This window comes from Mesorhizobium sp. M1295 (assembly GCF_040318135.1).
In the GTDB taxonomy this organism is placed as follows: domain Bacteria; phylum Pseudomonadota; class Alphaproteobacteria; order Rhizobiales; family Rhizobiaceae; genus Mesorhizobium.
In genome coordinates this window covers 111014-166962 of record NZ_JAMYLU010000005.1, presented here as the reverse complement: position 1 = coordinate 166962, position 55949 = coordinate 111014, and the positions used below count along the sequence as shown (strand labels likewise).

The window sequence follows — 55949 nt, the reverse complement described above, 5'->3', positions numbered from 1 at the left end:
GATCTGGCAGGACCCGGTGCTCTCGGCGATGTCGCTGCTGATCGGGCCGCCTTTAATTTACAGTGTCACCTATCTGATGCGCCGGGTACGTCGCATCACTCGCGAATCGGTGCAGATCAACTCGCGGCTGATCGGCGCCATGCAGGAAGCGACGCAAGGCATCGCTATCGTCAAGGCCTTCACCCTGGAGGACGAGCTGTCGCGGCGCATCGGCGGCCTCGTCGCCGGCGCCGAGCAGCGGGCAAACAAGATCGCCCGCGTCTCGGAACGGCTGACGCCGATCTCCGAAATGCTGGCCGGCTTCGCCGTCGCCGGCGTCATCGCCTATTCCGGCTACCGGGCGACTGTCGGCGGCCAACCGCCGGGCGCGGTGTTTGCCTTCATCACCGCCCTGCTGCTTGCCTATGACCCCGCCAGGCGGCTGGCGCGTATGCAGGTCGGCATGGAAAAGTCGCTGGTCAATGCGCGCATGATCTACGAGCTTCTCGACCTCGAGCCGCAGCAGGGTGACGTGCCGGGAGCCGCCGAGGCGAAATTCACCTCTGGCGAAGTGCGCTTCAACAATGTGTCCTTCCGCTATTTCGAAGAGGCGCCGGTCCTGCAGGATCTGAGCTTTGTCGCCGCTGCCGGCAAGGTGACTGCCATCGTCGGAGCTTCGGGCGCCGGCAAGACGACGCTGGTTGCGCTGCTGCAGCGCTTCTACGACGTCGAGTCGGGCAGCATCGATATCGATGGCCAGGACATTTCAAAGGTCACCAAGCATTCGCTGCGCGGCTCGATCGCCTATGTATCGCAGCAGCCTTATCTGTTCGAAGGCACCATCCGCGACAACATCCGCTACGGCAGGCTGAGCGCCACCGACGCAGAGATTGAACGCGCCGCCCAACAGGCTGTGGCCGACGATTTCATTCGCCACCAGCCGCAAGGCTATGACACGCCCGTCGGCGAGAACGGCGTGACGCTGTCGGGCGGCCAGCGCCAGCGCGTATCGATTGCCCGCGCCATCGTGCGGCAGGCGCCGATCCTGCTGCTCGACGAAGCCACCTCGGCGCTCGACAACGAGGCCGAGGCCCGCGTCCAGCAGGCGCTGACCCATGTCATGGAAGGGCGCACCACCATCGTCATCGCGCACCGGCTGTCGACGGTGGTCAATGCCGACCATATCATCGTCCTGGAGCAGGGCCGGCTGGTCGAACAGGGCACGCATGCCTCGTTGATGGCCGACCCGCACAGCGTCTATGCGCGGTTCCACCGGGTGCAAGGCAGGAAAGGGCTGGGGCTTGTCGATGACGGCAAGCCAATCCAGACTGCGGCGCAACATGTCCGCGCGAAAAAGGCGGCCGGGAGACATTCATGAGTGACATACCGACCGCGAGTGAAATGGGCCTGGTGGTGGTCGGCGCGGCCGGCCGCATGGGCCAGGCGCTGATCCGCGCCATCCACACCATACCGGGCGCGCGTGTCGCCGGCGCCATCGCGCCGGCCGGATCGCCCCATGTCGGCAAGGATGCCGGCGAGCTGGCCGGCGTCGGCCGGCTCGGCGTGGCGATCGGGGACGATCCGCTGCCGGTCTTCGCCAAGGCCGACGGCGTGCTTGATTTCACCACCCCGGAAGCGACCGTCGAATTCGCCGGCTACGCGGCGCAGGCGCGCATCGCCCACATCATCGGCACCACCGGCTGTTCGGCCGAAGACAACGCCAGGATCGCGGCCGCCGCGCGGCACGCGACGATCGTCAAGTCAGGCAATATGAGCCTCGGCGTCAATCTGCTGGCGGTGCTGGTGGAGCAGGCGGCGCGCGCGCTCGATGCCGACGATTTCGACATCGAGATCCTGGAAATGCATCACCGGCACAAGGTCGACGCGCCGTCGGGAACGGCGCTGCTGCTCGGCGAAGCCGCCGCTAATGGGCGCGGCATCGACCTTGACGGGAACAGCGTGCGGTCGCGCGACGGTCATACCGGCGTGCGCAAGGCAGGCTCGATCGGTTTCGCCAGCTTGCGCGGCGGCTCGGTCGTCGGCGACCACAGTGTGGTGCTGGCCGGTACCGGCGAGCGCATCACGCTCGCCCACCATGCCGAGGACCGGGCGATCTTTGCCCGCGGCGCAGTCAAGGCAGCCCTGTGGGCGCGCGGCCGCAAGCCGGGCCTCTATTCGATGCGGGACGTGCTCGGCCTGACCAGTTGATCCATAAAAATTTGAAGGAGCAAATATGTCGAGAACTCTCGTGCTCGTGCGCCACGGCCAGAGCGAGTGGAACCTGAAGAACCTTTTTACCGGCTGGCGCGACGTCGACCTGACCGAACTAGGCCATACCGAAGCCAAGGCGGCCGGCGCCAAGCTCAGGGCGCGCGGCATGAAATTCGACATCGCCTTCACGTCGTCGCTGATCCGGGCGCAGAAGACCTGTCAGCACATTCTAGACGCTGTCGGCCAGAGCGGGCTCGAGACCATCCGCGACCAGGCGCTGAACGAGCGCGACTATGGCGATCTCTCCGGCCTCAACAAGGATGATGCGCGCAAGAAATGGGGCGAGGAGCAGGTGCATGTCTGGCGCCGCTCCTATGACGTGCCGCCGCCCGGCGGGGAAAGCCTGAAGGACACCGGCGCGCGCGTCTGGCCCTATTACCTGCACGATCTGCAGCCGCATGTGCTGCGCGGCGGCACCGTGCTGGTGGCGGCGCACGGCAATTCGCTGCGCGCGCTGATCATGGCGCTGGACGGCAAGTCGGGCGAGGAGATCGTCAAGCTCGAGCTCGGCACCGGTGTGCCGATCATCTATACGCTCAACGCCGATTCCACGGTAGCGTCGAAGGAAGTGCTGGAGCATTGAGCCGGAGAAGGAACGCGGCTTTCAAAAAAGCGCGTTGACACTCATCCTTTGCCCGCTTAATGAGCGCGCACCAGCCCAGATGGCGGAATTGGTAGACGCGCACGGTTCAGGTCCGTGTTCCGCAAGGAGTGGAGGTTCGAGTCCTCTTCTGGGCACCAAATTCCCGTTTCGAACTTTTGATAAGGTTCAGGAACCCCAAGAAAAAGCCCCGGTTTTGCCGGGCCTTTTTCTTGGCCGGATGTCCTCTGTCGCCCATGGTACCCCATAAGTATCCAATAATTATCCGTCCGGGTTAGGCAGCGATCTGTCGTTGCGGCAGCGCACCAGCGGAAGGATTTCGCCGGAGATCACTCTGGTGATCTTTTGCTGCTTGGCGTTGGTTACGACGGTCATGCACGCGCATCCGTAGCCGTGGCCGGAACCAGGCACATTGGTCTCGACGAATTGCCGCTCGTCAAAGGCCGGCACATTGTCGATGCCTTTGGGATCCGGTCGCCCCTGCATCTGCATCCACCAATCCCCGTCACTGTCGGTCAGGACGAGGTTGCCGGGTGTCGGGCTGGAGTACCAGCCACAACGGCGCTCGGCGTAGGCGGCGGCAGGCAAGGACATGATGGCCAGGCAGAAACAGGTAGCGAATAATGGGCGCATGAGAACCTTTACCTCCTTAAGTAAAGCAGGTCATGCCGCCGATAATCTGCGTTGACGCAGGTAACGAGGCGGCATGATTTTGTAGGCCTTATGGCCTCAACTTCGTGTCCACATTTTCTTCGATCAATCCGCAATGAAGCGTCACAGGCTTCCTTTGGACATCGCTTAGTGGACCGTCGATGAAATCGCAGCTGAGCAGATTGTCCGGACTGCTCTTGCGTGCGGATGCAACGTTGACGTTGACCTCGGGAGGGCCGGCAAGCCAGTCGAGACGCTTCGTGTCGACCTTTGTGCCGCCGATGTGAGCGTGGCCCGCTGTGCCCGCTATCTCGACCTCTTCGTCCTGCGGCGTGAGATCGATCTGGCCGACTTCGTTGGCGTGCTTCTCGGCACTCCGCTTCGGGTCACCGTAATAGGAGGCGAGGACAACGATCCCTTCCTTTTCAGTCGCGAGCTTGGCGGCTGCTTTTTTGGACAGCGTGACGTTGACGTCGAAGCCGAGGTCGCCCTGGGCTGTCGCCGGCACAGCACATGCTAACAGCGCAGATGCTGCAATCGTTACTGCGGGCAGTGATCTATAGCGTTTCACAATCCACCTCCTTTAGCCCCTCACGCAATGCCGATACCCCCGCATCCTTTCGTGTCTGGCTCCCGCATCACGCTCGCCGCCGGCTTCACCGTGAAACAACATTCAGACCAACGCGCGACAGTTGAGGATCTGCTGGAGGCAGATTCAAACGCTTCAATCTGTCGGCGGTTTCCTGCTCTATGTGCAGCCCCCAATCGGAAAAGAACCGGGTCAGGTCCTGATTTGCGACCGTACTGGCACGCAGGATGAAGGTTTGTACCTTGACCGCATCCTGCTTATTGGCATCGTCCAGTGGATGCTCGCGGTAATATCGGTGAAGCTTCGGATAGAAGTCCTCGCCGAGACCCCGGCGCAATTGATCGAACATGACCAGCCGCACCCAAAGCTCATCGTCGTCATCCGCGCTGGCGCATTTGTTTTTCATTGTCGAAATCGCGCGTCTTCCGCGCCAGATATCGCGCCGCCAGATCCAGCGGCGTCTTGCCGGTAGAGTCATCGCGCTCTTTCAAGCGGGACGGATGGCCAAAATGTGCCTGGGCATTGAGGGAATAGATATTGACCGTAGTTTCTACGATCTCGCCCCAGGTCCAATCCTCCTGCTGGTACATATGGCCGGTTTCATGCCAGATCGACCACGCTTGCCGCAGCTTATTCACGTCCAGCAAATCACCCATGTTGCTGCCGGGGACACCCATAAAATAGTTGCCAGCGTACATGTATATGCCGTCGTCGAAGACCTTCGCCGGTGTCACCGTGTCCTGCTGATAGTGCATGCGCAAACGGGATGCCCGATGAAGTTTGGAGGAACCGTCGAGACCGGATAGTGCATCGTACCAGCCTAGAATTTGCTCGAGGGCGTCGAGAATTTCCGCAGGGTCGTCCTGAGGCGCCCTCATATAGACTTTGCGGGTCGCGGTAATGGCAACACGCTCGCTTATCATCTCGACGAATGGCGCACCGGGCATGTCGGTGAGCATTTTACGCCAGTCTTCGAAGCTTGTTTTTCCCTTGACGTAGAGGGGGATCGAACTGCCGCCGCGCACGATTGCCACGTCGATCGGAGGCAGAGCCGCACTGAAGCCGCTGTAGGCGTAGCGGAAATGGATCAGCCCGTCGCGCTTCGCCGTGAAGTCGGTGCGCCCTTCCTTGGCAATGACCAATTGCGGGTCATCCTGGGGTCTTTCGTCATAGAAGCTGTTCATCGGGCCGATCATGATCATCAAGCCGTCGGGGGAAGGCGGCAGGCCTTCGGCCGTAACCGATACTGCCTCTCCCTTTCTCACGAACACACCGCTTGGCTGATCGTCCATCAGCTTCGTGCGTCTCAGCCTATTGGCCTCGGGTGTGGCTGCAGGCATCGGAGCGAGGCGATAGCGCTTGTTCAGATTGTCGAATTCCGACACCGCTGCCGACGCCGCTGCCGGTCGGTCGCCATTGCCGGCCGGATAAAGCAACCACTGGGCGTTATCGTCCAAGCTGGCGTCATAGACGATGATCTGAGCGTCGTCCGCACGTTCATTGGCCCTGACGTTGAGCGTCGTGCCGCTGTCATCCAGCTCGATGCCATAGCTGTTCAGATGCGGCTTGAAGCGCCATGCCTGCCCCTCAGCGGACTGCTCGTCCTTGAGGACGACACTCGTATTCCCGTTTTCGTCTTCGTCGCCCCCAGCAAGATACGTTCCGTATCGTCGAGACCGGATCTGATAGGTTGCGCCGTTCGTTTCCCCGGTCGCCCTGGTGATGGTCCATAGCTGCGCGGGACCATCCTTGGGTTTGCGAGCGGACTGACCAAGCACGATCTCGCCATGCCTGTCTTCAAAGACGGTGAGCGCTTTGTAGGAATGCTTCGCGACGATGTAATAATCCCCTTCGGGGATCTCAGCGGCACTTGCGACCGGAACAATTGCCGCCAGCAACAGCCCAGCTATCAAGTGCACTGCAGATACGATGAAGGTCTTCATCCCGGCACCGACGTGTCAATTCGCGGCCGGAACGGGACAACTCATCGGATCGCCCTGCTTGCCGCATTTCAGGTAACCCTCGAAGGCTTTGACACGGGATTGCGCCAGGCTATCCATGCACTGCGCGGCGAGCATTGGCATTGCGCTTCCTCCGGCCGCTCCCGCGGTCTGGAAACGGCACTCCGCGTCGCGAAATTTGTCCCAATCCCGCTGCGCCTGAACGAGAAGCTTCTTGGTATCCGCGTCGCCCTTCAGGCGGGCTTCGATCTGTTGGTAAAGCTCGTTGAGCTTCTTGTCGGATTTCTTGAACGCCGCATCGGCGCACGCATTCAGCGAGGCCTGATCCTTGGCGGCATCGTAGCACTTGTCCTGGGCGAGTACGAAATTCGGCACGGCCAGAACCACGGCGGCAGTCAGTATTGCGGTTTTCATCGATTGTCCTTTCCTATTATCTGGTTTTCATTGGATCGGCTTTGCCACCATCGGCGAGCGTGACGCTGCCGAGCTTTCCTAAGCCGGTCAGCCTGCCGCCTTCCTTGACCGTGACTTTGCCGGAGACCTCCCCGTCAACGACAAGCAATCCCGAGACTGAAATGTCACCGGCCAAAGAGCCGGTCACGCGCAACTGCGCCCCTGACGCGACTTCCGTCACGCCGGAATAGTTGTTCTTGCCGCTCAGCGTCAGCTTGCCGCCGGCGACAACGAGGCCGCCGCTCATGCCGGCGTCATCAAAGTCCGCTATGGTTCCATCAAATTGCCCGTTGGCTTCTGTCAGGATCAGTCTGCCCGCACCCAGATAGACCTCGCCTTTGCCGTTCAGGTTGCGAATGGCCGTATCGTTGAGGGAGTGCGCCACTCCCCAGGACTTCAGGTGGTTTCCTTTTTGATTGAGGTTGAGCACACCGTCGACCGTGACGCGCGAGGAATGCTCGATGCTGCCCGGCCCGGCCAGGGTAAGACACCCATCGGCCGCGATATGGGTTGTGCCGGTGTAGGTATTGCCCCCGGTCATGCGCACGTCCGCGTCCTTCTCGATCGTGAAGTCGCCGGCGCCGGAGACGATGCCGGCCAGTCCGAGCCATCCCTTGCTTCCAGCATCGCTGGTCGCGCGATTCAGCTGAACTTGATCCTTGGCACCCCCGTCTGTCGTAAAGTTGCCAGCGCTGACAAAATAGGGTGAATATGCGGTCGTCTTGTTTTCCAGATCATACATTACGGAATTGGACTGAAAGAAGGGTAAGCCGATAGTAATTCCATTGCCGTTAACCTCATCACTTTGGCGATCGATAACGACATCGCTGTATTCCTTGTTGTTAAAGCTATCGTCAAATCCAAAGAATTTTAAGTCCATTATATCAGAACTATATTCCTTGATTTGAAATCCTCTCGATCGAAGCTTATTTAAAACACCCTCTGAGGTTATGGAGACAAAAGTCGCCGTTCCTGTATCCAACAACACGGGCCCATTGAAATCAACCGAACGTTTCTTTCCCATATAGTCAAAAGAAATTGTATAACGGTAAGAGCCTTCGTTCACATTGGATGCGTTCGCGCCTGTTTGCGGGAATCTCTTCTGGTAATGTTCGTAAAGCTGAGAACCCAGTTCGCCCCAAGGCATCAGGGCCGTAAACTGGGATCTCAAACTGGGGGACAAATTCAGCGCCAGGCAGGGAACGCAACCCGGTGTGGTCTTCTTTTTTCCAAGATTTGCATTGGCAGAGACCACATAGCCGCTTTGGGTTTGACTGCCGGGGGCAGTGGTCTGATCTCCCGCAAAGATAAAATCGGCGGCTCCAAAGACGCCGTAAAACGTCGTCGAATCACCGGGTTCGCCGTTCTGCATGCTCTTGCGCGCATTAAGATCCGCATAGACCGGCGTATCGCCGTGGTGGCCCACGGGCTTTTGCGTCAATTTCACATCCTCGAGGTCGCCGAAACCCTTTGTGTAGACGTAATCCACCACCCGACCAGCGGCGAAGTCGCCATCGAGGGTTACGACAGGCTTTGAGCGATCATCCGGATCGTAATAGGACAGGCTGTCGAAACGGACCTGTTGTACCCAATCTCCATAGGTGCCGTCTCCATACGGGTACATTCCAGGCTTGCTGCCGGGCACCGGCTTTATGCCGGGGACACTCGAATCGATCTCCGCGTTGAACTCATCCGACCCGGTGTCGAATTCGTACAAACGAGGCGTGGCACCATTGATGCCCACCACGATCCCGAGTTTGTGATAGATGACTTCATCACTGTCGAGTCCGTATTCCCTGACATGTTGCAATGGAATGGATATCGGGCCGGTAGCCTGGGCAAGGCCGGTCCGGCCGTTCTCATCGGCCACAGGGGATACGGCAGGTGATGTGTTCGCTGCCGGAACGCGGCAGCTCGGATCGCCTTCCTGGCACTTCAGGTAACCCTCGAAGTCCTTGACCCGGGATTGCGTCAGGCTGTCCATGCACTGCGCGATGAGCATTGGCGTCATGCTTCCTTCGACCGATCCTGCGGTCTGGAAACTGCACTCCGCGTCGCGAAATTTGACCCAACCCCGCTGTGCTTGAACAAGAAGCGTCTTGGTATCCGCATCGTCGTTCAGGCGGGCTTCGATCTGCTTGTAAAGCTCGTTGAGCTTCTTGTCGGATTGCTTGAACGCGGCATCGGCGCACTCGTTCGGGGCGGCCAGATCCTCGGCATCGGCGCACTTGTTCATGTCCTGAGTAAAGGCGAAAGCTGGCATGGCCAGAACCACGGCAACTGTCAGTATCGCGGTTTTCATCGATTGCCCTCTGTTTAGAACAGCCGGCACGGTCGGCTGCTAGTTGGCATCGTCATCGTCCGATCCGTCAGCGTCGCCGGTACTGTCATCCGACGCATCGTCATTCGTGCTATCGTCGTCGGTGTCGGTGCTGTCCTGGTCATCATCACCGGCCGTTGAGTCTTCATCTTCGTTCTGATCGGTCGAATCGTCCTGATCACCGGAATTATTGTCGTCGGTATTGTCATCCGAGCTATCGTTGTCGGTGTTGTTGTCGTCATCACCATCATCGTCATTCTGATCGCTCGAATCGTCCTGATCATTGGAACTGTCGCCGTCGGTGCTGTCGTCCGAGCTATCGCCATCGGTGTCCGCGTTGTTATCGTCGGAATCGTCATCAGCATCGGGAGGAGTTACGTCTGGACTGGTGTCGCCGGGCAGCGAGTCGTCTTCGCGATAGCTTGTGTCTTCGAGGCTTGTCTCCATCTCGTCGTCGTACTGATCGACGATCTGCGTCCACTCCTCATGGTTATCGACGCTCGTCCATTGCGAGATATTGTTGACCGAGATGTTGGTATTGAAGTTGTTGACGGTGATGTTGGCATTGACCTCGACGACATCTGCGACTTCTGTTCCGCGGTTCACGCCAAACAGAAAACTGGTAGCGCTCACGGCAAGAGCGGCCCATACGAGTCGGTCGACATCGGTCGGCGTCGAAATCGGTTGATGCCGCACTGTGGCAAGCACGTCACCCGGCCGGATGCCTTGCCGCGCGGCAACGCCATGGGGTGCAACGGCCAAGACATACACCCCGCGAAGCTTGGGCGGGATCTGGTAGCGGTGCCGAGAGGCGTGGTTGATGGGTATCAAAACCGCGTTAAGAGCCCGGGAAACATAGGGTTTCGGCAGATCATATTTGCTGGCATGCGCAACATTGATCGTGTGCGGGACGGCTACACTCACAACAGCCGTCATTTTCACTGAAGTTGCCAATGCACGGGCGAACTGCATTATCAGTCTGGACTTTCGAACAGTTTGCATTTTGCACATCCTGCAGCTGATGATTGGAATCGACCTCAGAGGCCCGGCGCCCCGGAGCGCTCACCAATCATTCTCCCCCTGCACCACGGTCAGCGGCAATTCCAGCGATCATCACCGTCATTCCGTAACTTCCTCGGCAAAACACCTTGCCAGATCTTGCGGCGCTCCGAGCTTCTTCGCCCAGGATACCAGTTCAGGTTTTTCCGACGGGTCGGCATAGCCGCCCCACACGTCGCGAAATTGCTTTTTTCCGTCGACCGTCTGGAAGAACATCACGCCGTCGTCGCTCACCGGCGTGGAGACGTAGGCGGCGCTCCAGTTGCCGTTCTCCATGATCGTGATGAACTTCACCCGAGCTGGCTTGACCTTGTTGTCCAACGCCGAGGCAACGAGGGGGGCATATTCCTGCTTGCGCGCCTTCGTCACATCGACCTTTACGCCGTCGCAGGCACCATTCGCGGCGAAAGCGAAGGTCAGCGTCATTCCCAACCCCATGAGGCCGATCATCACGATTTTGGCACATCGCGGGATAAGACCGTTGGATTCAAACATGAGGGCATCCTCTTCGTTCGTATTGGAGGGTCCACTAATCGGAATCGTCGTCGTCCGATGAGTTGTCATCGTCCGGTGTATCGACCTCGCAGCCGATGCCGCGGCAGCCTTGGTAGTTGCCTTGCGTATCGAAGTTCGGATTGCCTTCCTTGTCGTACTGCGGCCTGTCGTCGATGCTTTGATCCCCGTCATCAGGATCGTCGACTTTACATCCGAGCCCATGGCAGCCGATGTAACGGCCCCTGGTATCGAAGTTGGGATTGCCGTTCCTGTCGAACTGCGGCCGGTCGTCTATCTTCCGGCTCCCTTTATGGGACCGATCAACCAGGCAGCCCTTTCCGCGACAACCATCGTAGTCGTCGGTGGTACAACCGAAGATTGCCATCAAAGCAGTGGCCAAGGCCGCACAGATTACGAGTTTCATGATTCATTCCTCCGACTGGCTGGCGGCGGACATCGTCCATATCGGAAGGCCATTGCAGGCGGCGATCGCCGCTTTTGCCGCGAAGGCTGGCGCCAATCGGAGGAGGGCAAAGCTTCGCCGGCCATCGAACGAGAGCCAGGCTGTGGGCGATGCATTCGACGACTTAGTCGACGGTTGCCGTAATCTCTTACGTGGGAGGGAACGCTCCCAGCGGGGGCCGCCGCATTAGCGAATGTCAATATTCCTCTCCATGCTTAGTGCCCCGTCCGCCCAAGCATGCTTCAACAATCCGCTGACGCGGCTGTGCTTCCAAAAAGTTGCATCCGATTCGGCCTGCGGCAAGGAAAAACCCAATATTGCGGGGATGAATTTTGTAAATGCTTAATAATTCGGAACCAGCGCCGGCTATCTTAGCAGATTCTGAAATATGATCGGAAGCAAGTGTGCGGAATACGCTCTTAGCTTCATTCCTCTTTATCTCGTGTTATTGCAAGTAGTTTCATATGTTATTGCGAATTTTCGCACAGCCTTGTAAAATAGCGCGACGGCATCGCTTCTTATATGATCGCTATAATCCGAATCTATTGTGGTATTTTTTTCGAATCCAGCCAAGCCGTTGCGCAGGCCGAAAGAAACGCCGCTCAATCATTCGACTTTTTCAACGCTGCGGCGTGCCGCATAGAGGCGCAGTGGGGGCGCCGCGGCCGCGTTGTGAGCATCTTCCCAGTCGGATTGTCATCGGGTAGCGTGCAGGGGAGGCACGTGAAGGCGCTCTCTTTGGCTAACGCACTGCCACACCTTCAGCAGTTGCCCGTCGGAAGATGGGGCTGGTGTCACAACCCGGTGCTTGCCGCGACAGTTTGTTCCCGTCCCGGTTCATTTCAGCACCGAAGCGAGGGGGGGAAGAGATGCACAACCGATTTCGGCAGTGCCTGCGGCAAATGTCGCTGGCAGCGTTGACGATGCTGGCGCTAAACATCCCGGTCCACGCGGCTGATCTCGTCATTGCGATGCCGAACTGGCCGTCCGGCCAGGCCACGGCAAACATCCTCAAGGTCAGCCTGAAGGAAAAGTTCGGGCTTGATGCCGACGTGCGCGAGATGGGGACGCTTATCGCCTTTGCCGGCCTCAATTCGGGTGAGGTGGATATTCATCCCGAAATCTGGCTGCCCAACCTCGACAATCTGGTGAAGAAATATGTGGACGGTGCCGGCACGGTGGCCATCAGCCCTATTGGCGTGCCGGCATGGTAAGGCATATGCGCGACGCGTGAAGCAGCCGACAAATTTGGAATTCACGACGTTTCGGATCTCAGCGACCCGAAGAAAACCGCCGCGCTGGATACCGATGGCGACGGACGTGGCGAACTCTGGATAGGCGCTGAGGGTTGGTCCTCAACCGCTATCGAGCGCGTCGGCGCCAACAGCTATGGCTATGCCAAGACAATGACCTTGCTGGAGACGCCCGAGGATGCCGGAATGGCGGCTGTCGATGCCGCGGTCGCCACGGATCACCCGATGGTGTTTGCCTGCTACGCGCCGCATTACATGTTTGAGCTGCGCGACATTGTCCGGCTTACCGAGCCGCCCTTCGACCCGGCAAAGTGGAAGATCGTACTGCCGTCAGAGGACCCGCTCTGGGTCTCGAACTCCAGCGCGCCGGTGTCATGGGATACCGCCAATTTCCATATCGCCTACGCCACCTCGCTGCGCAAAAAATATCCGAAGGTGGTGGCGTTCCTGGAACGGGTCGAGCTGAAGCCCGAGGAAATCACCAAGATGAGTTATGCGCTCCAGGTGGAGCGTCAGGATCCTTACGAATACGCCAAACAATGGGTTGCCGCACAAGGCGCCCGGGTGCAGGGGTGGGCAAATCCATGACCCGAAATCTGATGACCGTGGGGCGCGCCACTCTCCAGCGGAGCTCCCTTGCAACAATTGTCGCGGTAGCGTTCGGTCTTGTCGCGGTGGCGGCGGTGGCTGCGGGAACACAGGTTTTTGACCCGAAAACCCACAAATGGGTGGACTACGATCGCACCAAGGCGCGCAAATACTATGCCGCGCATAATGAAGTGCCCGAGGCATTTCGTCCGCAGATGGTCAAGTTCCGCACCGCGGAAGTGCCGGGCACGATCATCATCGATGGCAACCAGCACTTTCTCTACCTTGTGCAGCCGGGTCAGCAGGCCATGCGCTATGGTATCGGCGTGGGCCGGGAGGGGTTTGGCTGGGCCGGCATCGTGCGCGTCGGCCGTATGGCGGAGTGGCCGACCTGGACACCTCCGGCCGAAATGGTCGCTCGCGATCCAAAGGCGGTGAAATATGCCGGAGGCATGAAGGGGGGGCCGGACAACCCGCTCGGCGCAAGGGCGCTCTACCTCTATGAGCGCGACCAGGACACGATCTACCGGATACACGGCACCCCGGAGCCCTGGACGATCGGGCTCGACGTGTCGTCGGGATGTATCCGGATGAGGAACGACGACATCGTCGATCTCGCATCCCGCGTCAAGGTCGGGGCCAAGGTCATCGTCCTCATGCAGGGGGCGGCACTTTACAAAGGCGTGTGAGGGCATTCGGAGAGGGACAAGCAATGTCGGCAAAAAATGCAGTGAGAACTTCGATTCGGGCGACAGCAATTGGATTCCTGGCTGGAGCCCTTGGCGCTTGCGTCAGCGCGCCATCGCCGCCGCCGCAGGACCAGATGTCCAGGACCAAGGTCGAAACGGCGCCGGCGGACCTTCAGCTGCTTTGCGCCAATGCGGTCGCCAAGGCCAGCGGCGTCGACAGCACCAAGATACTTCCGGTTTCATCAAGCAAGCTCGATTCCAAGACCTACCAGGTCGAACTCGATGCCAGCGGCAAGAAGACAAGCTGCCTCGTGGATACCGACGGCAATGTCAAATCCGTTGAGCCCGTCTGACCCGCTCCGGTCGACGAATTTTGCGACCGATCTGACCATTGGCGCCTTGGGCTGCGGACATGACGATGTTTGGGGGCGGCCAGCCGCGATGAGCGGTTTAGAGGACCCGGCTAACCGCGCCTGCTTCACCTCAGCCCGATCCGCTTGGCGCCTTGCCGGAACAGCGCCTCGGCGTCCGGCTCGAAGCGGAAGGTGCCGATGAAATCATCGGCGCAGTAGTTCGGCAGCGTCTTGCGCAACGCGGCGGCGAAACCTTGAGCCTCGTCCAGCCGTCCCGCCAGCGCAAGGCAATGCGCGGCGATTGCCAGGATGATGGCATGGGCGTTGGGACGCGCGGCTGCTTTCAGCGCCCATTCGGCGGCTTCGTCAAACTGGCCGAGCCGGACATGCGACATCGCCCTGGCGCCCAGCATGCCGAACAGCAGCGGATCGAAGGGGCTCAGATGCCTGGAATGGTCGGATGAGCCGATCGCGGCCTTCGGGTCGCCGGACTGCGAGTGGACGAAAGACAGGGCATAGTGGCCAAGCGCGAAATTAGGGCTGAGGTCGACGGCGCGTTCCAGCTCGATGAGGGAGCCGTCCTGCTCGCCGCGCAGCCACAGCGCCCGCCCCATGGCCCAATGCGCGGCCGGATTGTGATCGTCGACGAGAAGGCTCTGGCTGGCTGCCTCGAAGGCCATGGCGCTCTCCTGATCGCGGTCGCCCCAGCGCTGGAAGGCATTTTGCCAATGAGTGAAGGAGAGCCCGGCATAAGCGCGGGCGAAGGTAGGATCGAGCTTCAAGGCCAGGTCGAAGAAATGCCGGGCCTGCTCGTTTTCCGCGCGGGTGAAGCGGTACATGTGCCACAGGCCGCGGTGATAGGCCTCCCAGGCATTCAGCGAATTGGGCGCCTTCAGCATGGCGTGGTTACGCTCGACCGTTTCGATCTCGGCCGAGATCGACGAGACGATGCTGTTGCCGATATCATCGAGCACGGCAAAGATGTCGTCCGGCTTGCGCTCGAACGTCTCGGCCCAGACTATCCTGGCCGTGCGCACCTCGACCAGCTCGACCGCGACGTTGACGCGGCCCGCCTGGCAGCGCACCATGCCGGTGGCGACATAGTCGACGTTGAGCCGCCGCCCGGCATCTTCGGGCGCGATGTTTTTCTCCGCCAAGGCAAACACCGAGCCGCGCGCGATGACGAAGAAATCCCTGAGCTTGGCCAGGCGGGTGATGATGTCGTGGGTCAGGCCGTCGGCAACCCCTCCGCGAGGGCCACCAGGAACGCCGCCGATGCCGGCCTGTTCAATAAACGGCATCACCGCAAGCGAAGCCTTGCGCGACGTTGCGGCATTGGGATCGGCAAGCATGATAGGGGATACCGAGAGCGGAACGGCCGGCTGCACCCATGATGACGCGCCGTGCTGACAGCGGATTGCCCGCCATGCGTCGCGAACGGGTCCGAAATCCAGGTCTTCGGACTGGAAGTGCCGTGCGGCGGCCGCAATATGCTCCTCGGCCGCGCCGAACTGGCCGCGCTGGGCGAGCCTCGTCAGCAAGGCCAGATGCACACGGCCGTCGAATGGCGCGAGCTCTAGCCATTTTTCGAGGTGCGCGGACACGTCATCGGAATCGCTGGGTAGCCGCTCGACAAGCTGTTGCAGCACGGCCGCGTGGCATGAGCTGAAGCGGCGGCGCTGAGCGGTCAACCAGCTGTTGAAATGCGGGCTGCGGTCGATCTCCAGCCCGTCGAGGAAATCGCCGGCGAACAGCCGGGAAAGCGCCAGCAGGCGTTCGAGCTCGAGCGTCTCTATTCCCTTCGTCGCGGCGGAGGCAATCTCCACGGCATCCACGGATACACCGTTCAGGTCGAGCGCGACCGTGTCGCCCTGTGCCTCGATCCTGCTCCGATCGGATTCGTCGAGAACGCCTCGAAGCTTGCTGAGGCACCAGCGGAGTTCGCCGCGCGGGTCGTTCGGCACGTCCCACAAAAGCTCGCAGAGCCGGCTGCGGCCGACCGGATGCGGCGCCAGCGCCAGATAGGCGAGCAGCGCACGCAGCTTGCGCGATTTTGGGAGCTGGATGATGATGCCGTTGCGTGCGATCGTCAGCGGGCCGAGCAGGCGCACGGAAAGGCCGGTCACCTCGCCGTCGAGGCTCGATCGGGTGGATTCCACGTGCGTTTCCACGCCTGCTCCCACGCTGGCCAGTCGGCCTTTGTTTTATCACCAAACGCGACACGGTGCATCCGGCGGCGAATTTCCGCGCCGGATGCCGCCATGGCCACATTGCCGGGAGGCAAATGTAGTGCGGCAAGGTCTCGAAACCTCGCCGCCCAAGCCACCGGTCTGTAACCGGCCCGTGACGACAAGAGACAACGACGAAGCGAGGAGATCGACATGTTGCATCAACAGAAAATCAGAACCACCGCCGGGCGCGGCCGCCTGTTCGACAGCATTCTCGACACGGTCGGCGATACGCCGGTGATCCGCATCAACAATCTCGGACCGGATCATGCGACGATCTATGTGAAGGCCGAGTTCTTCAATCCCGCCGCCTCGGTGAAGGACCGGCTGGCGCTCAACATCATCGAGGAAGGCGAGCGCAGCGGCGCCTTGACGCCGGGCCAGACCGTGGTCGAGGCGACCAGCGGCAACACCGGAATCGGCCTTGCCATGGTCTGCGCCCAAAAGGGCTATCCGCTGGTGGTGACGATGGCCGACAGTTTTTCCATCGAACGCCGCAAGCTGATGCGCATGCTGGGCGCCAAGGTGGTGCTGACGCCACGCGCCCAGAAGGGTTTTGGCATGTACAAGAAGGCGGTGGAGCTGGCCGAAGCCAATGGCTGGTTTTTGGCCCGCCAGTTCGAAACCAAGGCCAACGCCGCCATTCACGAGGCGACGACGGCGCGCGAGATCATCAACGATTTCGCCGGCTCGCGGCTCGACTGCTTCGTCACCGGCTATGGCACGGGCGGCACCGTCGTCGGCGTCGGGCGCGTGCTGCGGCAGGAGCGTCCGGAGACCCGGATCGTGCTCGCCGAACCGGCCAACGCGCAGCTGATCGGCAGCGGCAAGCCGCAGCAGCGCGGCGCCGGTGGCGCGCCTGCCGCCAGCCATCCGGCCTTCGAGCCGCATCCGATCCAGGGCTGGACGCCCGACTTCATTCCGGACGTGCTGCAAGAGGCGATCGACGCCAGCCTCTATGACGAGGTGGTGCCGATTGCCGGGCCCGAGGGCATGAAATGGGCCAAGGCGCTGGCGCAGAAGGAAGGGATTTTCACCGGCATCTCCGGCGGAGCGACCTTCGCTGTGGCGCGGCAGATCGCGGAAAAGGCGGCGCCCGGCTCGGTGATCCTGTGCATGCTGCCCGATACTGGCGAACGCTACATGACGACACCGCTGTTCGACGGCATCGAAGCCGAGATGGACGCCGAGGAGACTGCGCTTTCGCAGTCGACGCCCGGCTGCCAGTTTCCGGCGTGACGGCGGCACATCGGGAGCGGCCTGTATGGACACGAGGCCTGGATTGGCCATCACGGCCACCGAGGAAACGCTTGACCCCTCGAACTGGGCCGACGTGCAGGTCCTGTCGCATCGGATCGTCGACGATGCCGTCGCTTACCTGCGCGATGTCAGAGAGCGTCCGGTGTGGCAGGAGATGCCGGTTGATGTGAGGACTTTCTTCACGGCGCCGCTGCCGCGTTCGCCGGCTCCGCTGGCCGAAATCTACGGCGACGTCACAGGGAAGCTGATGCCCTATCCGATGGGCAACATCCATCCGCGCTTCTGGTCCTGGTATATGGGCTCTAGCAATTTCACCGGCGCGCTCGGCGATTTCCTGGCGGCGATCCAGGGCTCCAATCTCGGCGGCGGCAACCATGCCGCCGCGTTGATGGACAACCAGGTCGTCGACTGGTGCAAGGAAATGATGGGCTTTCCGCAATCGGCCAGCGGCACGCTGGTCAGCGGCGGCTCGATGGCCAACATCATCGGGCTGACCGTGGCGCGCAACGCCAAGGCGGGCATCGACATACGCGAGCACGGGGTTGCCGGCATCGACAAGCCACTGCGTTTCTATGGCTCCGACCAGCTTCACTCCTGCCATCGCAAGGCGATGGAGGCGCTCGGCCTCGGCAACCGGGCACTGCGTCGCATCCCGAGCGATGCGGGGCTGCGCATCGACATCGCTGCGTTGCGGGCGGCGATTGTCGAGGACCGTAACGCGGGCTTCAAGCCGGCCTGCGTGATCGGCACGGCCGGGACGGTGAACACCGGCGCGATCGACGATCTGCAAGCGCTGGCAGACCTGGCGTCACAAGAGGATCTGTGGTTCCATGTCGACGGGTGCATCGGCGCCCTGCTTGCGATTGCGCCGGACAATTCGCATCGCGTTGCCGGCATTGAACGCGCCCACTCAATCGCGCTCGATCCGCACAAATGGCTGCACGCGCCATTCGAGGTCGGCTGCGCGCTGATCAGGGATGCCTCCGCGCATCGCGGCACGTTCGCGGTGACGCCGGAATATCTGGAATCGACCCCGCGCGGACTCGCCTCCGGCCACTGGCTGCACGATTTCGGCTTGCAGACGTCACGCGGTTTCCGCGCGCTGAAGGTGTGGATGGCGCTGAGAGAGCACGGCATCGAAAAGTTCGGCCGGCTGATCGATCAGAACATTGCGCAGGGACATCATCTCAGCGCGCTGATCGAGGCGGAACCGGCTCTCGAACTGGTGGCACCGGTGAACATTAACATCGTTTGTTTTCGCCACCGCGGCGACGGGCAGACGGGAGAGAGGCAGAAGGCGCTCAACACCGAGATCATGCTGAGGCTGCAGGAAGAAGGCATCGCCGCCATTTCCGACACGACAGTGCATGGCCAGCATTGCCTCAGGGTGGCGATCAACAACCACCGCACCCGTCGCGACGATCTTGACCTGCTGATCCGGGAAACGGTCCGGCTCGGGCAGGAGATTTCAGCGACGGGCGCGACGGGCTAACGCCGGCCTTTCTTTCGAGCGGCGAGACTAGGCATCGAGCCAGACCTTCTCGAAATGCTGCTCGAGCGACTGGTGCTGCTCGCAGCCATGGACGCCCTTGCGGTAGGTGCGGTAAACCGAGCGCCAGTAGGGCTGGATGATAACGCCGGAATCGCGCAGATTCTGTTCGATCTTGGCCATGAGCTCCTTGCGGGCGCCGGGATCAGGCATCGCCAGCGCCTTGTCGAGTAGACTGTCGAATTCCGGATTGGCATAGGCGCTCTCGTTCCACGCGGCGCCAGACTTATAAGCGAGCGCCAGCACCTGGACGCCGAGCGGCCGGCCGAGCCATTCCGTGCAGGAGAAGGGATATTTGCTCCAATCGTTCCAGAACGTCGCGGCCGGCAGCACAGTGCGCTTGATCTTCAGCCCGGCCTCGCGCATCTGCGCGGCGATGGCGTCGCCGGTGCTCTTCTGCCAGTCGACGTCGACCGAGATGAGTTCGTATTCGTGGTCGGCCTTGCCAGCCTCGGCGAGCAGGGCCTTGGCTTGATCGGTGTTGCGGACGGCCGGGCCGATATCGGCATATTCGGGATGCATCGGCCCGACGTGATGGTTCTCAGCAGGCTTGCCGCGATTGTCCATGCCGATCTTCAGCACGGCGGCGTTGTCGACCGCGAGCTGGGCGGCGCGGCGCACCTTGATGTCGTCATAGGGCGGATTGCCGATGTTGAAACGCGCGACGATGGTCGAGCCGGTGGCGATTTCCGAATTGCTCAGGCCCATGGAGTCGGTCTGCGCAACCGTGTCGGAGGCGGTTTCATGGTCGGTGTCGATCTCGCCCGATTCGAAGGCCGACAGCATGGCGTTGGGATCGGAGCCGTAGTCGACCCATTTGATGCCGTCGAGGTAGAAGTCGCCCTTCCACCATGGCTTGTCCTTACGGCGGACTTCGGCGCCGACCTCGGCGTCCCATGCGACGAGTTCGCAAGGCCCGGTAGTGATCGCCAATGCCTTCAGCGGATCGCCGTCGCCTTCATAGCTGCGGTGCATGATCAGCGCCGGATAGTCGGCCATGCCGGCGATCAGCGAAATGTCGGGCTTGGGCAGATTGAGCCGGACGATGAAATCGTCGACGCGCTCGATGCCGCCGTCGACGGCCTTCTTGGTATCGGCGTTGACCAGTGCGCCCATGCGCGCGGCGACCGAATTGCCGGCGACGGACGCATCGCACCAGCGCGTCAGATTGTGGATCACGTCGTCGGCGTTGAAGGTGTCGCCGTTCGACCAGGTGATGCCCTTGCGGACATGCAGCGTCAGCACGCGGGCGTCGTCGCTGGTTTCCCAGCTCTCGAGCAGCCGTGGCTCGAAGGTGAAGTCGCGCTTCCAGCGCACCAGATATTCGTTGCACTGGCGGGCGACGTTGGACATCTCGACGCCGTCGAAAGTGCGCGGATCCTTCCAGCCCTTGACGTTCATGGCGACACGCAAGATGCCGCCGCGCTTCGGTTCCTCGGCCCTGGCCGGTGACGGCGCAAGCCCGCCCAGCGCCAGCGCGCCGGCAGCGCTGACGCCGAGCGCAGCCATGGTGGCGAGATATTCGCGCCGGTTCATCTGGCCTTTCTTGAAGCCATCGGCGACGGGCTCCGCCTGCGGATGCAATTTCCGGTCGGTCAGCATGAACTTCATCGTAAATCCTCCCTGTCGGGCCGGCGCATCGCGGATGCGGGCTCCTTACGTGGCGTGATGATAGGGCTGGCCTGACCGAAGCAGTGTTCGGGTTTCCGCAGTTGTTGTGCGCTGTTCCGCGACAGTGGAGATTGGAGGACGGTCCGCGTCACTCAGGCCAATCACCTCCGCCCAGCGCGGCTATTGCCGCGATTATGCGCTCAAACGCCTGGCCGGCGCGCGGTACGGTTTTGCGGGCGCGCAGGAAGCTGTGCACCAGCCGCGGCTCTTCGCGCCACCATGCCTTGCCGCCGGCGGCAAGGATGCGATCGCGATAGGCCTTGCCGTCAGCCGACAGCGGGTCGCATTCGGCAGTGATGACGACGGTCGGCGGCAGGCCAGAGAAGTCCGTATCGCCGAGCGGCGAAAATGTCGGGTCTTCCGGCGACTGCCCCTTCCCTGCCCGGATATGCCGATAGAATTCGACGTCGCGCAATGTCAGCAGTGGCGCCTCTGCGTGCTCGACATAGGAGCCGGCGCGCGCTTTGCTGTCCAGCTCGGGGCCGTCTAGCTCGTCACCGCCGAGCTCGGGATAAATCAGCACCTGGCCGATCGCATGGCGAGGATGGCGGCGTGTCGCCTGCGCCACTGCGGCAGCCAGGTTGCCTCCGGCGCTTTCGCCGCAGAGCGCGATCGGCAGGCCGGTCGTCGCCGCAGCCCATTCGAATACGGCCAGCGCATCCTCGAAGGCCGCCGGATGCAGATGCTCGGGCGCCAGCCGGTAGTCTGCGGACAGAACGGGAAAGCCAGTGCCGGCGCAAATCTCGGCGCAGATGTCGTCATGGCTGTCGAGCCCGCCAAGGACGAAGCCGCCGCCGTGATAATAGACGACCATCGCTTGTGGCGCCGTGCCCGCCATCTGGTAACGCCGGACCGGGATCGCATGGTCAATGGCAGGAACCGCGCTGTCGCTGGCCTTGACACCGGACGGATAGGGCTCGCGGAACGCCCGGCACATGGCGTCATAGACCGCCCGCTGCCTGTCGATCGGCATGTAGACGATCTCGGGCGGATACGACTCATTGACCCGGTCGATATAGGCCCACAGCTCCGGATCGAGCAGCGTTTGGTATTTTCCGCGCTCTGTCGTTTCTGGTCGATCGGCCTCGGTGATCATCGCGGCGCGGTCCCGCTCAGAGCTCGGCGTAGAGGCGGGCGGCGTTTTCGTAGCTGAAGCGCAATGGCACCGAGCCCTCGACCTGCCAGGCTTCGACCGTCTCGCCGGCCAGCAGCCGACAGGCGCCGTCGGTGGTGGTGACGGCGCCGCCATAGAGCCGGTTGGCGAGATTGAGAATGGCCGTCTGATGCATCGCCGTGCTGCCGCTGCCGCAGGCATCCTTGACCAGCAGCACGCGAAACCCGAGCGCCACCGCGTCCTTTACGGTGGCATCGATGCAGGCCTCGGTCCAGACGCCGGCAACGACCAGCCACTCGACGCCATCGGCCTTCAGCCGCTCGGCGGCAGGCCCCGCGCGGAAGGCGCTGGCATCGGTCTTGACCAGCATCGTCTCGCCTGTCGCCGGGCCCACTTCCGGACAGATCGCCGTCAGTGGATCGTCCTTGTCGGAAAACGCCGACTTGCCGTTGGCCTCGACCGGGTGGAACGGCCGTGCCGTGGCGAGATCGACGATATAGGCCCAGTGGTACAGGGGCACATTGTTGGCCCGAGCCGCCTGCTGCAGCCGCTGGACGTTGGCGAGAATGTCGCCATAGCCTTCGACCAGATAGCGCTTGTCCCGCCGATGCTCCTCCTGGAGATCGATGAACACCGCCGCCGCCTTGCCGCGCTTGATCGAGATCGGGCTTTTCATGCAAAACTGCCTGTCAGCACTCAAACGTGCCTGTCAAGGAAATCGTCCTCATAGGGAAAGCGCGACAGGAGTTCGGTGCCGGTCTCGGTGATCAGGATCTCGTCCTCCAGCTTGACGCCCTCGCGGCCGCCCTTTTCGCCGATATAGCTTTCGACGCTGACCACCATGCCGGGCACGATGACACCGTCGCGGCCATAGGTCTCGTAATCCATGGCATGCGCGATGAACGGCGTCTCGCCATGCATGCCGACGCCGTGCATGACCGAGGTGTAGCGCTGGTCGACGAAGCGGTCCGGGATCTTCCAGGCCTTTTCGGCAATCTCGCGAAACGCCATGCCCGGCTTGACGACCCCGATGTTGTGCTGAACCTGATCGTGCGCCATGCGGTAGAGCGATCTCTGATAATCGGTCGGCTTGCCCGGGCCGCAGCGGAAGGTGCGCGAAAAGTCCGAATAATAGCCGTAGCAGCCGATCGTGTCGGTATCGAGCGCCAGAAGTTCGCCCGGCCTGATCTTGCGGCCGCTCGCCTCATTGAACCATGGGTTGGTGCGCTGGCCCGAGGTCAGCAAACGGGTTTCGATGAATTCGCCGCCCTGGCGGATCACCTCGCCATACATGATGGCGAACAACTCGTTTTCGGATACGCCGGGCTTGATCGCCTCGCGCACCGCATAGACCGCAGCCTCGGCGCCAGCCATCGACACCTGCAGGCATTTTACTTCCTCTGGCGTCTTGACCGCGCGCACCGCCAAAATCTCGCCCTGGCAATCCCGGACGTCGCAGCCGCGCTTTTCCAACGCCAGTGCCTGCAGATGGCTGCAGCGGTCGAGCCCGAGCTTCATCGAGCCGCCGCCATGCGCCTTGAGCAATTCGGCGATCTCATCGGCGAACGGGCCGGCTGTTTCGTCGTCACGGCCCGACACCGAAGACCAGACCAGCTTCGACGGCCGCGCCTCGTCGATCGTGTCGAGCACCATCGAGACATGGTAGCTCTGCGGATATTCGAACAACACGATCGGCCCTTCGGTCGGGATGAAGAAGTAGCGCGTCGAGTTGCGCAGGAAATAGCCGAACATGTTGCGCGAGCCGGTGGCGTAGCGCTGGTTGTAGGGGTCGAACAGCACGACGCCGCCATAGCCGGCCTCGCGCATCCACGCGCGCAGCTTGACCAGTCGCCCCTTGCGCAGCGCGTCGGCATTGATGAAGGACGGCTCGGTATCCGACAACCACATGCCGCCGGCCGGATCGGCCGCAGCCGGATGCCGCATGCGGTCCTTGAAGTCAACGTCCTCGGTGCTGTCGGGGTCGAAAACGACGATGCTCATGGGTGCCTCCTGGAAGCGAGACCATGGAGCAAAGGACGTGCGGGCGTTGTGCGGAAAACCGCAAATGTTGTGCTGGATGCCGTAGACAGGCTGGCCGGACAGCACCCCCCTCTGGCCTGCCGGCCATCTCCCCCTCAGGTGGGGAGATTGGACGTCACTTCAGCTTTCGCCAATCTCCAAAGTTGTCGAGTGAGCTTTGCTTGCGAAGCTACCAATCTCCCCCCTTGAGGGGGAGATGGCCGGCAGGCCAGAGGGGGGTGGGCGGGAACTCAGCGTGGAGCGATTAACGCCGCTAGTGCCTCCTCATCACCTTCGGCGCGTGGCCATGCTCCTCCCGGAACGCGCGGGCAAAGCTCGACATCGAGGCGAAGCCGCAGGCCAGCGCCACGTCGCGCACCATCAGCGTCGAATGCGCCAGCAGGTCGGCGGCGCGCTTGAGGCGCAGACGGCGGTAGTAGCCGTTGGGCGAGATGCTGAGTTCGGAGCGGAAATTGCGTTCGAGCTTATCGGAGGAGACGCCGAGCTTGTTGGCCAGTTCCGCCATGCCGAGCCGCTCTTCGACCGCATCCTCCATGATGGCGATGGCCGACAGCACCAGTTCGTTCTGCACGCCGGTCCGCAGCCTGAGCGGCATCAGCTTGCGGTCGACGCTGGAGCGCAGCGGGCTGTGCACGAACCATTCGGCGACGCCGGCCGCAAGCTCGGCGCCATAATCGTTGGTGATGATCTCCAGCATCATGTCGAGACTGCCGACGCCGCCGGCCGAGGTGAAGCGCTTGCGGTCGATGACATAGAGATCGCGCCTGAGCTCGATATCCGGAAACGCTTCGATGAAAGCCCCCTGGCTGGTCCAGTGCAAGGTGCAGGCATGGCCGTCGAGCAGGCCGGCCCGAGCCAGGAAGAAGGCGGCATCCGCCACCGCGCCGATATGGGCGCCGCCGCGCAGGCTCCTGCGGATCCAGCTCACCGCATCGTGCGCGACGAGATGATCGGCATCGCCGCCCGAGCAGACGACGACACGATCGACCTTCGGCGCGTCATGGGCGGCAAAGCCGGGCTGGATGACGACGCCATTAGAAGCCTCGACCGGGCCTTCGGTGGCGCCGACGATTATCCAGCGATAGCAGTTCCGCTTCGCCAGCACGTTGGCGGCGCGGAGCGGCTCGATCACCGAGCTGAACGCCATCATCGGAAAGCCAGGGAAGACCAGGACGGCGAAGGTGAGAGGGGCTTCGCTTGCCGTCGGTTGGTTGCGTTGTCGGTTGTTCATAGCTTCCGGAGCCGGGAGGATCGGGTCGCTACAATTCAGGCAGAATTGGCCTGGGTCAACGGAATAGCGTGCGGGGCGCGACACAGAACAATTGTCGCTTGTCGGTGATCCTTCACCCCCCTCTGTCCTGCCGACGTCTCGCAAGGTTTCTTGTTACCGGGCTCAACTCGCCAGCGCCTGATCCAGATCCGCAATCAGATCGTCGCCATCCTCGATGCCGGCCGACAAGCGCACCAGCGAATCGGATATCCCGATCTCCGCGCGTTTTTTCGCCGGGATCGAGCCGTGCGTCATCAGTGCGGGGTGCTCGATCAGGCTTTCGACGCCGCCGAGGCTTTCGGCCAGCGTGAACAGTTGCGTGTGCTCGAGGAAGCGCTTGGTGCCGGCGAGGTCGCGGTCGAGCTCGATGGTGATCATGCCGCCGAAGGCGTGCATCTGCCGCCTGGCGATGGCGTGCTGCGGATGGCTGGGCAGGCCGGGATAGATAACACGGCGGATGTCGGGGCGGCTTTCCAGCCAGTGCGCGATCTTCTGGCCGTTCGACGAATGACGCTCCATCCTCAGCGCCAGCGTCTTCAGGCCGCGCAGCGCCAGGAAACTGTCGAATGGCCCGGAAATGGCGCCGATGGCGTTCTGCAGGAACTTCAGCCGATCGGCGAGATCCTTGTTGTCGCCGACCACGGCGACGCCGCCGACCATGTCGGAATGGCCGTTGAGGTATTTCGTCGTCGAGTGAACAACGATATCGATGCCGAGCTCCAGCGGCCGCTGCAGATAGGGGCTGCAGAAAGTGTTGTCGGCGACCGACAGCACGCCTTTGCGCCTGGCCAATGCCGCGACGCCTTCGAGATCGACGACACGCAGCAGTGGATTGGTCGGCGTCTCGACCCAGAGCAGCTTGGTTTCCGGGCGGATCGCCGCTTCGACCGCGGCAAGATCAGTGAAGTCAACGAAGTCGACCTGGAGGTTGGCCGAGCGCTTGCGCACCCGCTCAAGCAGCCGAAACGTGCCGCCATAGATGTCGTCGGTGGCGACGATGTGGGCGCCGGAATCGAGCAGTTCGAAAATAGTGGCGATCGCCGCCAGCCCCGAAGCGAAGGCGAAGGCGGCTGTGCCGCTTTCGAGGTCGGCCACAGCGCGCTCGAAGGCAAAGCGGGTCGGGTTCTGGCTGCGGGCATATTCAAAACCCTTGTGCACGCCCGGGCTCTGCTGGCCATAGGTCGAGGTCGCGTAGATCGGCACCATCACCGCGCCCGTCGTCGGGTCGTGGCTCTGGCCGCCATGGATGGTGCGCGTCGAGAAGGCGAGGCGGTTCCTGCCCGATACGGTGGCTTTGACGGTCATCGGGCGCGCCTCAGATGGTTGATCAGGTCGATACGGGTTATCAGGCCAATGAATTCGTCGCCATCGAAGACGATAGCGACCTCGTTGCGGTCGAACACCGGCAGCAGCGCATCCAGCGTCTGGCTGGCCTGCAGCGTGTGCAGGGTAGAGGTCATGGCCGTACTGACCGGGGCCTTGAAGCGGTCCCAGCGGCTGTCATAGGGGCCTTCGACCTTGGCCAGGATATCGCTTTCGTCGATGATGCCGACGAGCTTGCCCTCGTCCAGCACCGGCAGCTGCGAAACATCCGAGCGGCGCATGCGGCCATAGGCGTTGAGCAGGCTTTCGTCGGGGCCGACATACACGGTGTCGCCGGTGCGATGCGAGCGCATCACCAGATCGCGCAAATCGCCATGCTGCTCCTGCTCGGCAAGGCCCTGTTCGGCCAACCAGAAGTCGTCGAACACTTTCGACAGATACTTGTTGCCGCTGTCGCAGACGAAGGTGACGACGCGCTTCGGCACGGTCTGCTCGCGGCAATAGCGGAGCGCCGTCGAAAGCAGCGTGCCGGAAGACGAGCCGGCGAGGATGCCTTCCTTCGAAAGCAGGTCGCGCACCGCCAGCATGCTCTGCTTGTCGGGGATGGAATAGGCCTTCCTGACCAGCGACAGATCGGCATTGGGCGGGACGAAATCCTCGCCGATGCCTTCGACGGTCCAGCTTCCGGCCTCTACCATCTTGCCGGTCTTGATCAAAGGCGCCAGCACCGAGCCGACCGGATCGGCCAAAATCATCTCGGTCTTCGGCGAGACTTTCGCGAAATAGCGGCCGAGCCCGGTCAGCGTGCCGCCGGAGCCGACACCGACGACAACCGCGTCGACGTCGCCTTCGAGCTGTTGGAAGATTTCCGGTCCGGTCGTGGTTTCATGAGCCAGCGGATTGGCCGGGTTGGCGAACTGGTTGGCATAGAAGGCGCCGGGCAGCTCGACGGCGATCTTTTCGGCCATGTCCTGGTAATATTCGGCATGGCCCTTGCCGACATCGGAGCGCGTCATGCGCACTTCGGCGCCGAGCGCGCGCAAATGCTGGATTTTTTCGCGGGACATCTTGTCGGGAACGACGAGGATGATGCGGTAGCCCTTGGGGATGCCGACCTGGGCGAGGCCGAGACCGGTGTTGCCGGCGGTCGCCTCGACGATGGTGCCGCCGGGCTTCAGTCTGCCCTGTTTTTCGGCGGCGGCAATCATCGACAGCGCGATGCGGTCCTTGATCGAGCCGCCGGGATTCTGGCTTTCGAGCTTGATGAACAGCCGGCACTTGCCGATGTCGAATTTGGTCAGCTCGACGACCGGCGTCTGCCCGATCAGATCGAGAACCGAGGCATAGGGCGGGCGCAAGCGGGACGATGCGTCGTCCGGTGCCACGATCTTGTGCTTGCTCATGTCAGATGCTCCGTTGCCAGAATGAGCAACCGCCCTGGAAGACGGCAACCTACCGTCTTTTCCAGCCGTTTGCAGTTGTAAAGAAGATAGATCGTGCCAATCCGGCCGCCAGCAGGGGAATGGAATTTCGCGAAAGCTTCGCCAGCCTCGAGGCTGGGCAAAAGATTTGCAGAACCTGCTTAGGGTTCAGGCGATCGCGGCCTGGGCTTCGATCTCGATCAGAAAATCCGGATTACCGAGGCCGGCGACGCGCAGCACTTTGATGATCGGGGCACGCCGCGGTTTGCCCAGAAGGCCATCCAGGCGCCGAAGGCCGGCCCTATGTCCAGGTCGCCGGCGATATAGACCGAGAGGCTGACGAGGTCTTCAGGCTTTGCCCCACCGGCTTCGAGCACCTTTGCCAGGTTGGAGAGCGCCTAAGCGGTCTGCGCAGCGAGATCGTCCCTGGCGACGATCCGGCCTTGCGCGTCGACCCCATTCTGGCCGCCGACCAGCACGATGCGCGCGGATGGCGGCAGCGACACGCCTTGCGAATAGGCCGGGTTGCTGTGCATGCCCTCGGGGTTCAGCCTTTCGATGGTCACTGCGCTTTTCCTCCTCAGCGAAAACTATACCGCGGCCGCCTGGCCGTCCGTAGGGTCGCACGGCACAGAACGGCAATCGTGCGGCCGTTTCAACGCACCATCTCGTTCGTTGCCGCCGCTGATTCCGCCATGCTACCCGGCGCTGGTCGAACAGCAATGCAAGGAATGGCCGATGAAGATTCTTGCCTATGACAATTTCAAGCCCGGCGTCACGCTCGACGACCTGCGGCCTTATTTGCGCGACGAAGTGTCGAACGTCTGGCGGCTCTGGAAGGCGGGGATCGTGCGCGAGAATTATGCGCGCGGCGATATTGGCGGCGTCATCATCGTCTTCGAGCTCGACAGCGTCGCGGAAGCGCGGCGCTACACCGAGGACTTCCCGCTGTCCAAGGCCGGGCTGCTGGAATGGCACTTCATCGCCTTTGACGCGCCATTGCCGCTGGAATTCCTGTTCGACCCGACCGTCGACATCGCCAAGCCGTGGGACCGGACGGCGGCATGATCCGGTCGCGCGACGGGATCGAAATCCCGGCCAGCCTGGCTGAGTGGTGCGATCCGCGCCGCACGGCGCTGGTGGTCTACGACATGCAGGTCGGCATCTGCCGCCAGGTGGCCGGCGCCGCCACCATCGTCGAGCGCACCGGCACGGTGCTGGAAGCGGCGCGCGTGGCCGGAATGCGGGTGGCGTTCACGCGCCATCTGTCGCTGCCGCGCAAATGGATGGGCGCGACGCAGCTGCGCACCGCCATGGCCTGGCAGCGGCGCGACAGCCCCGACACAGTTGAGCCGTGGTTCCCGCGCGACGCCGAAGCGACGCGGATCGTGCCCGAGCTGGAACCCCGCGATGACGAGGCGGTGTTCGACAAGCTCACGATGTCGGCCTTCGATTCCACCGCGCTCGGCTTTGCCTTGCGCGATTGCGGCGTGCGCACGATAGCGCTCGCAGGCATCGCCATGGAGATCGGCATCGAGCCAACCGTTCGCCAGGCGACCGACAATGGCTTTGTCGCCGTGGTCATCGAGGATGCCTGTGGCTTCGGCAACCGCGAGGCGCGCGACCGCTCGATGGCGACGCTACGCTTCCTCGGCGAAGCCGTTGTCACCGATGTCGCCAGCTTCTGCAGCGCGCTTGCCGGACCGGGTTGAGGACAGTCGGCTTGCTAGAGCGATCCACCCTTTCACGCAAACGTCGAACCGCTCCATCACTTTGTCTCGCAATTGCGGACAGAAAACCGCTCCGCGCTTCCCGGAATTGATCTAGGTGGCTGCGCTATCGGTGCGAAAACGCACGCCCTCGGCGCGGCCATGCACGCTTCCCCAGTCGTAGAGCGCCTGGAGCGCGGCGGCGAGATCTTCACCGCGCCCGGTCAAGGCGTAGCGCCCCTTGCCGTCGGGCGACATCTCGAGCGTGACGAAGCCGATCTCGACAAGCTCGGCCAGGCGCTGCGTCAGCATCTTGTCCGAGAGCGAGGGGATCAGCCGGCGCAGGTCGGAATAGCGCATCGGCTGTTCCTTGACGTGCGCCAGGATCACCGTCTTCCATTTGCCGCCGAGCGCGTCGAGCGCGAACTCGACCGGGCAGCCGTAGAGTCTTCCGCGTTGGGTCATGCGCCATGGTAGGCAAGGCATGGTGACGACGGAAGCAGAATTCGCCCGGTCATCTGGCCAGGGGTCGCGGCTCACGGCCTCGCCGGCCACAAAATCCAGGGAGGAGAACGAAGATGAGCGTACGCGACGCCAATCCGGTCAACGCGCAACAGCCGAAACGTGTGGCGATCGTCATCGCCAACCCGGCTGTCTCGACCACCACGGGCTGGCCGGTCGGCTTCTGGCGGAGCTAGCTCCCGCACCCCTGGTTCGCCTTCACCGCGAGGTTATGCGGTCGAGATCTTTTCACCCAACGGCGGCGGTCTTGCATCCGAAATTGCGTCAAGACAAAGGGGGCCTTATCCGAGCAATCGCTTGCTTAGCCGCGCACACTGCACGCGAATATCGGGAATGGCGTCGATCTCGAAGAAGGTGCCGCGCGTCAGCGGCCCGACCGCCAAAATCTTGGCCGATACTGTGCCATCGCCGGCGATGACCTCGCAGTCCGCGGTCACATCGAGGCCGAGCCGCAGCGGATCCGGCCGTGCCAGCCCACGGTCGACCAGCGACCGCACCACGCTGTTCGAGGTGGTCGAGATATCCCTGGCGATGCCGGTGCAATCATAGATGCGGGCGACATCGAACCTTTCGAGGCGCTGCGTGTGGCGGGACTGGACCTCTACGGTGTAGCCTGCGGCGATGTCGACGATGCGGCCGGCGACAAGCCGGATGCGGCCGGCCTGCACCGCCTCCGTAACGCGGGCGTAGACTTGCGGCGCCATGCGATGGCGGTGGATGTCCCACCACGCCTTGGTGTGCTCGACAAAGCGGCGCTTGGCCGAGGACGGCCAGTTCTGCCAGATCTTCTGGTTGAAGGGCCTCAGACCGTCGACGACGTCGCGCCAGTCGATGCCGGCCTTCTGGTTTTCCCGGATCAGGTCGCGGAACCAGCCGACGAAATAGGAAAGCTGGGTGCCGAGCGGGATATCGGCAACGTCGAGCTTGATGGGATTGCCCTTGCGATGCGGCGAAGGCAGCAGGCCGCGCCGCGACACCGCGACGATCGCGCCGCGATGACCGCGCTGCTCGAGCGACAGAAAGGCATCGACCATGCTCAACCCCGTGCCCAGCACCAGGACTCGGGCTTCGGGGTCGAGCGCGCTGTCGGCCTCGGATCCCATCCTGATCGCGTGGCCCTGCCCCGCCCCCGGCTCCTCGTCATGGCCGGTCGCCAGCACGGCAAGATGCGCAACCACGCTGGTGCCGTTGGCCAGCGCCACCTCGACGCCGGACGCGGTCGGCGAGATCGACAGGCTCTCCTCGCGGATCAGGCGCAGCCGGCCCGTCTGCTGCTCACGCGCCTCGAGTTCGTCGAGCAGCTCCTTGAGATAGCGGGCGTAGACGCTGCGCGGCGCATAGACCGGTGCCTGTTCCGGCGTTGCCAGGCCGCGTTCAAGTAGCCAGCGCGAGAAATTGCCGGGATCGTCGGCATAGGCGCTCATGCCCAACGCGCTGACATTCAGCACATGGGCTGAGAGCAGCGTTGAATAGGCCATGCCTTGCCCAAAATGCGGGCGTTTTTCGACCAGGCTGACGCGGAGATCGGGATTGGGCGACTTCAGCAGATGCGCGGCAAGCACGACGCCGCTGGCGCCGCCACCGACAATGATGATCGAAGTTGGAATGATCGAATTTGCGCGTCCGGTCATGCGCGCACCAATTGTCTTGGGAGCCATTGGTTCCGGAATTCTCGGGTCAGGCTTTGTTGATTCAGGCCTGGATTTTCAACGGCACCGAAAGGTCTTCGTCGCCGGCGATGTCGCGCATCTCGGCGAGGCTGCGCTGGTCCAGCACCTCGGCGATGGCCTGCCGGACCTCCAGCATCAGATGTCGGACTTGGCATGTCGCCTCGTTGCAATCTTCGCAGCGCTGATACTGGGTGCGGCTGGCGCAAGGAATGGGGGCAAGTGGCCCGTCGAGCACGCGCACGACGTGCCCGACCTTGATCTCGTCCGCTGGGCGCGCCAGGCGATAACCGCCCTCCTTGCCCTTGCGGCTCTGGACGAAACCGGCATTGCGCAATTCGCCAAGGATGGCATCGAGGAACTTTTTCGGAATATTGTTTGCGCGGGCGATGTCGTTGACGAAGGCGAGCTGTCCAACCGGCAGGCGCGCCAGATGAACGAGCGCCTTGAGGCCGTACTTACCTTTTTTCGTGAGCATAACCCGAACGTTTCTCTGTCATGCGATGACCCAAGGCCATCGGTTGCGAAACGCCTGGCGTGCCTCCCCGCCGCGTCCAAGCTGTCACTACAGATAAATTCTAGTGACATGATATACAAGCCAAGAAACGTTGATTTTGTTTCGTTTTCAAGCCGCAATGGCCATTTTGGCCGGGGCTTGTGGCCCTACGAGCACAGGAGCCGCCGCCAATGGGACACCGGCAAACTGGCCGGCGACAGGAATGTCCCGACCGGCCGACAGCAGCTTCTGTCCCTGAATTTGAAGGCCAAAGCATGCCGCGCGCGGCAACAAGGAGGGTGGCGTCGCTCATCGTCCTCTCCAATCCTTCAATGTCCATAAGAATACTAGACTTAACCCCGAGCACAGGAAATTCACTTTCAATTGTTCGGCCGTTCGCAGCATGGATTTGCCGGTGACCGGGCCAAAACGGAAAATTCTTGTTTGCGGCTGATGGCGCGCAATCACCGGTCGCCCCAACGGACAGCGAAGCCAGAGGCGAGGTGGAGCCAAGAAGGCAATTGAGGTGCTGCGCCATTGTTCAAAGCAGCGACGCAGCGGAGACCCGAGGATCGATGCCGCTATACTGACCAATGAATGCAGATCCAATAGTGCGCGCCATTCCGTCTCTGTTTCGGCTGACCTGACCGTCAACAGACCTTAGGCCGAGGCCCGCTGCAGCCGCCATATCCGCCTTCGCGCCGCGCCACTGACGGCTTTTTTCTAACAAGACGGCAATGGTTGGAAGGATTTAACTCTACAAGCTTATAGACTTAGCTGACTATGAGGGAGCGATCCGATTTTTCTCTTTTCAAGGAGCCTTTCATGTCCACTATTTCGCGACGCGTCGTTCTCCTGTCCTCGGCGGCTCTGGCTGGTGCCGGCTTTCTCGGCCCAGCCCATGCGAAGGACCTCAAGATCACTATCGGCTACCAGACGGTCGTCGAACCCTCGAAGGTGCCGCAGGCCGACGGCGCCTATGAGAGCGCGACCAAGGCGGCAATCGACTGGCGGAAATTTGATTCCGGCGCCGACGTGATCGCCGCCGTCGCTTCCGGTTCGGTCGACATCGGTTATGTCGGCTCGAGCCCGCTGGCGGCGGCGGCGAGCCGCGAGCTTCCCATCCAGACCATCTTCATTGTCGGGCTGATCGGCGAATCCGAGGCCCTTGTCGCCCGCAACGGCGCCGGCATCGAGAAGGTCGCCGACCTTGCCGGCAAGAAGGTGGCGGTACCCTTCGTCTCGACGACGCATTACAGCCTGCTTGCGGCGCTGAAGCATGAGGGTGTCGAGCCGAAGTCGGTCGATATTCTCAATCTGCGGCCACCGGAGATCGCGGCGGCATGGGCGCGCGGCGACATCGACGCCGCCTATGTCTGGGATCCGGCACTCGGCCAGATCAAGACGTCGGGCAAGGTCGTGCTGGATTCCTCGCAGGTCGCCGCCTGGGGCGCGCCGACTTTCGACGCCTGGATCGTGCGCACCGACTTCGCCGAAAGGAACCCGGAGGCGGTGCGCGACTTCGTCAAAGTGACGGGCGCTGCCTATGCCGAATTCCTGGCCAAGCCGGATCAATGGTCGGTGTCCTCGCCGCAAGCGGCCAAGATCGCCAGGATCACCGGGGCCAAGCTCGAAGACGTGCCGCAACTGCTGAGGGGCTATGTCTTCCCGACGCTCGAGGAGCAGGCCTCGGACAAGTTCCTCGGTGGCGGCACGGTCAAGGCAGTCGAGGCGACGTCGGCCTTCCTCAAGGAGCAGGGCAAGATCGACGCCGTGCTGCCGGATTATTCGAAATACGTGTCGTCGAAATATGTCGGCGAGGCGCTTGCCTCGAATTAGCGACCGCTCAATGCGCGCGTCCTCCCTTCCCTGACGCGCGCGTTGCCTGCAGATTCAGAATATCGGCGACGCCACATGACGCATCTCCTGCTCGACAAAGTCTCGATTCATTATGAAGGCCAGCCGGCGCCGGCCGTCGAACGCGTGTCGATTGACGTCGCCAAGGATGACTTCGTTGTCCTGGTCGGCCGCTCCGGCTGCGGTAAGACCTCGCTGCTCAATGTCGCTGCGGGCCTGGTCGAGCCTGTGCGCGGCAGCGCCACGGTAGGCGGCAGGCCGATCACGGCGCCAGGCTCGGACCGCGCCGTCGTGTTCCAGAACGACGCGCTGTTTCCGTGGCTGACCGCGCGGGAAAATGTCGCCTTTGCGCTCAGGCTGCGCGGCGTCGGGCCAAGTGAACGGGCGCGGCGCGCCGATGCGCTGCTGGCGCTGGTGAAGCTCGACGGTGCCGGCGACAAGCGCATCTGGGAGCTTTCCGGGGGCATGCGCCAGCGCGTCGGCCTGGCCCGGGCGCTGGCGGCCGAGCCGCAATTCCTGCTGCTCGACGAGCCGCTGGGCGCGCTCGATGCGCTGACACGGGAACGCATGCAGACAACGCTGCTCGATCTGTGGACGGCAAGCAATGTCGGCGTGCTGATGGTGACGCACGGCATCGAGGAAGCGCTGGTGCTCGCAACCCGCATCATTGTGCTGGCTCCCGACCCTGGGCGGGTGGTGCGGAGTTTCGAAACCGGCTTCAGCCGGCGCTATGCAGCCGGCGAGGCCATTCGCAGCATCAAGGCCGATCCCGCCTTCGCCGCGGCGCGCGGCGAGCTGACCGATGCGATCTTCGAAGGAGAGGCAGCATGACCGTTACCTCCTATACCGAGCGGCCGCAGCGCTCCAAGGCCGACGACGGAGCCGACGCGCTGTCCGTGCCATGGTCGCGGTCGCGGCCGAGACGCAGCCGCGTTTCGGCCCGCATGGTCAGCGCGATCACTGTTCTGGTGGTGCTGGCGGCGTGGGCACTGTCGGCCCGCCTGCAATTGGTGTCGCCGGTTTTCCTGCCGTCGCCCGTGGCAGTCTGGAACAAATTTGTCGTCGTCGCCCGTGACGGCTTTGTCGACGCGACGCTGCTCCAGCATATCGCCGCCAGTCTGTGGCGGGTATTTGCAGCGCTGATCGCGGCCGTTTTCGTCGGCGTTCCCATCGGGCTGGCTATCGGCATCAGCATCATAGGGCGCGGCATCTTCGATCCGCTGCTCGAATTGCTGCGGCCGATCCCGCCGCTGGCCTATCTGCCACTAATCATTATCTGGTTCGGCATTGGCGAGCCGTCCAAGATCCTGGTGATTGCCATCGCCATGCTGGCGCCGGTCGCGCTGTCGACGGCATCGGGTGTTCGCGGCGTCTCGCAGGAACGCATCAATGCGGCACGCGCGCTTGGCGCGACCCGCACGCTGCTTGTCCGGCACGTGATCCTACCCAGCGCACTGCCCTCGATCCTGACCGGCCTGCGCATCGCGCTTGGCGCCGGCTGGTCGACGCTGGTTGCCGCCGAGCTGGTGGCGGCGACGCGCGGGCTCGGCTTCATGATCCAGTCCGCCGCCCAGTTCCTCGTCACCGACGTGGTGGTGATGGGCATACTGGTGATCGCGGCCATTGCCTTCGTGCTCGAATTCATCATCCGCAGGATCGAGCGGGTGCTCGTCCCGTGGGCGGGGCGGGAGTGACCGGATCGGAGACGTGACGATGCCCCATTCCACCGCTGTGCTGCTTGCGCGTTTCGGCCATTGGCTCCGCCTGATCAAGGCCGGAGACAAACAGCCGCCTGAGGACGAACGCAAAGCGCCGACGCCGGTGCATCTGGACGCGGAGCGCAACCGCTTACCGCCGCGCGACGAAAGTTTCTACTGGGGCTGGCAATACTGGTCGCGGTGACCGGCCGCCACAGGTCCGCTGTGCGCTGCTCTGGCGGGAGCCTGAGGATCGACGCCTGCTCAAACGCGCGAACGGTTCGCCCAGGCCAGGCCGGCCAAGCCAACCAGCGCGGTGACGATGCCGACATAGAGCCATTGCGACTGGCCGGTCATGAAGCTGCCGCCGATAAGGCCGATGCCTTGCAATGACCACAGCACGCCGATGGCGAGCACAATCAACGCCAGCAGATTTTTGATCAATCTCATTGCTAAAACTCCTTTCCAAGTCGATCATCGGCCGCGCTCCTGCCGGAATGGAACAGCGAAAGAAGCGGCCCGGTCAGGCCAACTTCTACTTAGATGCAAATCTCTGATCTTGTGCAAGACGTGCTGAGGTCGATGCGAAGATCATCAAAGAAGCTGTGCCTTGCTGCGGAAACTCTCTGACAAATTGTTTCGCACCGACTCCAAACGTGTAACATTGTCATGGAACCGACAGATCATTGCCGCATTTGCTGCCTCATTCGCCTCTAACCGCTGCGGGTCTGTCAACGGAGCCAGTCCCCAACACATGAACAAAAGCAACCAGACCGCGCTTGCCGCGGCCATGATCGCGGCTGGCCTGATGGTCGGCGCATCCACTGCCAGCGCCGCCGCTCAGTGCGGCCGTGCCTCCTGGTACTCACTGCATTCCAGAACCGCTTCCGGCGAACGCATGAACCCGTCGGCGCTGACCGCAGCGCATCGCAGCCTGCCGTTCGGCACCAAGCTGAAGGTGACCAACCGCAACAATGGCCGCAGCGTCGTCGTGCGGATCAACGATCGCGGCCCGTTTATCAGGGGCCGCGTGCTCGATCTGTCGAAGGGCGCCGCCAGCCAGCTCGGCTTCATCAGCTCGGGCCATACCGCCGTCTGCATGGCACGCGTCTAACAGTCAGAGCGCCAGGCCGGACACCTCCTCCGACGATCGCACCGATAGGCGTACCCTTGGCTACGCCTTCGCAGGTGCACATTGAGCCGGCTGTTGCCGTTGAAGGCGGATTCCCAACATCTTGGACGAAAGAATGAGCATAAATCACGCAAGTTGACGTATTGCATCGCAGCAAATTGTTGCTAACCTCCCGCAAGACAAGGCTCGGCGCTGCTCGTCGGCCCTTCGATCGCAGTCGGCAGCGGGGTTCTCGATGTTCTACCAGCTTTACGAACTGAACCATGCCGCCTTGCAGCCGGCCCGCCTCTATGCCGATGCGGTGCGCCTGTTCTACTCCAATCCGCTCAATCCGGTTTCACACACGTCCTGGGGCCGCTCGGTCGCGGCAACGGCCGAATTGTTCGAACGCACGACACGCCGCTACGGCAAGCCGCAATTCGGCCTGACCAAGACCGTGGTCGACTGGAAAACCGTCGAGGTCAGCGAACGCACCGTCTGGTCGCGGCCGTTCTGCAATCTGGTCCGTTTCGAGCGGGCTGTCCCGGCCGGGCGCCGGCCGGATCCGAAGCTGTTAATCGTCGCACCGATGTCGGGCCACTATGCGACGCTGTTGCGCGGCACGGCCGAGGCGATGCTGCCCTATGCGGACGTGCATATCACCGACTGGGTCGACGCCCGGATGGTGCCGCTTGCCGACGGCAGCTTCGACCTCGACGACTATGTCGACTACATTGTCGACATGCTGCATGCGCTGGGACCCGACACCCACGTGATGGCAGTGTGCCAGCCGTCGGTGCCGGTGCTGGCGGCGGTGGCGCTGATGGAAGCCAAGGGCGATCCTTTCGTGCCCTCGACGATGACGCTGATGGGCGGCCCGATCGACACGCGCCGCAACCCGACGGCGGTCAATTTGCTGGCCCAGGAAAAGGGCATCGACTGGTTCCGCGACAACGTCATCATGCGCGCGCCCTGGCCGGTGCCGGGCTTCGGCCGCGAGGTCTATCCCGGTTTCCTGCAGCTTTCGGGTTTCATGAGCATGAACCTGGATCGCCACATCATCGCCCACAAAGACTTCTTCATGCACCTGGTGAAGCATGACGGCGACAATGCCGAGAAGCACCGGGAATTCTATGACGAATACCTGGCGGTGATGGATCTGACGGCAGAATTCTACCTGCAGACCGTCGATACCGTCTTCGTCCGCCAGGCCTTGCCCAAGGGCGAAATGACGCATCGCGGTGTGGCGGTCGACCCTTCGGCGATCCGCAATGTCGCCCTGTTCACCGTCGAGGGCGAGAACGACGACATCTCCGGCCTTGGCCAGACCAAGGCGGCGCACGACCTCTGCATCAACATTCCGGCCGACAGGCACGCCCATTACATGCAGCCGGCGGTCGGCCATTACGGTGTGTTCAACGGCTCGCGCTTCCGCTCCGAAATCGTGCCGCGCATCGTCGATTTCATTACCAGCTACGGCCGCCAGAACCGTGTTGCGGTGAAGCCCAAGCTGGTCAGGACCGGCAAGAAATAGGCGACCAGCGATGATGCCCGTCAATCCGCATCAGGTCGGTCAATGCCAAAATCATCGGTTGGCGGGGCCGTGCGGCCGGTCGACCTGTTGCACAATAGTCGCGTTGGCGCCACGCAGGTAACCATGCCGCAAAAATCAATCCATCCTCATAATTGACACCGACTGTAAATACCCCTTAACGTTTCGTTAACAACAAGGGACAAGCGGGGACAATGATTTCCTCACCAATGGCGAGAACGCTACGCCTGTGCGCGCTGGCTGGACTTACTGTGGCGGCAGGTTGGGCCAGTTCGGCCTCGGCAGCCAGCCCGATGATAACAGGTGGTCCGACGTCGCAGCCGATCGGCCATTATGATTTCTGCAAGACCTACCCGTCGGAATGCTCGATCCGCCCGAAGGATCTGTCGCCCGCCAGCATGACCGGCTCGCTGTGGCGCAAGCTGCTCAGCGTCACGGTAAAGGTCAACGCCGCCGTCAAGCCTGAGAGCGACTTCGACATCTACGGCAAGGACGAGGTCTGGGCCTATCCCGACAAGGGTGTCGGCGACTGCGAGGACTATGTCCTGGAAAAGCGCCGTGAGCTGAACCGGCTGGGCGTCTCGTTTGCCGATCTGCTGATGACCGTCGTGCGCAAGCCGGATGGCGAAGGCCACGCCGTGCTGACGGTGCGCACCGACAAGGGCGACTACATCCTCGACAATCTGACCGACCAGGTCCGTTCCTGGGACCAGACCGGCTATCGTTTCCTCAAGCGGCAGGCGATCGACAATACCGGCCGTTGGGTCTCGATCCGCGGCGGCCAGCAGGTTCTGGTCGGCTCGGTCCAGTAACAAAGCAACTCATTTCGGCCGGTTCAGCGCAGCGCGGAGCGACGCAATGATGCGGCGAAGCTCGGCTTCGTCGAGCTTTTCGATGTTGTCGGCCAGGAGATTGGCAAGCTCGGTCGCCGCCGGGCTAAGGCCGGACGTGTCGAGCCTGACGCGCGGATGCGAGGTTTGGGCCAACCGCGCCAGTTCCTCGGCGTCGTCCCAAATGATGTTGAAATAGCCGATGATCTTCTGGATCAGCGTCCAGCTCGGCGCACCGCGGCGGCCGTGTTCGAGCGCCGAGAGATAGGCTGCGCTGACGCCGATCGCCTTGGCCATGTCCTTCTGGGTGACGCCGCGCTCGTTTCGCAGCACGCGAAGCTTTTCGCCGAACGGGGTCACGAGCACATCCTCATTGGCGCATCCTCATGGGCGCATCCTCAAGAGCGCGCCCGCCGCAGACGGACGTAAAGCGCGCCCGAGCCGCCATGATTGCGGGCGGCATGGTCGTGGCTGGAGACAAGGGGCCGGAAGGCGGGCGTCGACAGCCATGACGGCACGGCGCGTCGCAAGACGCCGTCGCCGCCCGACGAAGAGCCCTTGCCGGTGATTACCAGGACATAGCGGATGCCGCCGGCATGCGCCCGGTGCAGGAAGGAAAACAGCAGCGAATAGGCTTCGTCCTGGGTCAGGCCATGCAGGTCGACGCGGCCCTCGATCGGCAGCCGGCCCTTCGACAGCTTGTCCAGCGTCGGTTCGTCGAGTGCGTGGGAAACATGCTGCGCCTTCGGTTTCGCGACCGCGGCAGCATTGCCCGCGACCTGTGCCGGCGGCGGCACCTGCCTGGTTTCGTCGATCTCCGGCCCAAGCTTGGGAATATCGACGGCGATCTTGCCCTTCAGCGGCTTTGCCGTGCGCGCCACCAGGTTCCACAGGACCCGGTCGTCCTCGCTCAGCCTGTCGATGCGCCGGGTCATCGGTCTGCTCCTGAAACCAGCGGCCGGGGGATCAGCGCATAAAAATCGGCGGCGTTGCGGATAACGCCGGCGATCTCGCCGGCCGCATCGCCCGACCCAGCGAACAGATCGCCGCGGGCCGGCCCGATGATCGCTGAGCCGGTGTCCTGTGCGATCATCAGCCGCCGGAACGGTTTTTCGTCGAAGGCGGTCAGCGACGGCGCATCGATATGGAAGGGCGTGCCGAACGTGTGCAGCAGCCGGTCGACGGCGATCGAGCGGCAGGGTGTCAGCGGCACCTTGGCGGCAGCGACCGGGCCGAGCTCCGGGTCGTCGACGCCCATCTCGCGGAAGAAGATGTAGGAGCGGTTGCGCCAAAGGATCTCGTCGACGCGCTCCGGACGCGCCTTGAGCCAGGCACGGATCGACTGCATCGTCACTTTTTCCAGCGGGATCTCGCCTTCGTCGCTCAGGATCTTGCCCGGTCCGGTAAAGCGCTGGCCGGATTTGGCGGCATAGGTGACGCGGCAAAGCTCCCCGTCGGTCATGTTGAGCCGCGCCGCGCCCTGCACGTGGATGAAGAAGGCATCGACCTTGTCGGCGAGCCAGGCGATTTCCAGGCCTTGTCCAGCGAGCGCGCCGCGTTCGATCTCGCCGCGGTCGAAATATTCGACCGGGTCGTTCGGCGCCGCACGAGCGAAGGCAAGATAAGGATCCATGCCGGAAGGACGATTGCCATCGTCGATGTCGACAAGGTCGGCCGGGCGGGTTAGCAACGGCACCGAAAATCGTCGCGTGCGCACCGGCGAGGCGTCGACCTCCGGCTCGTAGAAGCCGGTGACGAGGCCTGGGCCGCCGTTTTCCGCCCCTATATGGGCCGGCACAAAGTAGCGCTCGAAGAAGCTTCGGGCCTCCAACCGATTCGCCGGCGAAACGGTGCGCGCTGCGGCATAGGCTTCGGCAAAGGCGCCGAAATCGACGCCGAGCGCGCCGGAGCGGTAGGGTTTCGTCAGGACATGAAAGGCCGAGCGGCGAAAGGCGTCAAAGGCAGGGAGTTGGTCGTCCTCGTCCCAGCCCGGCAATTCGCCAAAGGACTTTTCGCTGAAGACTCGAGAAAGCGACACGACAGCCCCCGCCGCCGTCCAGTTCAGTCTTCTTCTTCGGTGGCGACGAGCTTCCAGTTCGGATCGCGCGAGCGCGCGTCACGAGCGAAGGTCCAGACGTCCTTGACCTCGGCGACGGTCTCGGGATCGCCGTCAATGACGGCGCCGGCCTTGTCGCGGGTCGCTGAAATCAGTTCGCTGACAATGCGCAGCGTGATGTGCGCCTCGCTGCCCTTCATCTCGGCCGAAACGATGTCGGCCTTGTCGATGCCGACGAAGGAGGACTGGATTTTTTCGGCTTTTGCCTCGCGGTCGCCGATGGCCGCGACAAAGCCGTCATAGACCTCGCGCGACAAAAGGTTCTTCAAGGTTTTGCGGTCGCCATCGGCGTAGGCCATGACGATCATCTCATAGGCCATCTTGGCGCCGTCGACGAAGGTCTTCGGGTCGAAGGTCGGATCATTGTCCTTGATCGCCCGCAGGCCCCGGTTGAGATCTGTGTCGGGCTTGGCAAAGGCGTCGATCGCCGTATAGGCATCGGCCGCCGGCTCTCCCGCCAGCCGCTTGCGCGGCAGCGAAACCACGTTCTCGGGTTTCTGGGCGGCATCCTTGTCGTTCTTGCGCCCTGCCGTATATGGATCGAAGGGCGGGCGTTCGTTGCCCGTGCGTCGGCCAAGCACGTTGCGCAGCTGGAAGAAGATCACCACCGCCGCAATCAGAAAGAAAATTGTGCCGAAGTCGAAGAAGCCCATATCTTGCGCCAATCAATCCCTGCTTTGGCCGGACCAGCGGCCAAGCAAGGGCCGCGATCACATAGCGTTCAGTATCCAAAGCATATAGAACGCATGGCGCAATCATTCAAATCAAAGGCAGCCATACCTATCTAACAGCTCTGGTGCCAGCGGCGATTGCTCGCCGGCCGGCAAAACATCGAAACGATCGGTCAAGATTTGCGTATCTCGCTGCTTCCCCTGTTTGTTCTTGCGCTTCCGCTGCTGGAGATAGCCGGTTTCGTCATTGTCGGCCGCCAGATCGGCGCGCTGGCGACGGTCGGGCTGGTGCTGGCCTCGAGCGTCGCCGGCGCCTTGCTCCTTCGACACCAGGGTTTTGGCGTCATGGCCAGGGTCCGTGCCGAAATGGATGCCGGCCACGATCCGAGCCGCCAGCTTGCGCACGGCGCCATGATCGTTCTGGCCGCGATCCTTTTGATCATCCCCGGCTTCATCTCGGATATTTTCGGCATTCTACTGTTCCTGCCACCGGTGCGCGATCTTGCCTGGCGGATGCTGAAAGGCCGCATCGTGCTGGCCACCGATTTCGGCGTTGGTTTGCGGGCAAGGCAACGCGGCAAGACCATCGATCTCGACGACGGCGACTATTCGCGCGCCGACGACCATGCGCGCGGGCCTGACTCTCCCTGGCGCCGCCTCAAGGACGAGTAGCCGCAAGGCAACCGGCGTCTTTTGCAAACTTGTCTTGTCGTGCCGGCCATGATAGCGAACGCCCGAATTTCAATCCGGTCAGCAACGCTGCCCAGGCAAAAGGATCACAGCTTATGGCCAGCAACGACGACGCCCCGACCGGCGCAGCCAACGGTAATGGAAATGCGGAGCAGCCTTCGCTCAACGTGCTTGCGCAATATGTGAAGGACCTGTCCTTCGAAAGCCCCGGCGCGCCAAACTCGCTGCGCGGCCGCGACAAGGCCCCCGGCATCGCCATCAACGTCAACGTCAACGCCAACCCGCTTTCGGACAAGCAGTTCGACGTCAATTTGACGCTGAATGCCAAGGCATCGTTCGACCAGGAAGTGCTGTTCAATGTCGAACTGGTCTATGGCGGCGTCTTCTCCATCAGCGGCTTCCCGCAGGAGCACATGCTGCCGATACTGTTCATCGAATGCCCGCGGCTGCTGTTCCCGTTCGCCAGGCAGATCATTGCCGAGGCAACGCGCAATGGCGGCTTCCCGCCGCTGATGCTCGACCCGATCGATTTCGCGCAGATGTTCCAGCAGAAGCTGGCCGAGGACCAGGCCGCCGCCAAGGTCAAGGTGAGCTGAAGGCGTTTGTGTCTCGATAGCGTTTGAGAAACCCGGCCTTGCGCCGGGTTTTTTTATGAGCCGCTGGCGGGACAGTGCCCCCTCTGGCCTTCCGGCCATCTCCCCCTTAAGTGGGGAGATCGGAACTTCACGTCAGCCTTCGCCAATCCTTCATCGTCGCAGGAATGAGCGAGGCGCTGGGACTGCCAATCTTTCCCACTGAGGGGGAGATGCCAAGTGGTGGCTAAAAGGGCAGGACAGAGGGGGCGACGGATCACTCCGCTCAAAATCACTATGCCGCGGAACTCGCTTCCCGGCCGATGCGCAGCCAAAGCGCCTTTTCGCCGAGGCTGCCAACCATGCCCGCGTGTGCTGCGCGCTCGGCATCGGTCAGGCGCGAGGGCAAGGCGATGGGCCTGACGCCGATCGAAATGTCGATATCGTCGACATTCTGTCGTCCGCCCGCCGGCGTCATGATGCTGTCGAGGATGAGGCTGGCCTGCTTGCCGCCGATAAGCTCGATATAGACCTCGGCCAGCAATTCAGAATCGAGCAACGCGCCATGCTTGGTGCGACGGCCATTGTCGATGCCATAGCGGCGGCAGAGCGCGTCGAGCGAATTGGGACCCATTGGATGCTTGCGGCGCGCCAGCGCCAGCGTGTCGACGATCCGTCCCGGATCGATGGCCGGATGACCAAGCCGGCCGAATTCGAGGTTGAGGAAGCCGATGTCGAAGCCGGCATTATGGGCGACCAGCTTGGCGCCGTCGATGAAGGCCAGGAACTCCTCGGCGATCTCCATGAAAGTCGGCTTGCCCTGAAGATCGGCGGCGCTGATGCCGTGCACGGCCTGCGCCTCGTGATGAATCGGGCGGCCTTGTGGGTTGATGTATTTGTGGAAGGTGCGGCCGGTCGGAAAGCGGTTGACCAGCTCGATGCCGCCAAGCTCGATGACGCGGTCCTCGCGCGTGTCGAGGCCGGTGGTTTCCGTATCGAAGATGATCTCACGCATCGAATCAGTCCATTGGTTCCGCGTCATTCTAGCCGAATCACACCCGGAACAAAATGGCAACAAGTAATGTGGGCTGCAAGCCTCTTAACCCGGACTGGCTGCTTTATCCCCGACTAGTTCGGCGACGATCGCATTGACAGCCGCGCGGGCGGCGTCAAAGCCCTGGCCGGTGTCGACGACGAAGTCGGCGCGCCGGCGCTTTTCGGCGTCGGGAACCTGCCTGGCCAGGATCGACGCAAACTTTTCCTCGCTCATGCCCGGGCGCGCCAGCACGCGGGCGCGCTGGATCTCGGCCGACGCGGTGACGACCACAACCTTGTCGACGCGATCGCGGCCGCCGGTCTCGAACAGCAGCGGTATATCGAGCACGGCAAGTGGCGCGCCGGCGGCACGATTTTGCGCCAGAAAGGCATCGGCGTCGGCACGGACCAGCGGATGGATGATCGCTTCCAGCCGTTTCAGCGCGGCGGCATCGCCGAGCACCCGTTCGGCCAACTTTGTGCGATCGACCGCACCGGATCGGGTGGTCCCGGGAAAGACCGCCTCGACCATGGGGGCGGCCTTGCCGGCATAGAGGCGATGCACCGCCTCGTCGGAATCATGGACCGGCACGCCGGCCTCGGCAAACATCTTTGCCGTGGTCGACTTGCCCATGCCGATCGATCCGGTGAGGCCGAGCACGATCATGGCTTCGCGCCGATATCGGCAATGATCATTTGCCGCAGTTCGGCGGTGACCTGCGGCCTGGTGCCGAACCAGCGCTCGAAGCCGGGCACCGCCTGGTGCAGCAGCATGCCGAGCCCATCGACGGTCTTGAGGCCGCGCGCGCTGGCTGCGGCGAGCAACGGCGTTTCCAGCGGAACATAAACGATGTCGGTGACGATGGCGCGGTCGGGCAGTCTGCCCGGATCGGCGGACAGGCCTTCATTGCCATGCATGCCGAGCGCTGACGTGTTGACCAGCAGGCCGGCATCTTCGAGCAACTCGCCGGTCGCCGCCATGCCATGGGCGGAGACGCCGGCACCGAAGCGGTCGCGCAGCTCCTGCGCCCTCGCAAGCGTCCGGTTTACGATGCGGATATCGTTGACGCCGCGTTGCTTCAGCGCATGGATGACCGCGCGAGCGGCACCGCCGGCACCGAGCACAACGGCCGGGCCGTCGGCCGCCCAACCCGATGCATACTCGTCCAGATTGGCGGCAAAGCCATGGGCATCGGTATTGCCGCCCCACAATTCGCCATCCTCAAACCACAGTGTGTTGACCGCACCGATTTGTTCGGCCGCGTCGTCGCGGCGCGCCGCCAATGCGAAGGCGGCCTCCTTGTGCGGGATGGTGACGTTGCCGCCGCTATAGCCTTGTGCCTGCAGCGTTTGCAGGAATTCGGCAAACGCTTCTGGCGCAACGTCAATGGCCTCGTAGACGCCGTCGATGCCGTATTTCGCCAGCCAGTAGCCGTGGATCTTCGGTGACCTGGAATGGCCGATCGGGTGGCCGGTGACGAAGGCTTTTTTCGAGGCCTCAGCCATCGATCGCCCCGAGCTCACGCAGCTTGGCCAGCACCGGCAAAAGCGGCAGGCCAACAATGGTGAAGTAGTCGCCCTCGATCTTTTCGAACAGCTGGATGCCCTCGCCTTCGATCTGGTAGGCACCAACGCTGGACAACGCCTTGGCGCCGACGCGCGCCAGATGGCGGCCGATGAAGGCCGGATCGAGCTTGCGCATGGTCAGGCTGGCGATGCCGACATGCCGCCACAGAACCTGGCCGTCACGGGCCAGCACGACGGCACTGTTGAGCTGATGCGTCTTGCCCGACAACGCCAGCAGATGACGGCGCGCGCCTTCCATGTCGGCCGGCTTGTGGAACAGCTCGTCGCCGAGCGACAGCGTCTGGTCGCAGCCGAGCACCAGGGCGCCGGGCTTGCGCTCACTGACTTCGGTGGCCTTGGCCTCGGCAAGCACCAGGGCGACGTCCTCCGGCGACACGCCACTATTTTGCAGCGGCGCCTCCAGCGCACGTTCGTCGACAGAAGCCGGAACCGCTTCGACCACAACGCCGGCATTGACAAGCAGCGCCTTGCGGAACGGGCTGCCCGAGGCAAGGATGATTTTTTCGGCCATTTTTTTCGCCCGTTTTCTGGCGCTCACTAGGGTGTGTCGAGATTCAGGTCAGGCCGCGCCGAGAGTGGTGGCTTCCGAGAACCGGAGCGGAGTGTACTTAAAGTACGTGAGCACCGGAAGCGCAGGAAGCCGCCGTTTGTAGGCCGGCATCACCTGAATATCACACGCCCTAGCGCGTCTTGCCGCGCAGGGCAACGATAGCCGCCGCCGTCTCCTCGATCGAACGGCGGCTGACATCGATCATCGGCCAGCCATGCCGTGTGCAGATCTGGCGGGCGTAGGCGAGTTCTTCGGCGATCGCGGCGCGGTCGACGTAATCGGTCGGCTCGTAGGCGCTGTTGCCGAGAACGCGGTTCTGCCGGACCTGGGAGATGCGCTCGGCAGTGGCGATCAGGCCGACGATCAGTGGCCTCCTGGCGTAGACCAGGCTTTCCGGCACCGGCACGCCGAGCACGATCGGGATGTTGGCGGTCTTGATGCCGCGATTGGCGAGATAGATGCTGGTCGGCGTCTTCGAGGTGCGTGAGATGCCGACAAGCACGATGTCGGCATCATCCATATTGGCCGGCAGCTGGCCGTCATCATGCTCCATGGTGAAATTGAGCGCGTCGATGCGGCGAAAATATTCGGCGTCCAGCACATGCTGGGCGCCGACGCGGCGGCCGGCCGGCGTGCCGAGATAGGACTGGAACACCGTCAGCACCGGCTCCAGTACCGAGACGCAAGGCAGGCCCATCGCCGCGCAGCGTTCATCGATGCCACGGGCAAGCTTCTGGTCGACGACGGTGTAGAGGATGATGCCCGGCTCCTCCTCGATGTCCTCGAACACTTTCGTCACCTGTTTTTCGGTGCGGATGAGCGGGTAGATGTGTTCGATGGCGCGCGCATCCTTGTATTGCGCGGAAGCGGCGCGGCCGGCGGCCAGCAGCGTTTCGCCGGTGGCGTCGGAAATCAGGTGAAGGTGAAAGAAGCTCTGCGGTTTGTTCACAGGATACATTCCAGGCTGTGGGCCGATGTGGATAAGCCGGGCGGAAAACTCGGCCACCGCCAAGCGACTGTATCAGATGCCGGTTTGTCCACAATTCGATGTGCTGTCGGCTTCTTCGGGCGGTTGGGGACAAGTCCGGGGACGGAGCTTTTTGCCTTCGCTTCATCCACAAGGGCAAGTTCCTTGGCCTGGCGGCAACGCATTGACTCCAGTCGGAAATTCCCGGCTTTCCACAAAGTCCTGCAATCCCGTTGGAGAAGCGCGCGACAATATGCTGGCTGGTCTTTTCCAGGGCAAAGCGGGACAGGAGACAACCACCACAACCAACAGACTCTTAGAATCATAAGATTCCTAAAAATAGAATATTTAATTATAGGGAAGCCTGGAAAGGCGAGCGCTCAATGCCTCAAGACCGGATCGTGCTGGACGTGTTGAGAGGCAAGGCAGCGTTTCCGCCGCCGCTCTGGATTATGCGCCAAGCCGGCCGCTATCTGCCGGAATACCGGGAGACGAGGAGACGGGCCGGATCGTTTCTCGATCTTTGCTACGACCCGGATCTCGCCGTCGAAGTGACGCTGCAGCCGATCGAACGCTTCGGCTTCGACGCATCGATCCTGTTTTCCGATATCCTTGTCGTGCCGCATGCGCTCGGCCGCGACGTGCGCTTCGAGGAAGGACGCGGCCCGCTGTTGACGCCGATCTCGGCTGCGGAGATCGAGGCTCTCGACGGCGAAACGTTTCACGTGAATCTCGAGCCGGTCTACGAGACGGTGCGGCGATTGCGCGCCAGACTGCCTGATGAAACGACGCTGATCGGCTTCTGCGGTGCGCCCTGGACGGTGGCGACCTACATGATTGCCGGCCACGGTACGCCCGACCAGGCGCCGGCCAGGCTGTTCGCCTATCGCGAGCCGGCGGCCTTTCTTCGGCTCCTGAAAGTGCTCGCCGATCATTCGGCTGCCTATCTGATCCGGCAGATCGAAGCCGGCGCCGACGTGGTGCAGATCTTTGATTCGTGGTCCGGCGTGCTCGACGAAGCGTCTTTCGAGTTGTTCTGCGTCCGGCCGGTGGCCGAGATTGTCCGGCAGGTGAAGGCTGTCCATCCCGACGTTCCGATCATCGGCTTTCCCAAAGGCGCCGGAGATCACTACCGGAGCTATCGCCAGACGACCGGCGTGACCGGGCTGGGCCTCGACTGGACCGTGCCATTGTCGACTGCGAAGGAATTGCAGCGTGACGGCGCCGTGCAAGGCAATCTCGATCCGCTGCGGCTGGTGGCCGGCGGCAAGGCGCTTGCCGACGGCGTGGGGGCGATCCTGAAGGTGTTAGGGGACCGGCCGCTGATCTTCAACCTCGGCCACGGCATCACGCCGGAGACGCCGCTCGCGCATGTCGAGCAGATGGTCAAACTGGTGCGGAGCGCGTCGTGACGATGATGGGCGCAGACAATGCGAACAGCACGAACAGCGGTAGCGGGGCGACGCGCCGCGCGGCAATCGCGATCGCCATTTTCCTCGTGCTGGCCGGGCTGCTGTTTCTCTTCGGGCCCGATGATTTCTATCCCTGGGCAAAGGCGATCCATGTGATTGCCGTCATCTCCTGGATGGCGGGCATGCTCTATCTGCCGCGCTTGCTGGTCTATCATGCCGATGCCGAAAAAGGCTCCGTCCAGTCGGAGACTTTCAAGGTAATGGAGCGCCGCCTGCTGCGCGGCATCATCAATCCGGCGATGGTGATTACCTGGGCGTTCGGCCTGTGGCTCGCCTGGAAAGGCTTTGGTTTTCAAGGCGGCTGGCTGCATGCCAAGATCGCTGCGGTGGTGGGTCTGTCGGCCGTGCATGGCTATTTCGCCGGCGCCGTCCGGAAATTTGCCGAAGACCGCAATGAAAAACCGGCAAGGCACTGGCGGATCGTCAATGAGATCCCCACATTGCTGATGGTCGTCATCGTCGTCCTGGTTATCGTGAAACCATTCTGACGTATTCGGTGCCCGCAAAAGGCGGCTTGCTCTTTCACCCGACCGACGATAAAAGACGGGTCTTCCTTCCCGTCATGCGCCGCCCGTCATCGCTTTCGGCCGCGCCCGGCATTTGTCGCATCCCGCCGATATTTTTCCCAAAGCTCATTCAGAGTCCGTCCATGCAAGAAATGAAACTCACCGAGTTCAAGAACAAGAAACCACCAGAGCTGATCGCCTATGCGGAATCGCTCGAGGTCGAGAACGCCAGCGTCATGCGCAAGCAGGAGCTGATGTTCGCGATCCTGAAGAAGCTGGCGGCACAGGATATCGAGATCATCGGCGACGGCGTCGTCGAAGTGCTGCAGGACGGCTTTGGCTTTCTGCGCTCGGCCAACGCAAATTATCTGCCAGGTCCCGACGACATCTATATTTCACCCTCGCAGATCCGGCGGTTTTCGCTGAAGACCGGCGATACGGTTGAAGGCCCTATCCGCAGCCCGAAAGAGGGCGAGCGCTATTTCGCGCTGCTCAAGGTCAACACAATCAATTTCGACGATCCGGAAAAAATCCGCCACAAGATCCACTTTGACAACCTGACGCCGCTCTATCCGACCAAGCGGCTGAAGATGGAGATCGACAATCCGACCACCAAGGACATCTCGCCGCGCGTGATCGACCTGGTCGCGCCGATCGGCAAGGGGCAGCGTGCGTTGATCAATGCGCAGCCGCGCACCGGCAAGACGGTTCTCATGCAGAACATCGCCCACTCGATCACCGCCAACCATCCGGAATGCTATCTGATCGTGCTTCTGATCGACGAGCGGCCGGAGGAGGTTACCGACATGCAGCGCTCGGTGAAGGGCGAGGTGATCTCGTCGACCTTCGACGAGCCGGCGGTACGCCATGTCCAGGTTGCCGAGATGGTGATCGAAAAGGCCAAGCGCCTGGTCGAGCACGGTCGCGACGTGGTGATCCTGCTGGATTCGATCACGCGTCTCGGCCGCGCCTACAACACCGTCGTGCCGTCATCCGGCAAGGTGCTGACCGGCGGTGTCGACGCGAACGCGCTGCAGCGGCCGAAGCGCTTCTTCGGCGCCGCCCGCAACATCGAGGAAGGCGGCTCGCTGACCATCATCGCCACCGCGCTGATCGACACCGGCAGCCGCATGGACGAAGTCATCTTCGAAGAGTTCAAGGGCACCGGCAACTGCGAAATCCAGCTCGACCGCAAGGTGGCCGACAAGCGCATCTATCCGGCCATGGACATATTGAAGTCCGGCACCCGCAAGGAAGACCTGCTGGTTTCCAAGCAGGATCTGCAGAAGATCTTCGTGCTGCGCCGCATCCTGGCGCCGATGGGAACAACCGACGCCATCGAGTTCCTGATCGACAAGCTCAAGCAGACCAAGACGAATGCGGACTTCTTCGATTCGATGAATACGTAGGGTTGGGGGCTGGCCGTTGCCTTCGTCATCCTCGGGCTTGGCCCGAGGATCCATGCCGTGAGCTCTACCGGAGAAAGCAGCGGAGCAGAATTTGCGCCGTTGCAGCGCGCGAAAGTCACGGCATGGATCCTATGGTCTGCGCTGCGTCGCTTCGCTCCTTGCTTCGCCATAGGATTACGAATCCTATCTTCGGCGCAATAACCCTTCCAGCTCTTCAGCTTCCGTTACCACCGGCAGGCAGACCTGCCCCGTGCACAGCCAGGCGCCGGGCTCGGCCGTTGGCGGCAGGACGCCGCCCGGCAAGGCCGGCAGATTTGTCGCCGAGCCAACAGGCACGACGATGTCCACCCGACGTGGGTCCGGATTTCGATTCGCAACCGGAACAAGCCTTGGATTCTCGGGTTTATCCACGATCACCAGTTTCAGCGGTTCGAGCGCCAGGGCACAGGCATTGACGATTCCTGCCTGGCCATAGGGCTGGTGCTCCGCCCGCCCGGCCGCATGCTCGGCGACTGTCCAGGCTTTTTCCCAGAGATCGAGATCGCCGGTCAGCGACGACAATCGGACCATGGCTTCGATGATCTGCCCGGTGGCGGAAGGAATGGCCTCGTCGACATCGCCGCGGATGCGGATCGGCACATCCGTGCTGTCCGACGCGGTCAGATAGTAGCCGGTCTTGTCGCTGTCCCGGTGCCAGAGATCGAGTTGCTCAATGAAGTTCTTGGCGCGATCGATATAGTCGGGATTGCCGGTCGCCTCGAACAGCGAGACCGCCGCATTGGTCATGGCGGCATAGTCGCTCGACAGGGCCGGGAACAGCCTCTTTGCGCCGAGCATCGAATGCGGCAGGCGGCCGTCACGTCCGGCGCCCGCAATGGCGGCAAAGCCCGCTGCCGCCGCTTCGATCCAGTCGGATCGGCCAAGCGATCGCCCGGCCTCGGCAAGGGCTGCGATCATCAAGCCGTTCCAGTCGGTCAGGGCCTTGCCGTCACGCCCTGGCCGGATGCGCTGTGACCTCGCCGCGAGCAATTTTTCTTTCAGAGGGACGAGCTGTTGGCGGTCGATCACACTTTGCGTCTGCTGGGCTTCTGTCTGGCGGATGATCGGCTTGCCCTCCCAGCCATGCGGGTCGGCAAGTGTGAAGTAGTTGAAAAACAATGCTGATTCGTCATCAAGGGCAAGCTCGACCTCATCCTTGCTCCAGGTATAGAACAGCCCTTCTTCCCCTTCGCTGTCGGCATCGAGACTGGCAGCGAAGGCACCGCCCTCGACCCGCATTTCGCGCAACAGCCAGGCAATCGTTTCTTCGATTCGCAACCGGAACAATTCCTTGCCAGTTGACGCGTAGGCCCAATTGCACAGCCGGACGAGTTGGGCATTGTCGTAGAGCATCTTTTCGAAATGCGGCACCAGCCATTCGGCGTCGGTCGAGTAGCGACTGAGGCCACCGCCGACATGGTCGTAGATGCCGCCGGCCAGCATCTTTTCGAGGCTGAGGAGAACGGCGTCACGATGGGCTGCGGTGCTGTCGCGCAGCCAGGACAGCCAGAGGCTCTGCATGAACGGCGCGTTGGGGAATTTGGGTGCGCCGCGCAGGCCGCCCAGCTCGCGGTCGATCATGCCGTCAATGCCGTTGGCGAGCTTCGCTAGCGTGTCGCTGTCGAGTACGGCCTTGGCATGGCTGCCCGCCAGCCGCGCCTCGACATGCGTAGTCAAACCGTCGGCGCTTTGGTTAACGCTTTCTTTCTTCTCCCGCCAAGCCTTGTCGACCGCCTCCAGCACCTGGACGAAGCCCGGGCGCCCGTAGCGGGCTTCGCGAGGGAAGTATGTGCCGCCCCAGAACGGCTTGCCGTCCGGCGTCAGGAACATGGTCAGCGGCCATCCGCCCTGCTCGCCCATCGAGGACAGCGCCGCCATGTAGATCTGGTCGATGTCGGGGCGCTCCTCGCGGTCGACCTTGATATTGACGAAGAGACGGTTCATGACGGCGGCGACGCCGTCGTTCTCGAAGCTCTCATGCGCCATGACGTGGCACCAGTGGCAGGCAGCGTAGCCGACTGACAGCAGGATCGGACGCTGCAGCGCCTGTGCTTCGGCCAGAGCGGCAGGCGACCATGGCCGCCAGTGCACCGGATTGCCGCTGTGCTGCTGCAGATAGGGACTGGCCTCTTCGGCAAGCAGGTTTTGTGCAGGCAATGTCACGGCGCAACTCGATGGCGGATTGAACAGGCATAGCTAGGGCGCTTCGGCAGAGCGGGCAAATGATTTCAAAAGACTCCATCGTGGCACTGTCGAGCGGGCGCCTGCCGGGCGGCATTGCGGTGATCCGAATTTCGGGGCCGCAGAGTCGATTCGTAGTCGAAACGATTGCCGGATCGGCCGTGCCGAACCGCGTTGCTAGCTATCGCAAGTTACGGGCGCCGGACGGATCGGTGCTGGACAGCGGCCTGGTCGTCTTCTTTGCCGGTCCCGACAGTTTTACCGGCGAGGACGTTGCCGAGTTCCATGTGCATGGCGGACGCGCCGTCGTGGCGAAGATGCTGGAAACGATCACCTCCTTCGACGGCGTCAGGCATGCCGAGCCGGGTGAATTCACCCGCCGCGCCTTTGTCAACGGCAAGCTCGATCTGGTCGAAACCGAGGCGCTGGCCGATCTCATCAATGCCGAAACCGAGGCGCAGCGGCGCTTTGCCGTGCACAATGCCGAAGGCGTGCAGAGCGAACTCTATCTGGGCTGGCGCCGACGGCTGATCCACGCCCGCGCGATGATCGAGGCCGAGATCGATTTTGCCGACGAGGACGACGTGCCGGGTTCGGTCGCCGACACAGTCTGGTCCGACGTGCGGGCCATGATCGCCGAGATCGAGCGCCATGTCGCCGGCTTCCGCGCTGCCGAAATCATTCGCGACGGGTTCGAAGTCGTCATCCTCGGTGCGCCGAATGCCGGCAAATCCAGCCTGTTCAACGCTCTGGCGCGGCGCGAGGCGGCGATCGTCACCGATGAGCCGGGCACGACCCGCGACCTGCTGGAGGTGGTGCTGGACCTCGAAGGGGTGCGGGTCCGGGTAACCGACACCGCCGGTCTGCGCGAGGCGCCCGGCAAGATCGAGGCGATCGGCATCGAGAAGGCCAGGGCCAAGGCGCACAGTGCGGACCTGCTGTTGCTGCTTGAGGATATGGCTGAGCCAATGGCGATCGGTGTGCTGCCGGGCGCCATTCCGGCGCTGAGGGTCGGAACGAAGGTTGATCTTCTGAGGGGCGAATCACCCTCGCCCGCGGCGCACTGCGATATCGCTATCTCGACGCAGGACGGCACGGGAGTGGCCGAATTGCTGGACGAGATCGGGCGGCACGCCGCAGCGCAGATCGGCCAGGCCGGCGATATCCTGCCGTCGCGGCTGCGGCACGTCGAGCTGCTCAATGAGACAAAACGCTTCCTGCTTGCGGCAGCGGCAAGTAGTGACCGCGGACAGGAATTGCGCGCCGAGGAACTGCGCCTGGCGGCGGATCGGCTCGGACGGATCGTCGGCGCGGTCGATGTCGAGGATATGCTCGACGTGATCTTTTCGCAATTCTGTATCGGCAAGTGACTCACGTGAAACATTGGGAAGAATACGCCCCAGTGATTCACGTGAAACGCTGGGCGGTCAGTGGAGGGCATTGTTTCACGTGAAACGATTCGCTGTGCAAATGTCGCAGGTGCTGCAGGTTGAGGGGTTAGTGCGGCTCTCGCCTTCTCCCCGTGTGGGAGAAGGTGGCCAAGCGAAGTTCGGTTGGATGAGCGGTGTTCCAGCTTGGCACCGACGGTGATCCGTCCAGCACCCCTCAACCGTCTTGGCGCTGCGCGCCAATCCACCTTCTCCCACAAAGGGAGAAGGCAGACAGGGCAGCGCCGGGCGTTCTCTATCTGCAATGGTCAGCGCAGTTATGCGCCTGAAGCCTCTCTGTTCTTGACAGCTCGTCCCGGCGGGCACATGTGTCGGCAGATTCGAACCGGAAGATACAGATGACCAATCGCTATGATGTGGTTGTGGTGGGTGGCGGCCATGCTGGGTGCGAGGCGGCCAGTGCTGCCGCGCGTGCCGGCGCCAGAACCGCGCTGGTGACGCTGCGCTTCGACACGATCGGTGTGATGTCCTGCAACCCGGCGATTGGCGGCCTCGGCAAAGGCCATCTGGTTCGCGAGATCGATGCCATGGACGGGCTGATGGGGCGCGTCGCCGATGCGGCCGGCATCCAGTTCCGTCTGCTCAACCGTCGCAAGGGGCCAGCGGTCCGCGGTCCGCGGACGCAAGCCGACAGGAAGCTCTATCGGCTCGCCATGCAGGCGGCAATCCGGCAGCAGGCCGGCCTCGATGTCATTGAAGGCGAGGTGCTGGACTTCGACATCAATGACGGGGAAATCGACGATGGGCGCATCGCGGCGGTGCTGCTGGCGGATGGAAGCAGGCTCGCCTGTGGCGCCGTGGTGCTGACGACCGGCACCTTTCTGCGCGGGCTGATTCATATTGGCGAGAAGAAAATCGTCGCCGGCCGCATGAACGAGCAAGCGAGCATCGGCCTGTCGGCGACGATGAGCCGCGCCGGCTTCAGGCTCGGGCGGCTGAAGACCGGCACGCCGCCGCGGCTGGACGGCAGGACGATCGATTGGGCGTCGCTTGAGAGCCAGGCGGCGGATGAAGATCCCGTGCCGTTCTCGCTGCTCACCGACCGCATCGAAAACCCGCAGATCCATTGCGGGATTACGCGCACGACCAATGTCACGCATGAGCTGATTCGCGCCAATCTTGGCCGCTCGGCTATGTATTCGGGGTCAATCGAAGGCGTCGGGCCGCGTTATTGCCCGTCCATCGAAGACAAGATCGTCAAGTTCGGTGACCGCGAAGGCCACCAGATTTTTCTGGAGCCAGAAGGGCTCGACGACGACACGGTGTACCCGAACGGCATCTCGACCTCCCTGCCCGAGGACGTACAGCTCGACATCCTGAAAACCATTCCGGGGCTGGAGCGGGCAACGATGCTGCAGCCCGGCTATGCCATCGAATATGACCATGTCGACCCACGCGAACTCAAGTCGACGCTGGAAACCAAGCGGATCGCCGGGCTTTACCTCGCCGGCCAGATCAACGGAACCACCGGCTACGAGGAGGCTGGCGCGCAAGGGCTGCTTGCCGGCTTGAATGCAGCGCGCAAGGCGTCGGCGAGCGATGAAATCGTGCTAAGCCGCACCGAAGCCTATATCGGCGTGATGGTCGACGACTTGACCAGCCGCGGCATCGCCGAGCCCTACCGCATGTTCACCTCGCGGGCCGAGTTCCGGCTGTCGCTGCGT

General features: G+C 62.5%; 55 protein-coding genes, 1 tRNA gene and 1 pseudogene (2 of these 57 running past the window's edge). 25 read left to right on the top strand and 32 right to left on the bottom strand.

The window, feature by feature from the left end; translation table 11 throughout:
- From NKH29_RS10130 to NKH29_RS10115, 4 genes are all read left to right on the top strand, one after another.
- Positions 1-1357: the 3' portion of an ABC transporter ATP-binding protein gene (locus NKH29_RS10130; protein WP_352999504.1), read on the top strand. Its footprint begins 503 nt before the window's first position; 1357 of the gene's 1860 nt are visible here — the last part of the coding sequence; its start codon lies beyond the left edge, outside the window; it ends in the stop codon at positions 1355-1357.
- A complete protein-coding gene (gene dapB / locus NKH29_RS10125; RefSeq protein ID WP_502911232.1) occupies positions 1354-2187 on the top strand; it encodes a 4-hydroxy-tetrahydrodipicolinate reductase in 834 nt (277 codons plus the stop codon). The genes NKH29_RS10130 and dapB overlap by 4 nt, the downstream gene beginning before the upstream one ends.
- Before the next feature lie 25 nt (positions 2188-2212).
- Positions 2213-2833 (top strand): 2,3-bisphosphoglycerate-dependent phosphoglycerate mutase, encoded by a 621-nt coding sequence (locus tag NKH29_RS10120; RefSeq protein WP_023718820.1) that lies wholly within the window; start codon positions 2213-2215, stop codon positions 2831-2833.
- Between the two features lie 73 nt (positions 2834-2906).
- Positions 2907-2991 (top strand) — tRNA-Leu (locus tag NKH29_RS10115).
- A 121-nt stretch (positions 2992-3112) separates the two neighbouring features.
- Here the strand turns inward: NKH29_RS10115 and NKH29_RS10110 are convergent.
- From NKH29_RS10110 to NKH29_RS10070, 9 genes are all read right to left on the bottom strand, one after another.
- Positions 3113-3484 carry a DUF4087 domain-containing protein gene (locus NKH29_RS10110; protein WP_352481359.1) on the bottom strand — a complete coding sequence of 124 codons (372 nt, stop codon included), beginning with the start codon at positions 3482-3484 and terminating at the stop codon, positions 3113-3115.
- Between the two features lie 88 nt (positions 3485-3572).
- The gene (locus NKH29_RS10105) at positions 3573-4073 is read right to left on the bottom strand and encodes a hypothetical protein (RefSeq protein WP_352495428.1); all 501 of its coding nucleotides are present in this window, start codon (positions 4071-4073) and stop codon (positions 3573-3575) included.
- Between the two features lie 85 nt (positions 4074-4158).
- A complete protein-coding gene (locus NKH29_RS10100; protein WP_352789121.1) occupies positions 4159-4497 on the bottom strand; it encodes a M60 family metallopeptidase in 339 nt (112 codons plus the stop codon).
- A complete protein-coding gene (locus tag NKH29_RS10095; protein WP_352999502.1) occupies positions 4469-6034 on the bottom strand; it encodes a M60 family metallopeptidase in 1566 nt (521 codons plus the stop codon). Before NKH29_RS10095 ends, NKH29_RS10100 begins: the two co-directional genes overlap by 29 nt.
- Before the next feature lie 15 nt (positions 6035-6049).
- Positions 6050-6439 (bottom strand): lysozyme inhibitor LprI family protein, encoded by a 390-nt coding sequence (locus tag NKH29_RS10090; protein WP_352481356.1) that lies wholly within the window; start codon positions 6437-6439, stop codon positions 6050-6052.
- A gap of 43 nt (positions 6440-6482) precedes the next feature.
- Positions 6483-8807: a lysozyme inhibitor LprI family protein gene (locus NKH29_RS10085; RefSeq protein WP_352895365.1), complete on the bottom strand. Its 2325-nt coding sequence runs from the start codon at positions 8805-8807 to the stop codon at positions 6483-6485.
- Between the two features lie 39 nt (positions 8808-8846).
- Positions 8847-9827 (bottom strand): PDZ domain-containing protein, encoded by a 981-nt coding sequence (locus tag NKH29_RS10080; RefSeq protein ID WP_352999500.1) that lies wholly within the window; start codon positions 9825-9827, stop codon positions 8847-8849.
- 117 nt (positions 9828-9944) lie between these two features.
- Positions 9945-10379: a hypothetical protein gene (locus tag NKH29_RS10075; RefSeq protein WP_352481353.1), complete on the bottom strand. Its 435-nt coding sequence runs from the start codon at positions 10377-10379 to the stop codon at positions 9945-9947.
- 34 nt (positions 10380-10413) lie between these two features.
- Positions 10414-10803, bottom strand: a complete 390-nt coding sequence (locus NKH29_RS10070; protein WP_031193957.1) for a hypothetical protein — start codon at positions 10801-10803, stop codon at positions 10414-10416.
- A gap of 908 nt (positions 10804-11711) precedes the next feature.
- Here NKH29_RS10070 and NKH29_RS10065 point away from each other — a divergent pair.
- From NKH29_RS10065 to NKH29_RS10055, 3 genes and pseudogenes are all read left to right on the top strand, one after another.
- A pseudogene (locus tag NKH29_RS10065) lies at positions 11712-12683 on the top strand (ABC transporter substrate-binding protein).
- Complete coding sequence (locus NKH29_RS10060) at positions 12680-13372, top strand: L,D-transpeptidase (RefSeq protein WP_502896957.1); 693 nt, start codon at positions 12680-12682, stop codon at positions 13370-13372. The pseudogene NKH29_RS10065 and the gene NKH29_RS10060 overlap by 4 nt, the downstream one beginning before the upstream one ends.
- A 134-nt stretch (positions 13373-13506) precedes the next feature.
- Positions 13507-13725, top strand: a complete 219-nt coding sequence (locus NKH29_RS10055) for a hypothetical protein (protein WP_031212349.1) — start codon at positions 13507-13509, stop codon at positions 13723-13725.
- Positions 13726-13850: 125 nt separating this feature from the next.
- Here NKH29_RS10055 and NKH29_RS10050 read toward each other — a convergent pair whose 3' ends face one another.
- Positions 13851-15884: a transcriptional regulator gene (locus NKH29_RS10050; RefSeq protein ID WP_352895362.1), complete on the bottom strand. Its 2034-nt coding sequence runs from the start codon at positions 15882-15884 to the stop codon at positions 13851-13853.
- A 222-nt stretch (positions 15885-16106) separates the two neighbouring features.
- Between NKH29_RS10050 and NKH29_RS10045 the strand changes: the two genes are divergently transcribed.
- Both NKH29_RS10045 and NKH29_RS10040 read left to right on the top strand, forming a co-directional pair.
- The gene (locus NKH29_RS10045) at positions 16107-17192 is read left to right on the top strand and encodes a PLP-dependent cysteine synthase family protein (protein WP_352481351.1); all 1086 of its coding nucleotides are present in this window, start codon (positions 16107-16109) and stop codon (positions 17190-17192) included.
- A 25-nt stretch (positions 17193-17217) separates the two neighbouring features.
- On the top strand, positions 17218-18705 hold the full coding sequence (locus NKH29_RS10040) for a pyridoxal phosphate-dependent decarboxylase family protein (RefSeq protein ID WP_352481350.1): 1488 nt from the start codon (positions 17218-17220) through the stop codon (positions 18703-18705).
- Between the two features lie 27 nt (positions 18706-18732).
- Here the strand turns inward: NKH29_RS10040 and NKH29_RS10035 are convergent, their stop codons facing one another.
- The 8 genes from NKH29_RS10035 to NKH29_RS10000 all read right to left on the bottom strand — a co-directional run bounded on the left by NKH29_RS10035 (position 18733) and on the right by NKH29_RS10000 (position 28167).
- Positions 18733-20373 carry an ABC transporter substrate-binding protein gene (locus NKH29_RS10035; protein ID WP_352592243.1) on the bottom strand — a complete coding sequence of 547 codons (1641 nt, stop codon included), beginning with the start codon at positions 20371-20373 and terminating at the stop codon, positions 18733-18735.
- 148 nt (positions 20374-20521) lie between these two features.
- Positions 20522-21529 carry an alpha/beta hydrolase gene (locus NKH29_RS10030; protein ID WP_352999498.1) on the bottom strand — a complete coding sequence of 336 codons (1008 nt, stop codon included), beginning with the start codon at positions 21527-21529 and terminating at the stop codon, positions 20522-20524.
- A 16-nt stretch (positions 21530-21545) separates the two neighbouring features.
- Complete coding sequence (locus NKH29_RS10025) at positions 21546-22223, bottom strand: isochorismatase family protein (protein WP_352481348.1); 678 nt, start codon at positions 22221-22223, stop codon at positions 21546-21548.
- Between the two features lie 20 nt (positions 22224-22243).
- Complete coding sequence (locus tag NKH29_RS10020) at positions 22244-23548, bottom strand: M24 family metallopeptidase (RefSeq protein WP_023718786.1); 1305 nt, start codon at positions 23546-23548, stop codon at positions 22244-22246.
- 292 nt (positions 23549-23840) lie between these two features.
- Positions 23841-24818: a GlxA family transcriptional regulator gene (locus tag NKH29_RS10015; protein ID WP_352481347.1), complete on the bottom strand. Its 978-nt coding sequence runs from the start codon at positions 24816-24818 to the stop codon at positions 23841-23843.
- Positions 24819-24980: 162 nt separating this feature from the next.
- Entirely contained in the window at positions 24981-26162 is a 1182-nt protein-coding gene (locus tag NKH29_RS10010) for a cystathionine gamma-synthase (protein ID WP_352481346.1), read from the bottom strand.
- Entirely contained in the window at positions 26159-27583 is a 1425-nt protein-coding gene (locus tag NKH29_RS10005; protein ID WP_352481345.1) for a pyridoxal-phosphate dependent enzyme, read from the bottom strand. Before NKH29_RS10005 ends, NKH29_RS10010 begins: the two co-directional genes overlap by 4 nt.
- Positions 27584-27999: 416 nt before the next feature.
- Positions 28000-28167 carry a hypothetical protein gene (locus tag NKH29_RS10000; protein WP_352481344.1) on the bottom strand — a complete coding sequence of 56 codons (168 nt, stop codon included), beginning with the start codon at positions 28165-28167 and terminating at the stop codon, positions 28000-28002.
- Positions 28168-28339: 172 nt separating this feature from the next.
- Between NKH29_RS10000 and NKH29_RS09995 the strand changes: the two genes are divergently transcribed.
- Positions 28340-28669: a hypothetical protein gene (locus NKH29_RS09995; RefSeq protein ID WP_023718782.1), complete on the top strand. Its 330-nt coding sequence runs from the start codon at positions 28340-28342 to the stop codon at positions 28667-28669.
- The gene (locus NKH29_RS09990) at positions 28666-29313 is read left to right on the top strand and encodes a cysteine hydrolase family protein (protein WP_352481343.1); all 648 of its coding nucleotides are present in this window, start codon (positions 28666-28668) and stop codon (positions 29311-29313) included. Before NKH29_RS09995 ends, NKH29_RS09990 begins: the two co-directional genes overlap by 4 nt.
- 111 nt (positions 29314-29424) lie before the next feature.
- Here the strand turns inward: NKH29_RS09990 and NKH29_RS09985 are convergent, their stop codons facing one another.
- The 3 genes from NKH29_RS09985 to NKH29_RS09975 form a co-directional block, all read right to left on the bottom strand.
- Positions 29425-29775, bottom strand: coding sequence for a winged helix-turn-helix transcriptional regulator (locus NKH29_RS09985; RefSeq protein WP_352481342.1), 351 nt, complete (start codon positions 29773-29775; stop codon positions 29425-29427).
- Between the two features lie 338 nt (positions 29776-30113).
- Positions 30114-31463 (bottom strand): FAD/NAD(P)-binding protein, encoded by a 1350-nt coding sequence (locus tag NKH29_RS09980; protein ID WP_352481341.1) that lies wholly within the window; start codon positions 31461-31463, stop codon positions 30114-30116.
- Between the two features lie 61 nt (positions 31464-31524).
- A complete protein-coding gene (locus tag NKH29_RS09975) occupies positions 31525-31977 on the bottom strand; it encodes an RrF2 family transcriptional regulator (protein WP_352592220.1) in 453 nt (150 codons plus the stop codon).
- Positions 31978-32820: 843 nt separating this feature from the next.
- On the opposite strand from NKH29_RS09975, the gene tauA reads away from it, so the two are divergent.
- The 4 genes from tauA to NKH29_RS09955 all read left to right on the top strand — a co-directional run bounded on the left by tauA (position 32821) and on the right by NKH29_RS09955 (position 35754).
- Complete coding sequence (tauA, locus tag NKH29_RS09970; RefSeq protein ID WP_352481339.1) at positions 32821-33834, top strand: taurine ABC transporter substrate-binding protein; 1014 nt, start codon at positions 32821-32823, stop codon at positions 33832-33834.
- A gap of 75 nt (positions 33835-33909) precedes the next feature.
- Positions 33910-34683, top strand: coding sequence for a taurine ABC transporter ATP-binding protein (locus NKH29_RS09965; RefSeq protein WP_352481338.1), 774 nt, complete (start codon positions 33910-33912; stop codon positions 34681-34683).
- Positions 34680-35546 (top strand): ABC transporter permease subunit, encoded by an 867-nt coding sequence (locus NKH29_RS09960; RefSeq protein WP_352911768.1) that lies wholly within the window; start codon positions 34680-34682, stop codon positions 35544-35546. Before NKH29_RS09965 ends, NKH29_RS09960 begins: the two co-directional genes overlap by 4 nt.
- A 19-nt stretch (positions 35547-35565) precedes the next feature.
- Positions 35566-35754: a hypothetical protein gene (locus tag NKH29_RS09955; protein WP_023718773.1), complete on the top strand. Its 189-nt coding sequence runs from the start codon at positions 35566-35568 to the stop codon at positions 35752-35754.
- A gap of 59 nt (positions 35755-35813) precedes the next feature.
- On the opposite strand, the gene NKH29_RS09950 is transcribed toward NKH29_RS09955, so the two are convergent.
- Positions 35814-35999: a hypothetical protein gene (locus tag NKH29_RS09950; protein ID WP_023718772.1), complete on the bottom strand. Its 186-nt coding sequence runs from the start codon at positions 35997-35999 to the stop codon at positions 35814-35816.
- A gap of 304 nt (positions 36000-36303) precedes the next feature.
- Between NKH29_RS09950 and NKH29_RS09945 the strand changes: the two genes are divergently transcribed.
- From NKH29_RS09945 to NKH29_RS09935, 3 genes are all read left to right on the top strand, one after another.
- On the top strand, positions 36304-36663 hold the full coding sequence (locus tag NKH29_RS09945) for a septal ring lytic transglycosylase RlpA family protein (RefSeq protein WP_352481336.1): 360 nt from the start codon (positions 36304-36306) through the stop codon (positions 36661-36663).
- A 253-nt stretch (positions 36664-36916) separates the two neighbouring features.
- The gene (locus NKH29_RS09940) at positions 36917-38194 is read left to right on the top strand and encodes a polyhydroxyalkanoate depolymerase (RefSeq protein ID WP_352481335.1); all 1278 of its coding nucleotides are present in this window, start codon (positions 36917-36919) and stop codon (positions 38192-38194) included.
- A gap of 212 nt (positions 38195-38406) precedes the next feature.
- Positions 38407-39024 carry a transglutaminase-like cysteine peptidase gene (locus NKH29_RS09935; protein WP_023718769.1) on the top strand — a complete coding sequence of 206 codons (618 nt, stop codon included), beginning with the start codon at positions 38407-38409 and terminating at the stop codon, positions 39022-39024.
- Positions 39025-39033: 9 nt separating this feature from the next.
- On the opposite strand, the gene NKH29_RS09930 is transcribed toward NKH29_RS09935, so the two are convergent.
- Genes NKH29_RS09930 through NKH29_RS09915 form a run of 4 tightly spaced genes read right to left on the bottom strand, consistent with a single transcriptional unit; the run spans position 39034 to position 41811 of the window.
- Positions 39034-39402, bottom strand: a complete 369-nt coding sequence (locus NKH29_RS09930; protein ID WP_352495417.1) for a helix-turn-helix domain-containing protein — start codon at positions 39400-39402, stop codon at positions 39034-39036.
- 38 nt (positions 39403-39440) lie between these two features.
- Positions 39441-39977, bottom strand: coding sequence for a Smr/MutS family protein (locus NKH29_RS09925; RefSeq protein WP_352481333.1), 537 nt, complete (start codon positions 39975-39977; stop codon positions 39441-39443).
- Positions 39974-41080 (bottom strand): murein transglycosylase A, encoded by a 1107-nt coding sequence (gene mltA, locus NKH29_RS09920; protein WP_352481332.1) that lies wholly within the window; start codon positions 41078-41080, stop codon positions 39974-39976. The genes NKH29_RS09925 and mltA overlap by 4 nt, the downstream gene beginning before the upstream one ends.
- Before the next feature lie 23 nt (positions 41081-41103).
- Positions 41104-41811: a Tim44/TimA family putative adaptor protein gene (locus tag NKH29_RS09915; RefSeq protein WP_023718765.1), complete on the bottom strand. Its 708-nt coding sequence runs from the start codon at positions 41809-41811 to the stop codon at positions 41104-41106.
- Positions 41812-42009: 198 nt separating this feature from the next.
- Between NKH29_RS09915 and NKH29_RS09910 the strand changes: the two genes are divergently transcribed.
- The gene (locus NKH29_RS09910; RefSeq protein WP_023718764.1) at positions 42010-42501 is read left to right on the top strand and encodes an FxsA family protein; all 492 of its coding nucleotides are present in this window, start codon (positions 42010-42012) and stop codon (positions 42499-42501) included.
- Positions 42502-42614: 113 nt separating this feature from the next.
- On the top strand, positions 42615-43115 hold the full coding sequence (gene secB, locus NKH29_RS09905) for a protein-export chaperone SecB (RefSeq protein WP_023718763.1): 501 nt from the start codon (positions 42615-42617) through the stop codon (positions 43113-43115).
- A 271-nt stretch (positions 43116-43386) separates the two neighbouring features.
- Here the strand turns inward: secB and dnaQ are convergent, their stop codons facing one another.
- The 5 genes from dnaQ to NKH29_RS09880 all read right to left on the bottom strand — a co-directional run bounded on the left by dnaQ (position 43387) and on the right by NKH29_RS09880 (position 47212).
- A complete protein-coding gene (gene dnaQ / locus NKH29_RS09900; RefSeq protein ID WP_023718762.1) occupies positions 43387-44106 on the bottom strand; it encodes a DNA polymerase III subunit epsilon in 720 nt (239 codons plus the stop codon).
- Between the two features lie 84 nt (positions 44107-44190).
- Positions 44191-44793 carry a dephospho-CoA kinase gene (coaE, locus tag NKH29_RS09895; RefSeq protein WP_352592217.1) on the bottom strand — a complete coding sequence of 201 codons (603 nt, stop codon included), beginning with the start codon at positions 44791-44793 and terminating at the stop codon, positions 44191-44193.
- Positions 44790-45632, bottom strand: coding sequence for a shikimate dehydrogenase (locus NKH29_RS09890; protein WP_352481330.1), 843 nt, complete (start codon positions 45630-45632; stop codon positions 44790-44792). The genes coaE and NKH29_RS09890 overlap by 4 nt, the downstream gene beginning before the upstream one ends.
- Positions 45625-46224, bottom strand: a complete 600-nt coding sequence (locus NKH29_RS09885) for a Maf-like protein (protein ID WP_023718759.1) — start codon at positions 46222-46224, stop codon at positions 45625-45627. Before NKH29_RS09885 ends, NKH29_RS09890 begins: the two co-directional genes overlap by 8 nt.
- Before the next feature lie 169 nt (positions 46225-46393).
- On the bottom strand, positions 46394-47212 hold the full coding sequence (locus NKH29_RS09880; protein WP_023718758.1) for a pyruvate, water dikinase regulatory protein: 819 nt from the start codon (positions 47210-47212) through the stop codon (positions 46394-46396).
- A gap of 401 nt (positions 47213-47613) precedes the next feature.
- Here NKH29_RS09880 and hemE point away from each other — a divergent pair, with 401 nt between their 5' ends.
- The 3 genes from hemE (at position 47614) to rho (ending at position 50617) form a co-directional block, all read left to right on the top strand.
- Positions 47614-48642: a uroporphyrinogen decarboxylase gene (gene hemE, locus NKH29_RS09875; protein WP_352481328.1), complete on the top strand. Its 1029-nt coding sequence runs from the start codon at positions 47614-47616 to the stop codon at positions 48640-48642.
- A gap of 5 nt (positions 48643-48647) precedes the next feature.
- Positions 48648-49190, top strand: coding sequence for a protoporphyrinogen oxidase HemJ (gene hemJ / locus NKH29_RS09870; protein ID WP_084642637.1), 543 nt, complete (start codon positions 48648-48650; stop codon positions 49188-49190).
- Between the two features lie 161 nt (positions 49191-49351).
- On the top strand, positions 49352-50617 hold the full coding sequence (gene rho, locus NKH29_RS09865) for a transcription termination factor Rho (protein WP_023718755.1): 1266 nt from the start codon (positions 49352-49354) through the stop codon (positions 50615-50617).
- Positions 50618-50800: 183 nt separating this feature from the next.
- On the opposite strand, the gene NKH29_RS09860 is transcribed toward rho, so the two are convergent.
- Positions 50801-52819, bottom strand: a complete 2019-nt coding sequence (locus NKH29_RS09860; RefSeq protein ID WP_352999496.1) for a thioredoxin domain-containing protein — start codon at positions 52817-52819, stop codon at positions 50801-50803.
- Positions 52820-52878: 59 nt separating this feature from the next.
- Here NKH29_RS09860 and mnmE point away from each other — a divergent pair, with 59 nt between their 5' ends.
- Both mnmE and mnmG read left to right on the top strand, forming a co-directional pair.
- Positions 52879-54207, top strand: a complete 1329-nt coding sequence (gene mnmE, locus NKH29_RS09855) for a tRNA uridine-5-carboxymethylaminomethyl(34) synthesis GTPase MnmE (protein ID WP_352496010.1) — start codon at positions 52879-52881, stop codon at positions 54205-54207.
- Between the two features lie 416 nt (positions 54208-54623).
- Positions 54624-55949, top strand: partial view of a tRNA uridine-5-carboxymethylaminomethyl(34) synthesis enzyme MnmG gene (gene mnmG / locus NKH29_RS09850; RefSeq protein WP_352910403.1) — the 5' portion only. The gene runs 564 nt beyond the window's last position; only the first 1326 of its 1890 coding nucleotides appear in the window; its start codon is at positions 54624-54626; the stop codon falls past the right edge of the window.

What these genes read in the sequence shown, in the direction of transcription:
- dapB (WP_502911232.1), top strand. Translation starts at nt 1,354, where the DNA reads ATGAGTGACATACCGACCGCGAGTGAAATGGGCCTGGTGGTGGTCGGC.
- NKH29_RS10120 (WP_023718820.1), top strand. Translation starts at nt 2,213, where the DNA reads ATGTCGAGAACTCTCGTGCTCGTGCGCCACGGCCAGAGCGAGTGGAAC.
- NKH29_RS10110 (WP_352481359.1), bottom strand. Translation starts at nt 3,484, where the DNA reads ATGCGCCCATTATTCGCTACCTGTTTCTGCCTGGCCATCATGTCCTTG.
- NKH29_RS10100 (WP_352789121.1), bottom strand. Translation starts at nt 4,497, where the DNA reads ATGAAAAACAAATGCGCCAGCGCGGATGACGACGATGAGCTTTGGGTG.
- NKH29_RS10095 (WP_352999502.1), bottom strand. Translation starts at nt 6,034, where the DNA reads ATGAAGACCTTCATCGTATCTGCAGTGCACTTGATAGCTGGGCTGTTG.
- NKH29_RS10085 (WP_352895365.1), bottom strand. Translation starts at nt 8,807, where the DNA reads ATGAAAACCGCGATACTGACAGTTGCCGTGGTTCTGGCCATGCCAGCT.
- NKH29_RS10080 (WP_352999500.1), bottom strand. Translation starts at nt 9,827, where the DNA reads ATGCAAACTGTTCGAAAGTCCAGACTGATAATGCAGTTCGCCCGTGCA.
- NKH29_RS10075 (WP_352481353.1), bottom strand. Translation starts at nt 10,379, where the DNA reads ATGTTTGAATCCAACGGTCTTATCCCGCGATGTGCCAAAATCGTGATG.
- NKH29_RS10070 (WP_031193957.1), bottom strand. Translation starts at nt 10,803, where the DNA reads ATGAAACTCGTAATCTGTGCGGCCTTGGCCACTGCTTTGATGGCAATC.
- NKH29_RS10060 (WP_502896957.1), top strand. Translation starts at nt 12,680, where the DNA reads ATGACCCGAAATCTGATGACCGTGGGGCGCGCCACTCTCCAGCGGAGC.
- NKH29_RS10055 (WP_031212349.1), top strand. Translation starts at nt 13,507, where the DNA reads ATGTCCAGGACCAAGGTCGAAACGGCGCCGGCGGACCTTCAGCTGCTT.
- NKH29_RS10045 (WP_352481351.1), top strand. Translation starts at nt 16,107, where the DNA reads ATGTTGCATCAACAGAAAATCAGAACCACCGCCGGGCGCGGCCGCCTG.
- NKH29_RS10040 (WP_352481350.1), top strand. Translation starts at nt 17,218, where the DNA reads ATGGACACGAGGCCTGGATTGGCCATCACGGCCACCGAGGAAACGCTT.
- NKH29_RS10035 (WP_352592243.1), bottom strand. Translation starts at nt 20,373, where the DNA reads ATGAAGTTCATGCTGACCGACCGGAAATTGCATCCGCAGGCGGAGCCC.
- NKH29_RS10030 (WP_352999498.1), bottom strand. Translation starts at nt 21,529, where the DNA reads ATGATCACCGAGGCCGATCGACCAGAAACGACAGAGCGCGGAAAATAC.
- NKH29_RS10025 (WP_352481348.1), bottom strand. Translation starts at nt 22,223, where the DNA reads ATGAAAAGCCCGATCTCGATCAAGCGCGGCAAGGCGGCGGCGGTGTTC.
- NKH29_RS10020 (WP_023718786.1), bottom strand. Translation starts at nt 23,548, where the DNA reads ATGAGCATCGTCGTTTTCGACCCCGACAGCACCGAGGACGTTGACTTC.
- NKH29_RS10015 (WP_352481347.1), bottom strand. Translation starts at nt 24,818, where the DNA reads ATGAACAACCGACAACGCAACCAACCGACGGCAAGCGAAGCCCCTCTC.
- NKH29_RS10010 (WP_352481346.1), bottom strand. Translation starts at nt 26,162, where the DNA reads ATGACCGTCAAAGCCACCGTATCGGGCAGGAACCGCCTCGCCTTCTCG.
- NKH29_RS10005 (WP_352481345.1), bottom strand. Translation starts at nt 27,583, where the DNA reads ATGAGCAAGCACAAGATCGTGGCACCGGACGACGCATCGTCCCGCTTG.
- NKH29_RS09995 (WP_023718782.1), top strand. Translation starts at nt 28,340, where the DNA reads ATGAAGATTCTTGCCTATGACAATTTCAAGCCCGGCGTCACGCTCGAC.
- NKH29_RS09990 (WP_352481343.1), top strand. Translation starts at nt 28,666, where the DNA reads ATGATCCGGTCGCGCGACGGGATCGAAATCCCGGCCAGCCTGGCTGAG.
- NKH29_RS09985 (WP_352481342.1), bottom strand. Translation starts at nt 29,775, where the DNA reads ATGACCCAACGCGGAAGACTCTACGGCTGCCCGGTCGAGTTCGCGCTC.
- NKH29_RS09980 (WP_352481341.1), bottom strand. Translation starts at nt 31,463, where the DNA reads ATGACCGGACGCGCAAATTCGATCATTCCAACTTCGATCATCATTGTC.
- NKH29_RS09975 (WP_352592220.1), bottom strand. Translation starts at nt 31,977, where the DNA reads ATGCTCACGAAAAAAGGTAAGTACGGCCTCAAGGCGCTCGTTCATCTG.
- tauA (WP_352481339.1), top strand. Translation starts at nt 32,821, where the DNA reads ATGTCCACTATTTCGCGACGCGTCGTTCTCCTGTCCTCGGCGGCTCTG.
- NKH29_RS09965 (WP_352481338.1), top strand. Translation starts at nt 33,910, where the DNA reads ATGACGCATCTCCTGCTCGACAAAGTCTCGATTCATTATGAAGGCCAG.
- NKH29_RS09960 (WP_352911768.1), top strand. Translation starts at nt 34,680, where the DNA reads ATGACCGTTACCTCCTATACCGAGCGGCCGCAGCGCTCCAAGGCCGAC.
- NKH29_RS09955 (WP_023718773.1), top strand. Translation starts at nt 35,566, where the DNA reads ATGCCCCATTCCACCGCTGTGCTGCTTGCGCGTTTCGGCCATTGGCTC.
- NKH29_RS09950 (WP_023718772.1), bottom strand. Translation starts at nt 35,999, where the DNA reads ATGAGATTGATCAAAAATCTGCTGGCGTTGATTGTGCTCGCCATCGGC.
- NKH29_RS09945 (WP_352481336.1), top strand. Translation starts at nt 36,304, where the DNA reads ATGAACAAAAGCAACCAGACCGCGCTTGCCGCGGCCATGATCGCGGCT.
- NKH29_RS09940 (WP_352481335.1), top strand. Translation starts at nt 36,917, where the DNA reads ATGTTCTACCAGCTTTACGAACTGAACCATGCCGCCTTGCAGCCGGCC.
- NKH29_RS09935 (WP_023718769.1), top strand. Translation starts at nt 38,407, where the DNA reads ATGATTTCCTCACCAATGGCGAGAACGCTACGCCTGTGCGCGCTGGCT.
- NKH29_RS09925 (WP_352481333.1), bottom strand. Translation starts at nt 39,977, where the DNA reads ATGACCCGGCGCATCGACAGGCTGAGCGAGGACGACCGGGTCCTGTGG.
- NKH29_RS09915 (WP_023718765.1), bottom strand. Translation starts at nt 41,811, where the DNA reads ATGGGCTTCTTCGACTTCGGCACAATTTTCTTTCTGATTGCGGCGGTG.
- secB (WP_023718763.1), top strand. Translation starts at nt 42,615, where the DNA reads ATGGCCAGCAACGACGACGCCCCGACCGGCGCAGCCAACGGTAATGGA.
- dnaQ (WP_023718762.1), bottom strand. Translation starts at nt 44,106, where the DNA reads ATGCGTGAGATCATCTTCGATACGGAAACCACCGGCCTCGACACGCGC.
- coaE (WP_352592217.1), bottom strand. Translation starts at nt 44,793, where the DNA reads ATGATCGTGCTCGGCCTCACCGGATCGATCGGCATGGGCAAGTCGACC.
- NKH29_RS09890 (WP_352481330.1), bottom strand. Translation starts at nt 45,632, where the DNA reads ATGGCTGAGGCCTCGAAAAAAGCCTTCGTCACCGGCCACCCGATCGGC.
- NKH29_RS09885 (WP_023718759.1), bottom strand. Translation starts at nt 46,224, where the DNA reads ATGGCCGAAAAAATCATCCTTGCCTCGGGCAGCCCGTTCCGCAAGGCG.
- hemE (WP_352481328.1), top strand. Translation starts at nt 47,614, where the DNA reads ATGCCTCAAGACCGGATCGTGCTGGACGTGTTGAGAGGCAAGGCAGCG.
- hemJ (WP_084642637.1), top strand. Translation starts at nt 48,648, where the DNA reads ATGGGCGCAGACAATGCGAACAGCACGAACAGCGGTAGCGGGGCGACG.
- rho (WP_023718755.1), top strand. Translation starts at nt 49,352, where the DNA reads ATGCAAGAAATGAAACTCACCGAGTTCAAGAACAAGAAACCACCAGAG.
- mnmE (WP_352496010.1), top strand. Translation starts at nt 52,879, where the DNA reads ATGATTTCAAAAGACTCCATCGTGGCACTGTCGAGCGGGCGCCTGCCG.